52 protein-coding genes and 1 pseudogene (1 of these 53 only partly in view) are annotated in these 56,397 nt (G+C 74.8%); 32 read left to right on the top strand and 21 right to left on the bottom strand.

What is annotated here, in order from left to right:
- The 3 genes and pseudogenes from ACL02T_RS04210 to thpD form a co-directional block, all read left to right on the top strand.
- Nucleotides 1-274, top strand: a pseudogene (locus ACL02T_RS04210) (diaminobutyrate--2-oxoglutarate transaminase); the annotation flags it as partial.
- Nucleotides 275-281: 7 nt separating this feature from the next.
- Complete coding sequence (locus ACL02T_RS04215; RefSeq protein ID WP_412829335.1) at nt 282-692, top strand: ectoine synthase; 411 nt, start codon at nt 282-284, stop codon at nt 690-692.
- A gap of 150 nt (nt 693-842) precedes the next feature.
- Entirely contained in the window at nt 843-1,757 is a 915-nt protein-coding gene (gene thpD / locus ACL02T_RS04220) for an ectoine hydroxylase (RefSeq protein ID WP_412829336.1), read from the top strand.
- Nucleotides 1,758-1,841: 84 nt separating this feature from the next.
- On the opposite strand, the gene ACL02T_RS04225 is transcribed toward thpD, so the two are convergent.
- Nucleotides 1,842-2,633 (bottom strand): SGNH/GDSL hydrolase family protein, encoded by a 792-nt coding sequence (locus ACL02T_RS04225; protein WP_412829337.1) that lies wholly within the window; start codon nt 2,631-2,633, stop codon nt 1,842-1,844.
- 248 nt (nt 2,634-2,881) lie between these two features.
- Here ACL02T_RS04225 and ACL02T_RS04230 point away from each other — a divergent pair, with 248 nt between their 5' ends.
- The gene (locus ACL02T_RS04230) at nt 2,882-3,547 is read left to right on the top strand and encodes a DUF3159 domain-containing protein (RefSeq protein WP_412829741.1); all 666 of its coding nucleotides are present in this window, start codon (nt 2,882-2,884) and stop codon (nt 3,545-3,547) included.
- A gap of 102 nt (nt 3,548-3,649) precedes the next feature.
- Entirely contained in the window at nt 3,650-4,900 is a 1,251-nt protein-coding gene (locus ACL02T_RS04235) for a hypothetical protein (protein ID WP_412829338.1), read from the top strand.
- Between the two features lie 7 nt (nt 4,901-4,907).
- Here the strand turns inward: ACL02T_RS04235 and thiE are convergent, their stop codons facing one another.
- Entirely contained in the window at nt 4,908-5,582 is a 675-nt protein-coding gene (gene thiE / locus ACL02T_RS04240; protein ID WP_412829339.1) for a thiamine phosphate synthase, read from the bottom strand.
- Between the two features lie 138 nt (nt 5,583-5,720).
- On the opposite strand from thiE, the gene thiO reads away from it, so the two are divergent.
- From thiO to ACL02T_RS04265, 5 genes are all read left to right on the top strand, one after another.
- Nucleotides 5,721-6,791, top strand: a complete 1,071-nt coding sequence (gene thiO, locus ACL02T_RS04245; RefSeq protein ID WP_412829340.1) for a glycine oxidase ThiO — start codon at nt 5,721-5,723, stop codon at nt 6,789-6,791.
- On the top strand, nt 6,788-6,988 hold the full coding sequence (gene thiS / locus ACL02T_RS04250; protein WP_412829341.1) for a sulfur carrier protein ThiS: 201 nt from the start codon (nt 6,788-6,790) through the stop codon (nt 6,986-6,988). Before thiO ends, thiS begins: the two co-directional genes overlap by 4 nt.
- A 2-nt stretch (nt 6,989-6,990) precedes the next feature.
- Nucleotides 6,991-7,761, top strand: a complete 771-nt coding sequence (locus ACL02T_RS04255; RefSeq protein WP_412829342.1) for a thiazole synthase — start codon at nt 6,991-6,993, stop codon at nt 7,759-7,761.
- 76 nt (nt 7,762-7,837) lie between these two features.
- The gene (locus ACL02T_RS04260) at nt 7,838-8,044 is read left to right on the top strand and encodes a hypothetical protein (protein WP_412829343.1); all 207 of its coding nucleotides are present in this window, start codon (nt 7,838-7,840) and stop codon (nt 8,042-8,044) included.
- 166 nt (nt 8,045-8,210) lie between these two features.
- Nucleotides 8,211-8,942, top strand: a complete 732-nt coding sequence (locus ACL02T_RS04265; protein ID WP_412829344.1) for a Gmad2 immunoglobulin-like domain-containing protein — start codon at nt 8,211-8,213, stop codon at nt 8,940-8,942.
- A gap of 93 nt (nt 8,943-9,035) precedes the next feature.
- Here the strand turns inward: ACL02T_RS04265 and ACL02T_RS04270 are convergent, their stop codons facing one another.
- The 6 genes from ACL02T_RS04270 to ACL02T_RS04295 form a co-directional block, all read right to left on the bottom strand.
- On the bottom strand, nt 9,036-9,689 hold the full coding sequence (locus ACL02T_RS04270; protein ID WP_412829742.1) for a MadR family response regulator transcription factor: 654 nt from the start codon (nt 9,687-9,689) through the stop codon (nt 9,036-9,038).
- Between the two features lie 44 nt (nt 9,690-9,733).
- A complete protein-coding gene (locus ACL02T_RS04275) occupies nt 9,734-11,224 on the bottom strand; it encodes a MadS family sensor histidine kinase (protein WP_412829345.1) in 1,491 nt (496 codons plus the stop codon).
- 10 nt (nt 11,225-11,234) lie between these two features.
- On the bottom strand, nt 11,235-12,638 hold the full coding sequence (locus ACL02T_RS04280) for an iron-containing alcohol dehydrogenase (protein WP_503129080.1): 1,404 nt from the start codon (nt 12,636-12,638) through the stop codon (nt 11,235-11,237).
- Between the two features lie 230 nt (nt 12,639-12,868).
- Nucleotides 12,869-13,981: an XdhC family protein gene (locus ACL02T_RS04285; RefSeq protein ID WP_412829346.1), complete on the bottom strand. Its 1,113-nt coding sequence runs from the start codon at nt 13,979-13,981 to the stop codon at nt 12,869-12,871.
- A 20-nt stretch (nt 13,982-14,001) separates the two neighbouring features.
- A complete protein-coding gene (locus tag ACL02T_RS04290) occupies nt 14,002-15,165 on the bottom strand; it encodes a vWA domain-containing protein (RefSeq protein WP_412829347.1) in 1,164 nt (387 codons plus the stop codon).
- A 13-nt stretch (nt 15,166-15,178) separates the two neighbouring features.
- Nucleotides 15,179-16,084: an AAA family ATPase gene (locus ACL02T_RS04295; RefSeq protein WP_412829348.1), complete on the bottom strand. Its 906-nt coding sequence runs from the start codon at nt 16,082-16,084 to the stop codon at nt 15,179-15,181.
- Nucleotides 16,085-16,608: 524 nt separating this feature from the next.
- Here ACL02T_RS04295 and ACL02T_RS04300 point away from each other — a divergent pair.
- The gene (locus ACL02T_RS04300; RefSeq protein WP_412829349.1) at nt 16,609-17,151 is read left to right on the top strand and encodes a LysM peptidoglycan-binding domain-containing protein; all 543 of its coding nucleotides are present in this window, start codon (nt 16,609-16,611) and stop codon (nt 17,149-17,151) included.
- A gap of 37 nt (nt 17,152-17,188) precedes the next feature.
- On the opposite strand, the gene ACL02T_RS04305 is transcribed toward ACL02T_RS04300, so the two are convergent.
- The 3 genes from ACL02T_RS04305 to moaC are packed head-to-tail and all read right to left on the bottom strand — an operon-like array spanning nt 17,189 to nt 18,671.
- Nucleotides 17,189-17,638 (bottom strand): molybdenum cofactor biosynthesis protein MoaE, encoded by a 450-nt coding sequence (locus ACL02T_RS04305; RefSeq protein ID WP_412829350.1) that lies wholly within the window; start codon nt 17,636-17,638, stop codon nt 17,189-17,191.
- The gene (locus ACL02T_RS04310) at nt 17,638-18,147 is read right to left on the bottom strand and encodes a MogA/MoaB family molybdenum cofactor biosynthesis protein (protein ID WP_412829351.1); all 510 of its coding nucleotides are present in this window, start codon (nt 18,145-18,147) and stop codon (nt 17,638-17,640) included. The genes ACL02T_RS04305 and ACL02T_RS04310 overlap by 1 nt, the downstream gene beginning before the upstream one ends.
- Complete coding sequence (moaC, locus tag ACL02T_RS04315; RefSeq protein WP_412829352.1) at nt 18,144-18,671, bottom strand: cyclic pyranopterin monophosphate synthase MoaC; 528 nt, start codon at nt 18,669-18,671, stop codon at nt 18,144-18,146. The genes ACL02T_RS04310 and moaC overlap by 4 nt, the downstream gene beginning before the upstream one ends.
- A 364-nt stretch (nt 18,672-19,035) precedes the next feature.
- Between moaC and ACL02T_RS04320 the strand changes: the two genes are divergently transcribed.
- Complete coding sequence (locus ACL02T_RS04320) at nt 19,036-19,635, top strand: LysM peptidoglycan-binding domain-containing protein (protein ID WP_412829353.1); 600 nt, start codon at nt 19,036-19,038, stop codon at nt 19,633-19,635.
- Nucleotides 19,636-19,752: 117 nt separating this feature from the next.
- Here the strand turns inward: ACL02T_RS04320 and ACL02T_RS04325 are convergent, their stop codons facing one another.
- Nucleotides 19,753-20,340, bottom strand: a complete 588-nt coding sequence (locus ACL02T_RS04325) for a nucleotidyltransferase family protein (RefSeq protein WP_412829354.1) — start codon at nt 20,338-20,340, stop codon at nt 19,753-19,755.
- Nucleotides 20,340-20,519 carry a hypothetical protein gene (locus ACL02T_RS04330; RefSeq protein ID WP_379568093.1) on the bottom strand — a complete coding sequence of 60 codons (180 nt, stop codon included), beginning with the start codon at nt 20,517-20,519 and terminating at the stop codon, nt 20,340-20,342. Before ACL02T_RS04330 ends, ACL02T_RS04325 begins: the two co-directional genes overlap by 1 nt.
- A gap of 97 nt (nt 20,520-20,616) precedes the next feature.
- On the opposite strand from ACL02T_RS04330, the gene ACL02T_RS04335 reads away from it, so the two are divergent.
- On the top strand, nt 20,617-22,860 hold the full coding sequence (locus tag ACL02T_RS04335; protein ID WP_412829355.1) for a helicase-associated domain-containing protein: 2,244 nt from the start codon (nt 20,617-20,619) through the stop codon (nt 22,858-22,860).
- A 59-nt stretch (nt 22,861-22,919) separates the two neighbouring features.
- On the opposite strand, the gene ACL02T_RS04340 is transcribed toward ACL02T_RS04335, so the two are convergent.
- The 4 genes from ACL02T_RS04340 to ACL02T_RS04355 form a co-directional block, all read right to left on the bottom strand.
- Nucleotides 22,920-23,522: a GTP-binding protein gene (locus ACL02T_RS04340; protein ID WP_412829356.1), complete on the bottom strand. Its 603-nt coding sequence runs from the start codon at nt 23,520-23,522 to the stop codon at nt 22,920-22,922.
- A gap of 34 nt (nt 23,523-23,556) precedes the next feature.
- Nucleotides 23,557-24,255, bottom strand: coding sequence for a DUF742 domain-containing protein (locus ACL02T_RS04345; protein ID WP_412829357.1), 699 nt, complete (start codon nt 24,253-24,255; stop codon nt 23,557-23,559).
- A 75-nt stretch (nt 24,256-24,330) separates the two neighbouring features.
- A complete protein-coding gene (locus ACL02T_RS04350) occupies nt 24,331-24,753 on the bottom strand; it encodes a roadblock/LC7 domain-containing protein (protein WP_412829358.1) in 423 nt (140 codons plus the stop codon).
- A 67-nt stretch (nt 24,754-24,820) separates the two neighbouring features.
- Entirely contained in the window at nt 24,821-30,739 is a 5,919-nt protein-coding gene (locus tag ACL02T_RS04355; protein ID WP_412829359.1) for a nitrate- and nitrite sensing domain-containing protein, read from the bottom strand.
- A gap of 538 nt (nt 30,740-31,277) precedes the next feature.
- Between ACL02T_RS04355 and ACL02T_RS04360 the strand changes: the two genes are divergently transcribed.
- The 11 genes from ACL02T_RS04360 to ACL02T_RS04410 all read left to right on the top strand — a co-directional run bounded on the left by ACL02T_RS04360 (nt 31,278) and on the right by ACL02T_RS04410 (nt 42,210).
- Complete coding sequence (locus ACL02T_RS04360; RefSeq protein WP_412829360.1) at nt 31,278-32,948, top strand: DNA repair helicase XPB; 1,671 nt, start codon at nt 31,278-31,280, stop codon at nt 32,946-32,948.
- Between the two features lie 113 nt (nt 32,949-33,061).
- Entirely contained in the window at nt 33,062-33,280 is a 219-nt protein-coding gene (locus ACL02T_RS04365) for a hypothetical protein (RefSeq protein WP_412829361.1), read from the top strand.
- A 75-nt stretch (nt 33,281-33,355) separates the two neighbouring features.
- Entirely contained in the window at nt 33,356-33,700 is a 345-nt protein-coding gene (locus ACL02T_RS04370; protein WP_412829362.1) for a PspC domain-containing protein, read from the top strand.
- Between the two features lie 75 nt (nt 33,701-33,775).
- Entirely contained in the window at nt 33,776-35,089 is a 1,314-nt protein-coding gene (locus ACL02T_RS04375; protein WP_412829363.1) for a GAF domain-containing sensor histidine kinase, read from the top strand.
- Between the two features lie 14 nt (nt 35,090-35,103).
- Nucleotides 35,104-35,709 (top strand): response regulator, encoded by a 606-nt coding sequence (locus ACL02T_RS04380; protein ID WP_412829744.1) that lies wholly within the window; start codon nt 35,104-35,106, stop codon nt 35,707-35,709.
- Between the two features lie 156 nt (nt 35,710-35,865).
- Nucleotides 35,866-36,675: an ABC transporter ATP-binding protein gene (locus ACL02T_RS04385; RefSeq protein WP_412829364.1), complete on the top strand. Its 810-nt coding sequence runs from the start codon at nt 35,866-35,868 to the stop codon at nt 36,673-36,675.
- Nucleotides 36,672-37,493, top strand: a complete 822-nt coding sequence (locus tag ACL02T_RS04390; protein ID WP_412829365.1) for an ABC transporter ATP-binding protein — start codon at nt 36,672-36,674, stop codon at nt 37,491-37,493. The genes ACL02T_RS04385 and ACL02T_RS04390 overlap by 4 nt, the downstream gene beginning before the upstream one ends.
- Nucleotides 37,490-38,368: a branched-chain amino acid ABC transporter permease gene (locus ACL02T_RS04395; protein ID WP_412829366.1), complete on the top strand. Its 879-nt coding sequence runs from the start codon at nt 37,490-37,492 to the stop codon at nt 38,366-38,368. The genes ACL02T_RS04390 and ACL02T_RS04395 overlap by 4 nt, the downstream gene beginning before the upstream one ends.
- Nucleotides 38,369-38,422: 54 nt before the next feature.
- Nucleotides 38,423-39,598, top strand: coding sequence for a branched-chain amino acid ABC transporter permease (locus ACL02T_RS04400; RefSeq protein ID WP_412829367.1), 1,176 nt, complete (start codon nt 38,423-38,425; stop codon nt 39,596-39,598).
- Nucleotides 39,595-40,863, top strand: a complete 1,269-nt coding sequence (locus ACL02T_RS04405; protein WP_412829368.1) for an ABC transporter substrate-binding protein — start codon at nt 39,595-39,597, stop codon at nt 40,861-40,863. Before ACL02T_RS04400 ends, ACL02T_RS04405 begins: the two co-directional genes overlap by 4 nt.
- Before the next feature lie 453 nt (nt 40,864-41,316).
- Complete coding sequence (locus tag ACL02T_RS04410) at nt 41,317-42,210, top strand: endonuclease domain-containing protein (RefSeq protein WP_412829369.1); 894 nt, start codon at nt 41,317-41,319, stop codon at nt 42,208-42,210.
- A 296-nt stretch (nt 42,211-42,506) separates the two neighbouring features.
- On the opposite strand, the gene groL is transcribed toward ACL02T_RS04410, so the two are convergent.
- Entirely contained in the window at nt 42,507-44,135 is a 1,629-nt protein-coding gene (gene groL / locus ACL02T_RS04415) for a chaperonin GroEL (RefSeq protein ID WP_412829370.1), read from the bottom strand.
- 198 nt (nt 44,136-44,333) lie between these two features.
- Here groL and moeA point away from each other — a divergent pair, with 198 nt between their 5' ends.
- The 4 genes from moeA (at nt 44,334) to ACL02T_RS04435 (ending at nt 50,329) form a co-directional block, all read left to right on the top strand.
- Entirely contained in the window at nt 44,334-45,581 is a 1,248-nt protein-coding gene (gene moeA / locus ACL02T_RS04420) for a molybdopterin molybdotransferase MoeA (RefSeq protein ID WP_412829371.1), read from the top strand.
- Nucleotides 45,582-46,193: 612 nt separating this feature from the next.
- Nucleotides 46,194-46,856 carry a phosphatidylserine decarboxylase gene (locus ACL02T_RS04425; RefSeq protein ID WP_412829745.1) on the top strand — a complete coding sequence of 221 codons (663 nt, stop codon included), beginning with the start codon at nt 46,194-46,196 and terminating at the stop codon, nt 46,854-46,856.
- Complete coding sequence (locus tag ACL02T_RS04430; protein WP_412829372.1) at nt 46,853-47,857, top strand: CDP-alcohol phosphatidyltransferase family protein; 1,005 nt, start codon at nt 46,853-46,855, stop codon at nt 47,855-47,857. Before ACL02T_RS04425 ends, ACL02T_RS04430 begins: the two co-directional genes overlap by 4 nt.
- A gap of 144 nt (nt 47,858-48,001) precedes the next feature.
- Nucleotides 48,002-50,329 (top strand): AAA family ATPase, encoded by a 2,328-nt coding sequence (locus tag ACL02T_RS04435; RefSeq protein ID WP_412829746.1) that lies wholly within the window; start codon nt 48,002-48,004, stop codon nt 50,327-50,329.
- 227 nt (nt 50,330-50,556) lie between these two features.
- Here the strand turns inward: ACL02T_RS04435 and ACL02T_RS04440 are convergent, their stop codons facing one another.
- On the bottom strand, nt 50,557-51,225 hold the full coding sequence (locus ACL02T_RS04440) for a LytR C-terminal domain-containing protein (protein WP_412829373.1): 669 nt from the start codon (nt 51,223-51,225) through the stop codon (nt 50,557-50,559).
- Nucleotides 51,226-51,256: 31 nt separating this feature from the next.
- Nucleotides 51,257-51,565 carry a nucleoid-associated protein NapA gene (gene napA / locus ACL02T_RS04445; protein ID WP_412829374.1) on the bottom strand — a complete coding sequence of 103 codons (309 nt, stop codon included), beginning with the start codon at nt 51,563-51,565 and terminating at the stop codon, nt 51,257-51,259.
- 180 nt (nt 51,566-51,745) lie between these two features.
- Between napA and ACL02T_RS04450 the strand changes: the two genes are divergently transcribed.
- Both ACL02T_RS04450 and ACL02T_RS04455 read left to right on the top strand, forming a co-directional pair.
- The gene (locus ACL02T_RS04450) at nt 51,746-52,318 is read left to right on the top strand and encodes a peptide deformylase (RefSeq protein ID WP_412829375.1); all 573 of its coding nucleotides are present in this window, start codon (nt 51,746-51,748) and stop codon (nt 52,316-52,318) included.
- Nucleotides 52,319-52,396: 78 nt separating this feature from the next.
- Nucleotides 52,397-53,296, top strand: coding sequence for a S1C family serine protease (locus ACL02T_RS04455; protein WP_412829376.1), 900 nt, complete (start codon nt 52,397-52,399; stop codon nt 53,294-53,296).
- A gap of 55 nt (nt 53,297-53,351) precedes the next feature.
- Here the strand turns inward: ACL02T_RS04455 and ACL02T_RS04460 are convergent, their stop codons facing one another.
- On the bottom strand, nt 53,352-53,786 hold the full coding sequence (locus ACL02T_RS04460) for a nitroreductase family deazaflavin-dependent oxidoreductase (protein WP_412829377.1): 435 nt from the start codon (nt 53,784-53,786) through the stop codon (nt 53,352-53,354).
- A gap of 65 nt (nt 53,787-53,851) precedes the next feature.
- On the opposite strand from ACL02T_RS04460, the gene thiD reads away from it, so the two are divergent.
- Nucleotides 53,852-54,712, top strand: coding sequence for a bifunctional hydroxymethylpyrimidine kinase/phosphomethylpyrimidine kinase (gene thiD, locus ACL02T_RS04465; RefSeq protein ID WP_412829378.1), 861 nt, complete (start codon nt 53,852-53,854; stop codon nt 54,710-54,712).
- A gap of 182 nt (nt 54,713-54,894) precedes the next feature.
- Nucleotides 54,895-56,397, top strand: the 5' portion of a protein-coding gene (locus ACL02T_RS04470) for a xanthine dehydrogenase family protein molybdopterin-binding subunit (RefSeq protein WP_412829379.1). It continues 777 nt past the right edge of the window; only the first 1,503 of its 2,280 coding nucleotides appear in the window; the start codon lies at nt 54,895-54,897; its stop codon lies beyond the right edge, outside the window.

Raw genomic sequence — 56,397 nt, forward strand, 5'->3', positions numbered from 1 at the left:
CGAGGAGGCCTTCAACCGGATCGTCGCCGACACCAAGACGACCGAGCTCCACGCGAAGGGCCGGGGCCTGGCCCGCGGCCTGCAGTTCGCGCAGGAGGAGCAGGCCGCCAAGGTGTGTGCCGCGGCCTTCGAGCGGGGACTCCTGATGGAGACCTCGGGCCCCAACAGCGAGGTCATGAAGATCCTCGCGCCCTTGACCATCACCGACGACGAACTCGACGAGGGCCTCGCCGTCGTCGCCGAGTCCGTCAAGGCCGTCACTTCCGGAGGCTGAGCAGTACATGATCGTCCGCAAGATCGACGACGTCACCGGCACGCGGAACCACGTCGACACGCCCGGTTGGTTCTCGCGCCGCATCGTCACCGCGCACGACCGGGTCGGCTTCTCCGTCGGCGAGACCGTGCTGCGCGCCGGCTCGACGAACGACTTCTGGTACGCCAATCATGTCGAGGCCGTCTACATCGTCTCGGGCGAGGGCGAGCTCTACGACAAGGACAACGACACGACGTACCAGCTCGGCCCGGGCACGATGTACCTGCTCGACGGGAACGAGAAGCACCAGGTGCGGGTCCGGTCGGACATCACCTGCGTGTGCGTGTTCAACCCGCCGATCGTCGGCACCGAGGTGCACGACGAGAACGGCGTGTACCCGCTGCTCGAGCTGCCTCCGGAGCCGGCCGGCCAGGCCTGATCCCGGAGGTGCGACCGCCGGGCCCGGACGGGCCCGGCGGTCGCGCCGTGTACCACGGACCCACCGAACCGACCGGACGACCGCCGAGCCCACCGCAGAGGAAGGGCGGATCCACTCCCGCAGGGACCGACGAGGAAAGGAAGGGATCGCATGTCTGCCCCGAGCAGCAGCCGGCCCCGGACCACCCAGGACCGTTACTACACGCGCGTGTCGAGCGAGCCCGCGCTGATCGATCGCGCCGAGCCGACGGTGTGGGGCAGCGAGTCCAGCGCCGGCATGTACGGCGCCCAGGAGCTGCACACCCACGCCGAGAAGGGCTTCAGCCAGGTTCCCCAGCTGCTCACGCCCGACGAGGTCGCCGGCTACGCCGCGGAGCTCGACCGGCTGGCGAACGACCCGCTGGTGCGGGCGGACGACCGCTGCATCATCGAGAAGAAGTCGGACGAGGTGCGCTCCATCTTCGAGGTGCACAAGATCAGCGACGCCATCGCGCGACTGGTCGCCGACGACCGCGTGGTCGGCCGGGCCCGGCAGATCCTGGGCTCCGACGTCTACGTCCACCAGAGCCGGATCAACTACAAGCCCGGCTTCGGCGGCGGCGGCTTCTACTGGCACTCGGACTTCGAGACCTGGCACGCCGAGGACGGCATGCCCACCCCGCGCGCGGTGAGCTGCTCGATCTCGCTGACCGAGAACTACCCGTACAACGGCTGCCTCATGATCATGCCCGGATCGCACCGGACGTTCGTCTCGTGCATCGGGGAGACGCCGGAGGACAACTACCGCTCGTCGCTCAAGGAGCAGGAGATCGGCACGCCGGACCCGGACAGCCTCACGGCGCTGGCGAACCGGCACGGGATCGAGATGATCACGGGTAAGGCCGGCTCGGCGACCTTCTTCGACTCGAACTGCATGCACGGTTCCGGGGACAACATCACCCCGTACCCGCGCTCGAACATCTTCATCGTGTTCAACAGCGTGGAGAACACCTGCGTCGAGCCGTACTACGCGCCCAAGCGGCGTCCGGAGTACATCGGCGCGCGGGACTTCACGCCGGTGCGCTGACGCACCGACCGCACCGACCCACGCGTCAGGGAGCCATGACGCACGGTCCAGGGCCCCTGGCGTGCGTCATGGCTCCATGGCGTTTCAGATGGCGGGGTAGGAGCGGTCCAGGCGCTCCAGCGGGGTGAGCTCCGGGCGCTTGGGCAGGTAGCCCTCGCCGGTGTGCCCCCCGCGCAGGCGCTTGCGCAGGTACGGCATGACGTGGTCGCGCACCCAGGCGAGGTCCTCCGCCTGCCGCGCCCGCCAGCTCGCTCGTTCGGCCACGGGCCACGGCGTGCGCCAGTCCGACGGCACGGGCTCGCCCAGCACCTCCAGCGCGCGCAGCGAGACGCGCTCGTGCGCCTCGGGGGTCAGGTGCAGCCGGTCGCCGGCCCACGCCCGGGGGTCGGCGAGCACGTTCATGCCCCAGAGGTCGACCACGCGGCAGCCGTGCCGGTCGGCGCTGGCGCGCAGGTTCTCGTTGAAGGTCGCCACGCGGCCGCGCAGGCGGCGCAGCAGCACGTGCATCCGGCGCAGGTCGAAGCCCGTGAAGATGAGCACGTCCGCCCCGGTCGCCACCAGCCGGGCGAGGGCGGCGTCGAAGCGCTGCGCGAGGTCGTCGGGGTCGCACTGCAGGCCGATGATGTCGTTGCCGCCCGCGCAGAAGGAGACGAGATCGGGGCGCATGACCTCGGCGACGGGGACCTGGTCGGCGACGACCTGGTCGAGCAGCTTGCCGCGGACGGCCAGGTTGGCGTAGGTGAACCCGGGCCGCCCGGCGGCGAGGCGCTCGGCCAGGCGGTCGGCCCATCCGCGCGGCGACCCGTCGTCCCGGAGGTCGTCCAGGCCTTCCGTGAAGCTGTCGCCGATGGCGACGAAGCTGTTCCACCGGTTCACGGCACCCAGCTCCCTTCGCGTCCGTTCTCCTCGTGTCCATGAAGGGGACACCTCTTGCTCGAACAGGATCACCCATCCGTCACGCAATTCGCCAGCACGGGGTGATCTCGATGCGGGGATAGGGCACCCTTGCCTGTCGTGAGCACACCCGACGGGCCTGCGGGCCGCCGGACGGCGGCCCGGGCAGCCACACCGAGCGCGGCACCGGGCGCGACGCACGCCGCGAGGGCGCCGACTCGCTGCGCGCGATCCTCGGCGGCCGCGGCGGGGCGATCGACGCCTCGGTCCCGGTCGTCGTGTTCGTGCTGGTCTGGCTCCTGGTGGACGCGTTGGACGGGTGGTCGCCCGTCGGCACCGCGGCGGGCGCGGCGATCGCGGCGGGCGTCGTCGTCGCGGTCGTCCGGCTGGCCCGGGGCAGCCGGCCGCGGGCGGTGCTGTTCGGCCTGCTGGGCGTGGCCGTCGCGGCCGTCGTGGCGCTCTACACCGGCCGGGCGGAGGACTTCTTCCTGGTCCAGATCCTGAGCAACGTGGCGAGCGCGCTGGCCTGGGCGATCTCGATCGTGGTGCGCTGGCCGCTGCTGGGCCTGATCGTGGGCACCGCGCTCGGGCAGCGCACGCGGTGGCGGCGGGACCCCGACCTGCTCCGCGGTCACCAGCGGGCGAGCTGGGTGTGGGTGGGGCAGTACGTCGTCCGCCTGGCGGTGTTCGTCCCGCTGTACCGGGCCGAGTGGGTGTTCGCGCTCGGCGCCGCGCGGGTGGCGTTCAGCCCGGCGCTGGTCGCGCTGTGCGTGGTGCTGTCGTGGCCCGCGCTGCGGTCGGCGCTGCCGCCCGATCACCCGGGAATCCGGCACCCCCGGGTGTCGAGCGAGCCGTCAGGGGGTCGTAAGGTTGACGGTCCGCCCACGGACGGGTGACAACTCTCACTCAGGGTGATCATCGGGGTGCGTTCTCATGATCCGCCACGTTCTCACCGGGTGAGGTGACCCCGACGCCCTCGTGTGATGTGAAACGGAGCCATGGCCGAGCAGCACCCCCGCCCGCAGCCACCCCGGTACCCGCAGACCGGCCCGAACGGCCGATCCGGGGAGTTCCGGCCCCCGTCGGCCCACCCCGGTCGTCCCGACCTCCCGCGCGCGGGCGCCGCCCAGCGGCCCGGCGCCGGTCGCCCCGACGAGCGCCGGCCGGGTCACCCCGGACCGCAGCGCCGTCCCGGACCGGAGGGCTCCCGGGGCTCGGGCGGGTCGGGCGGCCCGGGCGCCACCCGCCGGGTCCGCCCGCCGTCGGCCGGCCTGCCCACGCAGGTCACCACGGCCACCGGCCCGGACGCGTCGACCCCGACCGGTGACACGCCGACGGTGACCGCGGGGTCCCCGACCGCGACGTCGGCGACCACGGCGGCGGCATCGACGACGGCGACCAGCGCGACCGTCGAGGAGAAGAAGCCGGACCTGACGGTCAACCAGGTCATCGCCGGTGCCGGCGCCGCCGCGACCTCGGCCGTGGCCGGCTCCCTCTTCGGCGCCACGGGGACGGTGGCCGGCGCGGCCCTCGGGTCCGTGGTGTTGACGGTCGGCTCGACGATCTACAAGCGCTCCCTCGACCGCACCCGGGACGCGGTGCTGGCGAGGGTCAAGGTCCCGAGCCGTACGGACGGCGTCGTGCTCGCCGAGCCGGTCGACCCGCTGGCGACGATCCCGCTGCAGCGCAGGCCGGGCGAGGACGGCGGCCCCACGATGCTGCAGCCCGCGCTCGGCGAGGAGCCCCCGGAGCGGACCCGCCCGTGGTTCACGCGCAGGCGCCTGCTGTTCGCGGTCGTGTCCGCGGTCGCCGCGTTCGCCGTGGGCATGCTGGTGATCACGGGCGTCGAGTGGGCCAAGGGGTCGCCCCTCTCCGGCGGCACCTCGGGGACCTCGGTCAGCCGGGTGGTCTCGGGCACCTCCGCCACCCCGGAGAAGGAGAACACCGAGCAGGGCGGGGGCGGCAGCACGGACACCACCGAGAGCGGCACGCCGACCACCGCGCCGGAGGAGTCCGACGAGCAGGGCGGCGCCGCCGACCGCACCGGGGGTGCGGAGCCGACGAGCGGCGCCACCGCCACCACCACTCCGCGGACCGGGTCGCCCACCGGCACCACCGCCCCGGGTTCCGGGAGCGGCACCGGTGACGGCACGAATTCCCAGCAGGGTGACACCGCCGACCAGCAGTCCGGCCGCAGCGCCGGCAGCGGCGGCAGCGGCGGCAGCGGCGGCGCGGCCAACTCGAACTAGCGGGTCCCTACGGCAACCGCGCGCGGAGGGCCCGGGCCGCGGCCTCCGGGTCCTCCGCCTCGGTGATCGCCCGCACCACGACGATCCGGGTGGCGCCCGCGGCGAGGACCTCGTCGAGGTTGTCGCCGTCGATCCCGCCGATGGCGAACCACGGGCGGGCCGGTGCCCGGCCGGCCACCCTGCGGACCAGGTCCAGGCCGGGGGCGGGCCGGCCGGGCTTGGTCGGGGTGGGCCAGCAGGGGCCCACGCAGAAGTAGTCCACGCCGGGCTCGTCGGCGGCCCGCAGGGTCTCCTCGGCGCTGTGCGACGAGCGCCCGACGACGATCTCCGCACCCGCCACCCGTCGGGCCCACTCCACCGGCAGGTCGTCCTGCCCGAGGTGCAGCACGTCCGCGCCCGCGGCGAGCGCGATGTCGGCCCGGTCGTTCACCGCGAGGAGCGCGTCGTGCGTCGCGCAGGCCTCGGCCAGGACCTCGAGGGCCTGCAGCTCCTGCTTCGCCTCCATCGGCTCCGCGTGGGCGGGAGAAGGCTTGTCGCGCAGCTGCAGGACGTCGACGCCCCCGGCGAGCGCCGCGTCGGCGAACTCGGCCAGGTCCCCGCGGTCCCGCCGGGCGTCCGTGCAGAGGTAGAGGCGGGCGTCGGCGAGCCGGGTCAGCAGCGTCTCACGGTCGAGTCGGGGCACGGTCGGGGAGCGTAGGGTGGGCGGTCGAGAACGAGAGCTGTGGGTGCAGGGCACGGGAGTCCGCGGTCGAGCGGGCTGAGAGGGGACTGGCCGGTCCCGACCGTCGAACCTGATCCGGGTCATGCCGGCGCAGGGAGGATGCAGGTGGAGGATCTCGTCGTCGTCGGTGGCGGCGTCATCGGACTGAGCTGCGCGTGGCGCGCGGCGCAGGCGGGCCGGCGGGTCGCCCTCCGCGACCCCGCTCCGGCGAGCGGTTCGTCGTGGGTGGCGGGCGGGATGCTCGCCCCGGTCACCGAGGCGTGGCCGGGCGAGGAGGGCCTGCTCGAGCTGGGACTGGAGTCGCTCGGGCTGTGGGCGCGGTTCGCCGAGGAGCTCTCGGCGGCCGCCGGCCAGGACGCCGGGCTGCACCCGGAGGGCACCGTGGTCGCCGCGACCGGCTCCGGCGACCGCGCCGAGCTCGACGCGCTGGCGGAACACCTCGCCCGGCTGGGCCGGCCCGTCGAGCGGCTGAGCGGGCGCGAGCTGCGCCGCCTGGAGCCCGCGCTGGGCCCGGACGTCCGGGGCGGGCTGTCCGTCCCGGGCGACCTGTCGGTGGACAACCGCGTGCTGCTCGCGGCCCTGCAGGCCGCCGCGGAGAAGGCCGGCGTGGAGGTGGAGGAGCGGGCCTGGGAGCCCGGCGAGACCACCGCGGGGACCGTCCTGATCTGCGCGGGCGCCCGGTCGGCGGCGCTGCACCCCGGGCTCGACGGCCTGGTCCGGCCGGTCAAGGGCGAGATCCTGCGGCTGACCCACCGGCACGGCGCCGTCCCGGTGCCCACCAGGACGGTCCGGGCCCTGGTCGACGGCCGCCCGGTCTACCTGGTGCCGCGGCCCGGCGGGCTGGTCGTCGGGGCCACCCAGAGCGAGCACGGCTTCGACACCGAGCCCACCGTCGGCGGCGTGCGTGACCTGCTCCGGGACGCGGAGCGCGTCCTGCCGGGCATCGCCGAGTACGCGCTGGCCGAGGCCGCCGCCGGGCTGCGGCCCGGCAGCCCGGACAACGTGCCGATCATCGGCCGACTCGACGAACGCACGCTCGTGGCCACCGGCCACAGCCGCAACGGGATCCTGCTGGCCCCGCTCACCGCCCGGCTCGTCGTCGGGTTGCTGGAGGGCGGTGCCGTGCCGCCGGCGGTCGACCCCGCGCGCTTCGGGAGGACGGGAACGTGAAGGTGGAGATCAACGGGGTCGCGCACGATCTCGCCGACGAGGCGACGGTCGCCGACGCCCTGACGGCGATCGACGCCCCGGAGACGGGGATCGCCGTCGCGGTGGACGGGCAGGTCGTGCGGCGGGCGGACTGGACGTCGACCCGGCTGGCGGCGGGAGTCGCGGTCGAGGTGCTCACGGCGGTGCAGGGAGGATGACGATGGACGTGACGCACGACGAGGTCTTCGTGGTGGGCGGGCGCAAGATCGGCTCGCGGCTCGTCACCGGGACCGGCGGGGCCGCGAACCTGGAGGTCCTGGAGCGGGCGCTGGTCGCCTCGGGGACCACGCTGACCACGGTCGCCATGCGCCGGATCGACGCGCGGACCGGCACCGGTGTGCTCGACCTGCTGCGCCGGCTGGGCATCGAGGTCCTGCCGAACACCGCGGGCTGCCGCACCGCCGCCGAGGCCGTGCTCACCGCCCGGCTGGCCCGGGAGGCGCTGGAGACCGACCTGGTCAAGCTCGAGGTCGTCGCCGACGAGCGGACCCTGCTGCCGGACCCGATCGAGTTGCTCGACGCCGCCGAGCAACTCGTCGACGACGGGTTCACCGTGCTGCCCTACACCAACGACGACCCGGTACTGGCCCGCAAGCTCGAGCAGGTCGGCTGCGCGGCCGTGATGCCGCTGGGTTCCCCGATCGGGACCGGGCTGGGCATCCGCAACCCGCACAACATCGAGATGATCGTGGCGGAGGCCGGGGTGCCGGTGGTGCTCGACGCGGGCATCGGCACCGCCTCGGAGGCGGCGCAGGCGATGGAGCTGGGCTGCGACGCGGTGCTCCTGGCCACCGCGGTCACCCGGGCGGCGAACCCGGAGCGGATGGCGCACGCGATGCGGCTGGCCGTGGAGGCCGGGTACGCCGCGCGGCACGCGGGCCGGATCCCGCGCCGGTACTGGGCCCAGGCCTCCTCGCCGCAGATCGACTGAGCGGAGCGTGCGGGGCGGACCGGGACACCGGACCCGCCTGCGGGGCTCCCGGCCGCGGTCGTGGCAGGGTGAGGGTGTGCCGCTGTTCGCCTTCGAGGGCCTCGCCCCGACCGTCCACCCGACCGCGTTCGTCGCCCCGACCGCCACGCTGGTCCTCGGCCCGGCGGCCGCCGCCAGGGGCGGGTTGACACCGCGGGCCGAGCGCTGGGTGCGGACGAACCCGGGGGTCTACCGGGAGCTCGCGCAGCGGCACGCCAAGACGGTCACCCCGGTCGTCCCCTGACGTCATGGGTGCGAAGGGGAGCGGACGGCGGAGGCCGATGGCCGGGCTCGCGGTGGCCGCGGCGCTCTTGGTCGCCGGATGTGGGGGCGGCACTCCCGCACCGGGCCCGGCGTCCACGGCCCCTGCGACGACGGCACCCCCCGCCACGACACCTCCGACGACGCGGATGCCCACGGCGGCGTCCGGCGGGGTGACCGTCTGGTTCGTCGGCTCGACGCCGGCGGGCGACCGGCTGTACCGCGAGCGCAGGGCCCTCGCCGAGGGCGGCCCGGACGGGGTGCCCCCGGATCCGGCCGGCACCGCCGTCCGGGAGCTGCTCGCCGGGCGACCGCAGGACCCGGACTACCGCACGGACTGGCCGGCGGGGGTGGCCCTGCGCGGGCCGGTGACCCACGCCGACGGCGTCTTCACGGTGGACCTGGCACCGCCGGGCCCGCTGCCGGGTCCCGCCGGTCTCGCTCTGCAGCAGTTGGTCCAGACGGTGCAGAGCACCACGGGCGTCGGCGACCCGGTGCAGGTGCTGGTCGACGGTCGGCCCGCGTCGACCCTGCTCGGCGTGGACGTCTCGCGGCCGCTCACCGCGGAGGACCCCCTCGTCGTCCGGGCCCTCGTCCAGCTCGACGACCCGGTCGAGGGCGCCCTCGTCGGCTCGCCGGTGGCCGTGTCCGGCGAGGCGGCGGTGTTCGAGGCGACCGTGGTCTGGGCGGTACGGGACCCGTCCGGCCGGACCGTGCGCTCCGGCTTCGCCACCACGACCGAGGGCCAGACCTTCGCGCCCTACCGGTTCGAGGTGCCGCTGGCCGCCGGCACCTACGACCTCGTGGTCTCCGAGGACGACCCGAGCGGCGGCGAGGGCAGGGCGCCGATGACCGACACCGCCCGGATCACCGTGCGCTGAGCGCCCGTCGGCAGGACCCCGAGCGGACCTGCAACGGCGGCCACAGCGCCAGGTCCTACCGTCCCGCGCCGCGGGATTCGAGCCGGGAGCCGCCTACAGCAGCCCGAGCTTCGTCGCCGCGTAGACCGCCTCGGCGCGACGCGAGACCATGAGCTTGCGCATGAGGTTTCCGACGTGGAACTTGACCGTGGTCTCGGAGATGAACAGCTCCGCCCCGATGGCCCGGTTCGACAGGCCCCGGGCGAGCAGCCGCAGCACGTCGAGCTCGCGCTCGGTGAGCCGCTCGCGGTCCGGCACGCCGCCGGAGAGCGAGCGCACCATCGCCGAGGCGCTGCGGGCGTCGAAGGCGCTCTCCCCGCGCGAGACGGCGCGGATGGCGCGCACCAGCTCGGTGGTGTCGACGTCCTTCACGACGTACCCGCGGGCGCCCGCCTGCACGGACTCGACGACGAGCCGGTCCTCGGCGAACGTCGTGAGCACCAGCACGCCGATGCCCGGGTGGGCGGCGCACAGCGTGCGGCAGACCTCCAGGCCGTCCGTCTGCGGGCCGGAGGTGAGCTTGAGGTCGAGCAGCACGACGTGCGGGCGGGTCGCGGCCACGGCGGCGATCGCGTCGGCCGGGGTGCCGGCCTCGCCGACCACCCGCAGGTCCTCCTCGCGCTCCAGCACGGCCCGCAACCCCTGCCGCATGATCGAGTGGTCGTCGACCAGCACGATCCGGACGGGCACCGGGCGCGCCCGGTGCATCGGGCGCGGGGACCGGCCCCCGGGCGGTGCGGTGCGAACGGCGCTCACGACGCCACCCCTTCCTCGTCGGTGCGGGCGTCGCCGCACGCGTTGCCGTGGACGCCGCCCGGGGCGCCGTCTCGTCCGGAACCTCGCCGCCCCGTCCCGGCACCGCCGACCGGCACGTCGACCTGAACCTGCAACCCGCCCATGCGGGCCCGGCGGAACGTCACCGTCCCGCCCATCTCCACGGCCCTGGTCTGCATGTTGACCAGGCCGCGGTGCTCCCCGGAGGGGGAGAGCGCCGACGCCCGCAGGCTGCGCCGGACCTCCTCGGGCCGGCCCTTGCCGTCGTCGGACACGGTGAGCCGGACGGCCCCGGGCCGGTAGGCGAGCCGGATCGACGCCCGGGAGGCGTCGGCGTGCATCGCGGTGTTGAAGAGCGCCTCGCCGGCGATGCGGAACAGCGACTGCTCCTGCTCGGCGGGCAGCCGGACGGGCTCGCCGCCGATCCTCACCTCGATGCGCAGCTCCTCCGGCATGTGCACGGTGGCGAGCTGGCGGAGCATCGCCGGCAGGTCCTGGTCGGCACTCTCGTGGTGGTTCAGCGCGTAGATCGCCGAGCGCAGCTGCTCCACCGCGCGCCGGGTGAGGTCCTTCGCCGTGTCCAGGTGCTCCAGCAGTCGCGGGTCGCCGACCTCCCCGCGGACCAGCTCGATGTGCATGCCGGCGGAGAGCGCGTACTGGGTGACGCTGTCGTGCAGCTCCCGGGCGATCCGGTGCCGCTCGTTGTCGAGCACCTCGCGCTGTCGGGCGGCGCCCAGCTGCTCCTGGGTGCGCTGGAGCTCGGCGTTGCGCGTGCGCAGGTCCTCGGCCTGGCGGGCGGTGCGCGCGTAGAGCTTCTCGGAGCGTTCGAGCAGCGCGCAGTTCTGCAGGGCCGAGGCCGTCTGCCCGGCCAGGATCCGCATCACCGAGTGGTCGGTGTCGTCGATCTCCCGGTCCCCCGGGGTCCACGCCACGAACCCGCCGACCGTCCGCCCGTCGAGCCGGACCGGGACGTGCAGGTGGGTGCGGGCGGTGTCCCGGTCGTGGCCGGGGGCGGGACCGTCGCCGGGGTCGCCGGTGTCCTCGCCGCGGCGGACCTTCTCCACGTGCGCCCGGACGGTGCCGGGCACCAGCTCCAGGTTCGACCACTCCACCCCGTCGGAGCCCAGGACGAGGTGGCGGGGGCTGGCGTCCTCGAGCCGGCCGTCGACCAGCGCGAACGCGACCCAGTCCGCGGTGAGGTGGTCGGCGGCGGCGTCGACCACGGCCCGGACCAGCGCCTCCGAGCCCTCCATGGTGCGGATCAGCGCGGCGGAGATCCGCTCCAGCGCGAGGATCACCCGGCGCAGCCGCACCGCCGACACCCGGTACTCGGGATAGAACGACGGCTTGCCGGACCGCAGCCCGGTCAACGCGTCGAGGTCGGGGCCGGGCCACGACCGGCCCGGGGGCGGCGGGCGCGGGTCGGCCCGCCGCGGTGGCCAGGGACCGGAGGAGGGCACGCGCGTCACCGCAGCTCCCTCACAACGCGGCCCGGAACAGCGACTCGACCTCGTCGACGGAGGCGGGCCGGGGGTTGGTGGTCAGGCAGGCGTCGCCGAGGGTCAGCACGGCGAGCCGCGGGATGTCCGCCTCGGTCACGCCCAGCGCGGCGAGCCCGCTCGGCACGCCGACCTCGTCGCCCAGCTTGCGGATCTCCGCGGCGACCATGTCGACGGCCTCGTCGCCCGGCACCCCGTGCCCGGCCAGGCCCATCGCCTGCGCGATCGGCACGAACCGCTCCGCGGCGGCGGCGCCGTTGAACCGCACGACGTGCGGCAGCAGCACCCCGTTGACCACCCCGTGCGGGAGGTCGAGCATGCCGCCGACCTGGTGGCTCATGGCGTGCGTGGCGCCGAGGATCGCGTTGGTGAAGGCCAGCCCGGCCTCCAGCGCGGCCTGGGCCATCGCCTGCCGGGCCCGCCGGTCGTCCGGCCGGACCATCGTGTGCGCGAGGTTGGCGTTGACGAGCGACACGGCCTGCAGCGCGTGGTGGTCGGTCAGCGGGCCGTGGGCCAGCGAGACGAACGCCTCGATGCCGTGGGTCAGCGCGTCGAGCCCGGTCGCGGCGTTGAGCCATTCCGGCATGGTGACGAGCAGCCGCGGATCGATCACCGACACGTCCGGGACGAGCGCCCGGCCCATGATCGTGATCTTGGTGTGTCGCTCGGTGTCGGTGACGATGCAGAACTGCGAGACGTCCGCGCCGGTGCCCGAGGTCGACGGCATCATGATCAGCGGCGGGATCGGGTGGGCGATCCGGTCGATGCCCTCGTAGTCGAGGATCCGCCCGCCGTTCGACGCCAGCAGGGCCACGCCCTTGGCCGCGTCGATCACCGACCCGCCGCCCAGCCCCATCACGACGTCGCAGCCGGAGGCCACGTAGTCGTGGTAGCCCTGCTCGATCTCGTGGTCCTTCGGGTTGGGCGTGACGTCCGTCCACAGCCGCGGGGCGAGCCCGGTCTCCCGCAGGTGGGTCAGCAGTTCGCCGGGCCAGCCCGCCTCGAACACGCCCGGGTCCGTCACCACGAACGGCCGCCGCGCCCCGAGCCGGACGGCGGCGTGCGCGGCCTCGCGCAGCGAGTCGGGCCCGAACACGATCTCGGGGGCATGGAACTTCGACAGCCGCGGGTTCGCACCGCCGGCCGCGGGGGCGCCACAGCCACCGCCCCGGTGGACGGTCAGGTCGGGTTCCCGCTCGACGGCGTCCACGGGCCCGCCGGTTCCCGCGTGCCGCGTGTCCACCAACACGGTGTCCCCCGCCCGCCGGCACGCCTCGACGGTCCCCGGAGCCCTGTCGTCGAGAGCCACGCCGCCCTCCCACACCTCGTCCGCCCGCACGCGATGACGTCCGGACGCGCGCGGCACCCGGATCGTGAGGGTCACGCTACTCCGCACGGAGCGCCGGAGGTGCTCCGTGGCGGGACCGGCGCAGGCCGGGGACGCGGCGCAGGCCGGGGACGCGGTGCGCGGCATCGACATCAGCGGCGCGGGGAACGGCGGCGCCGGGAACGGGGGCGGGACATGCGGGACCTCCTCGTCTGCACCCCAGGACGGTAGTCGGCGGGCGCGCGAGGGGGACCGGTCCGACGGAGGGTGCGACCCTGTCCCGACGGTCAGGTGTGGATGGGCCCCTCGCGCTCCGCCAGCCGGGTCCCGGCCCCGCCCCAGTGCTGGGCGATCATCTCCGCGGCGATCGAGACGGCGGTCTCCTCCGGGGTGCGGGCGCCGAGGTCCAGGCCGATCGGGCTGGACATCCGGGCGATCTCCGCGTCCGTCAGACCGCGCTCCTTCAGCCGCTCGATGCGGTCGGCGTGGGTGCGTCGCGACCCCATGGCGCCGATGTAGGCGACCTCGGGCAGGCGCAGCGCGACCTCGAGCAGCGGCACGTCGAACTTCGGATCGTGGGTCAGCACGGTGAGCACCGTGCGCCCGTCGATCCGGCCCTCCTCGGCCTCCTCGGCCAGGTACCGGTGCGGCCACTCGACCACGACCTCGTTGGCGCCGGGGAAACGGCTGGCCGTGGCGAACACCGGGCGGGCGTCGCACACCGTGACCCGGTAGCCCAGGAAGTTCCCCATCTTCGCGACGGCGGCGGCGAAGTCGATCGCGCCGAACACGATCATGCGGGGCGGCGGGGCGAAGGACTCGACGAAGACCATCAGGCCCTCGCCGCGGCGCTGGCCGTCGACGCCGTAGGTGATCGTGGCGTTGCGCCCGGAGGCGAGCAGCCCGCGCGCGTCGTCGCCGACCGCGGCGTCGAGCCGCGCCGAACCGGTACCGCCCTCGGTCCGGTCCTCCCACACGATCAGGCGCCGCCCGAGGCGCTCGGCCGGGCCGGAGACGACCGTCGCGACGGCCACCGGGGTCTCGTCCCGGACGGCCTCGGCGATCCGGCCGAACTCGGGGTAGGCCTCGGGCGAGACCTCCTCGACGTACACGTCGAGGATGCCGCCGCAGGTCAGGCCCACGGCGAACGCGTCGTCGTCGGACACGCCGTAGCGCTGCAGCACGGGCCGGTGCTCGCCGAGGACCTCCTGGCCGAGCTCGTAGACCGCGCCCTCGACACACCCGCCGGACACGCTGCCGACGGCCTCGCCGCCCGGCCCCACCAGCATCGAGGCTCCCGGCTGCCGCGGGGCGGAGCGGAAGGTCGCGACCACGGTGGCGAGCGCCGCCGACTCACCGTTCTTCCACCAGCCCTCGAGCTGGTCGACCACGTCACGCATGCGGCACCTCCACGCCCCTGTCAAGCATCCCTCATCACCCCGAGCAGCCGCTCCAGGGTCTCCAGGCTGTGCCCGGCGAGCAGTCGGTCCAAGTGCGGCAGCACGGCCACTATTCCGCCCTGGACCGGTGCGTAGCCCTCCTTGCCGGCGTGCGGGTTCACCCACACCAGCCTGTGGGCGAGCCGGGACAGCCGCTGCGCCTGCCGGCCGAGCAGATCGGGCTCACCGCGTTCCCAGCCGTCGGAGAACACCACGACGACCGCGCGGCGGGCGGCCCCGCGCCGGCCCCAGCGGTCGACGAAGGCCTGGACGGCCTCGCCGAGGCGGGTGCCGCCGGACCAGTCCGGGATCGCCCGCGAGGCGTCCCGCAGGGCGCGTTCGGGGTCGCGCTGGCGCAGCTCCCGGGTGACCCGGGTGAGCCGGGTGCCGAGGGTGAAGACCTCGGTGCTGCGCGGCGACCGTCGCACGACGACGTGCGCGAACCGCAGCAGTGCGTCGGCGTAGGGCTCCATGGACCCCGAGACGTCGATCAGCAGCACCACCTTGCGGGGACGTCGGGTGGGGGCCCGGCGGTACAGCGCGCCGATCTCGCCCTCGTTGCGCAGCGCCGCCCGCAGTGTCCGGCGCGGGTCCGGGCTGCCGTGCCGCGAGGGGCCGCGACGCCGGGAGGCACGCGTGGGCGGGTCCGGCCGCAGCAGGGCCAGCAGCCGGCGCAGGTGCTCGCGCTCCAGCGGGCTCAGCTCGCCGAGATCCCGGGTGCGCAGCACCTCGGTGCCGGTCGCGGTGGCCCGGACGACCGGCGAGTCCTCGTCCTCCTCGTCCCCGTCGGAGTCCTCGTGGCGGTCGCGCGCGGGCATGAGGGACCGCAGGGTCGGCGGGGGCGGCGGCCGGTCGGCCGTCGACGGCGGCCGCGGGCCCTGGGCCGGGTCGAACCAGGCGGCGAACGCGGCGTCGTAGCGACGGATGTCGTCCGGGTCGGAGCACAGCGTGAGCCGGCCGGCCCAGTAGGTCTGCCGCCGGTCGGTGACGTCGAGGACGTCGAGCGCCTCGGTGAAGGCCGCCACCCGGTCGGTCGTCATGGGCACGCCGGCGGCGCGCAGGGCGGCGGTGAAACCGACGAGCCCGGGGAACGGGTCGGCGTCCGGGGCCGGTCCGGTGTCGGGGAGCGCGGTGGGGTGCTGCACGTCCGCCCGTCCGTCAGGAGGCGAGCAGGGAGTCGAGCCGGTGGCGCACCCGGTCGGCGTCCTCGCGGTACTTGAGCACGGCGCCGAGCGTGCGGGCGGCGCTGTCGACGTCGAGGCTGCGGGCACCGATCAGCTGCAGCGCGCGGGCCCAGTCCAGCGACTCGGCGACGCCGGGCGGCTTGATCAGGTCGGCCGTGCGCAGCTTCTGCGCGGCGGCGGCCACCTGCTGGGCGAGGCGCTCGGGCACCCCGGGCAGCCGGCTGCGCAGGATCTCGATCTCGCGGGCGACATCCGGGTGGTCCAGCCAGAGGTAGAGGCAGCGCCGCTTGAGCGCGTCGTGCACCTCGCGCGTCCGGTTCGAGGTGAGCACGACCACCGGCGGCACGACGGCCCGGATCTCGCCGACCTCGGGGATGGTCACCGCGTGCTCGGAGAGCACCTCGAGGAGGAAGGCCTCGAACTCGTCGTCCGCGCGGTCGATCTCGTCGACCAGCAGCACGGACGGGGTGGTGCGCAGGGCGCGCAGGATCGGCCGCGCCAGCAGGAAGCGGTCCTCGTAGAGGGAGGCCTCCACCGCGTCGGCGTCGAGCTTGTCGCCGTCGACCGTGGCGGCGGCCTCCAGCGCGCGCAGGTGCAGCAGCTGACGGGGGAAGTCCCAGTCGTAGAGGGCCTGCGCGGCGTCGATCCCGTCGTGGCACTGCAGGCGGATCAGCTCGGCGCCGAGGACCTGGGCGAGTGCCTGGGCGAGGGCGGTCTTGCCGGTACCGGGTTCCCCCTCGCAGAACAGCGGCCGGCGCATCTCGAGCGCGAGGTACGCGGCGGTCGCGAGGCCGTCGTCGGCGAGGTAGCCGGTCGCCCGCAGGGCGTCGGCGAGGGCGGCGGGAGAGTCGGGCCGGCCGTCCGGCTGGGCGTCTGTCACCCCACCAGAATGACCCACGCGAGCGCGGGCAGCCACTGTGAGGCTCCTCGACGGTGACCGAACGTCGAGAAAGCGGCTACTCGTCGTAGTCGGCTGCATGTGAGCGGAACGACAATATTTCCGGTTCGGTGCCAATGGTGCGGCCGTGATGGTTCCGTGATCCCGCTGCGTTGACCAGCGGATATCTCGTTATCGAACCAATCACGGTGGTGTTACGGTGACCGACGTCACCCATGATCGGTTTGACCCGATCCGCGGTTCGAAACGTAGCGTTCTCGTTCGGCCGCTCCGGAAGGGGAGCGGTCGAAATGCCATCCGGAACCGTCGCGCCAGGCCCCTGTCCCGCGGTTCCCGGTCCGTCGAGAGAAGGAAGGGGACAGGGCGGGAAAGTATTTCCGCAACGGAAAGGTTCGCATTCGTGAATCACACGGATGTGGGCCCGCGATACTCCCCAGGTCGCACCCGCGCGGATCCCGACGGCCGGAGACCCCACTCCGGCCCGGCGCGATAAACGGAGCTCCACAATGAAGCTGACCGGTCGATCCCTCCTGCGCCTCGCCGTTGCCGGTGCCGTCGCCGTCGGTGCGCCGGTGGCCGTGGCGGGCAACGCGAACGCCGCCTCCGCCTCCTCCTGGGACGCCCTCGCGCAGTGCGAGAGCGGCGGTAACTGGAGCATCAACACGGGCAACGGCTACTACGGTGGCCTGCAGTTCAACCTCAACACCTGGCGCGCCTTCGGCGGCAGCGGTATGCCGCACCAGGCCAGCAAGGCCCAGCAGATCGCCGTGGCCGAGCGGGTCCTGGCGAAGCAGGGCTGGAACGCCTGGCCCTCCTGCTCGAAGAAGGTCGGCGTGCGCGGCGACGTCGCGTCGCCCACGAAGATCCGCGCCTCGGCTCCCGCCACCCCGGCCCCGGCCGCTCCCACCGGCGGGAACTACACCGTCAAGTCCGGTGACACCCTGAGCAGGATCGCCGCTGCGCACGGCACCAGCTGGCAGCAGCTGGCCCAGGCCAACGGCCTGGCCAACCCGGACGTGCTGGCCGTCGGGCAGGCCCTGAAGGTCTGACCCGGGCCGATCGGGCCGAGTGGGTCGATCAGATCGATCAGGTCGAGTTGACCCACTCGTCCGTGCCGTCGGTGAAGGCCTGGTGCTTCCACACCGGGAGCAGCCGCTTGACCTCCTCGACGAGCTCGGAACAGGTCGCGAACGCCTCCTGCCGGTGATCGGCGGCGACGGCGCAGGCCAGCGCGACGTCGCCGATCGCCAGCCTCCCCACCCGGTGGCTGACCGCGATCGCGCGCACGCCACGTGCCCGGCCTGCGACATCGTGCGCCACCTCGGTCACGACGGTCGCGGCGGTCGGATGGGCGCTGTACTCCAGCCCGCTCACCGACCGCCCGCCGTCGTGGTCGCGCACCACGCCGGCGAAGGTCACCACGGCCCCCGCCGCGGGGTCGTCGACCAGCCGGGCGTGCTCGTCGACGTCGAGTGCGTCCTCGGTCACCGTTGCGCGCAGGACCTTCGGCGCCGTGGTCCCGGTGGTCCGCTCCATCAGTGGTCACCTCCGCGGAGTTGGTCGACCGCATGGTCGAGGACGCCGTCCAGCACGGCCAGTCCGTCCCGGACCCCGCCGGTCGATCCCGGCAGGTTGACGACGAGGGTCCGTTCGGCCACCCCGGCCAGCCCGCGCGAGAGCACGGCGGTCGGGACCTGCGGGGCGCCCCGCGCGCGGATCGCGTCCGCGAGCCCGGGCACCTCGTAGTCCAGCACGTCGCGGGTGGCCTCCGGGGTCGCGTCCGTGGGTGAGATGCCGGTGCCGCCGGTCGTGATCACCACGTCCACCCCCGCGGCCACGGCCGCGCGCAGCGCGGTGCCGACGGGTTCCCCGTCCGGGACGACCACCGGGTCGTCCGTGACGAACCCCTTGCCACGCAACCACTCCACGATGATCGGCCCGCCCTTGTCGAGGTACACGCCCTGGGCGGCCCGGTTCGACGCGGTGATCACCCGCGCGCGCCGGGCGAGCCCAGCGTCCGTCCCGGGGGACTCGAGCTCGCTCACGAACCGTCCTCCGGCCGGGTCCAGGTCCCGGTCTTGCCGCCCTCCTTGCGCTCGACGCGCACGGCGTCGAGCACGGCGGCGGGGTCCACGGCCTTGACCATGTCGTGCAGGGTGAGCCCCGCGACCGCGACGGCGGTCAGGGCCTCCATCTCCACCCCCGTCCGGTCGGTCGTGCGCACGGTCGCCCGGATCCGCACCTCGGACTCGCCGGGCTCGAGGTCGAGGGTGACCCCGCTCAGCGCGATCGGGTGGCAGAGCGGGACGAGGTCGGGGGTGCGCTTGGCGCCCATGATCCCCGCGATCCGGGCGGTGGCCAACGCGTCGCCCTTGGGCAGGCCGTCCCGGCGCAGCAGCTCGACCACCTCGGCGGTGGTCCGCAGCACCCCCGTCGCGACGGCGGTGCGGGCGCTCGGCTGCTTCTCCGAGACGTCGACCATCCGGGCGGCGCCGGCGGCGTCGACATGGGTCAGCTCCACGGGGGAGACCCTACGTGCGGGGTGACGAGGCTCGCTGCCGGGGCCCATTCGAAGTGTGATCTCAATCACAGCGACACAACCGGAACGATCCGAATCCGAACCGTTTTCTGCCCGTTATACGTATCGCTGACCTGCGAAGACGGCGTCTACCACAGATTCGGTCGACCCGGGGGGCCGCCGCGGGACACGGATCCGCTCCTGCTTTCGTCATCCGCCCGTCACACGTAGCTTCTGCCCCGGCTCAGGCGGACTCCCCCATTGCCGCCCGGCCCCGGAACCGCAGCGCTCCCCTGTCCGGCGGTGACGGCCCCCCGAAGCACGACGCGGGACAGGGACGGAACAGCCGGCGGCCACCCACCGCCGTCGCCGGGAATCGGGCGACATTCCGCAGGCGCCGCGACGGAGACGTGTCATGACCCGTTACCGCGGCAAGCACCGCAAGCCGTCCACCGCCGGTCGCACGATCGCCCGCACCGCCCTGGCCGGTGCCGTCGCCGGCGCCCCTCTGGTCGTCCTCGCCCCGGCGGCGAACGCGGCCAACGACAACACCTGGGATCGCGTCGCCCAGTGCGAGAGCGGCGGCAACTGGAGCATCAACACCGGCAACGGCTACTCCGGTGGGCTCCAGTTCGCCGCACAGACCTGGCGGGGCTTCGGCGGCACCCAGTACGCCCCGTCCGCCCACCAGGCCACCCGCGCCCAGCAGATCGCCGTCGCCGAGAAGGTGCTGGCGAAGCAGGGCTGGGGTGCCTGGCCGGTCTGCTCGCGCAAGGCGGGCGCGACCGGCGAGTCGGCCACCCCGCGCTCCGCTCCCACGCAGCCGCCCGTGCAGGTCCGGCTGAGCGGCCCGGCGGCGCCGTCGAACGGCACCTACACGGTCCGCCCCGGCGACACTCTGGGCAAGATCGCGCAGGCGCACGGGATGGCGAACTGGAAGGACCTCCTCGCCAAGAACCCCTCGCTGGTGTCGAACCCCAACCTGATCCTGCCGGGCAGCGTGCTCCAGGTCTGACCCTTCTCTCCAGGCCCTGGGACGCGCGCCCGGCCCCCCGCCCACCCCGTCACCGCACCGGTGGCGGGGTGGGGCGTCCCCGGGCGCCGTGTTCCGTGTCTCTGTCCCGGGCCTCTGTCAGGACGCGCCGCGGGCGCGGGCGAGCTGTTCGGGGGTGTCGATGTCGTCCGGGTGGGCCACGTCACCGCACTCCACGAGCACCAGGTCCGGATGCCCCTTCAGATAGCCCCGCGCACCGGCGTCGCCGCGGGCCCCGGCCGCCACGGGCGCCCAGTGCGCCCGGCCGAGCAGCACCGGATGGCCGGCGGTGCCGTCGTAGGCCGCCCGGGCGAGGGCGCCGGGGGCCGTGCGGGCGACGAGGCGGCGCACCGCGGCGGGTGTGACGCCCGGCAGGTCCACCAGGTGCACCACCACGGCCTCCGGGCCGGGGTCGCGGGCGGCCAGCGCCGCCAGCCCGGCCCGCAGCGAGGCACCCATTCCCTCGGCCCAGTCCGGGGCGACGACGATCTCGGTGCCGGGAGGCACGAGCGGGCGGACGCGCTCGGCCTCGGCCCCGAGGACCACGGTGGACGGCGCGCAGCCGCCCTCCGCCAGGACCCGCAGGGCCCGGCGGACGAGCGGCTCGCCCGCCAGCTCGACGAGGGCCTTCGGCCCGCCCAGCCGCCGGCCGGCGCCGGCGGCGAGCAGCAGGCCCCCGGCCGGCACTACTTGTTGATCTCGGTGACGGGGTGTTCGTACGGGACCGTGTCGAGCGGGAACTCGACGTCGCCGAAGGGGGACATGTTCCCCTGCACCGGGCCGAGGAGCTCGGTCAGCGGGTGCTCGCCGTCCGGCAGGTCCGGCCAGTTCGGGTCGATGCGTCCGGCCTTCATCGGCTTCGCCACGGCTCTCCTCCACGGTGTCCGGTTGCGCGTGCGGCCCCAGTATCCCCGATCGGCCGGCCGGGCGGGGCGCCCGTCCCGGCGACTACCGTGGAGGGCGATGACCGCCCCGCTGGTCGACTGGCTGCGAGCCCAGGACGACGAGACCCTGGCCGCGCTGCTGCGGCTCCGGCCGGACCTGGCCGTGCCCCCGCCCGCGGACGTGACCGTGCTGGCCACCCGCGCCGGCATCCGCGCCTCGGTGCACCGCGCGAGCGACGACCTCGACACCGTGGCGCTCGCCGTGCTCGAGGCCCTCGTGGTGGCCGACGCCGACCACGTGGCCGTCGGGCGTGCCGACGTCGCCGGGCTGCTCGGCCCGGACGTCACCGCCGAGACCCTCGACACCGCGCTCGCGGCCCTGCGGGCCCGCGCGCTCGCGTGGGGGGAGGACGCCGCCCTGCGGGTGGTCCCCGCCGTGCGGGAGGTCGTGCCCGCCTACCCGGGCAACCTCGGCCGCCGGGCCGGCGGGCCCGCGGCGTCGAGCGACCTGCCGGGCCTGCTGGCCGCGCTGCCGGCCGAGGAGCGCCGGGTGCTCGACGCGCTGATCGCCGGACCGCCGCTGGGCCGCAGCCGCTCGGCGGTGGAGCCGGACAGCCCGGTCGGGCGGCTGCTCGCCCGGGGCCTGCTGATCCGGCTCGACGGCGAGACCGTCGAGCTGCCGCAGCAGGTGGGGATCGCCCTGCGCGGCGAGCGGCCGATGGGTCGGATCGAGGCCACCCCGCCGGCGCTGTCGACCCGCGAGTGGCCCGAGACCCAGGTCGACGGGACCGCCGGCGGTGCCGCGATGGAGCTCCTGCGGCGCGTGGAGCGGCTGATCGAGCTGTGGGGCACCACCCCGCCCACCGTCCTCCGCTCGGGCGGGCTGGGTGTGCGTGACCTGCGCCGGACCGCCCGCGAGCTGGAGACGGACGAGGCCGGCGCCGCGCTGATCGTCGAGGTCGCCGCGGCCGCCGACCTGATCGGGCAGAGCGACTCGCCCAACCCGGACTGGCTGCCCACCACCGCTGCCGACGCGTGGACCGCCTCCGGCATCGAGCAGCGCTGGGTCGCCCTCGCGCGCGCCTGGCTGGAGCTGCCGCGACAGCCCGGGCTCGTCGGCCGCCGGGACGACGCCGACCGCCCGATCAACGCGCTCTCGGAGACCCTGCGCCGGCCCGTCGCACCGCGGGACCGGCGCCGCGTGCTCACGGCGCTCGCCGACCTGCCGCCCGGCACCGCCGTCACCACCCCGGACGCGCTCGGGGACCTGCTCGCGTGGCGCGCCCCGCGGCGGGGCGGCCGGCTGCGCGACGAGATCGTCCGGTGGACGCTCGCCGAGGGCACCCTGCTCGGCGTCGTCGCCCTCGACGCGCTCGCCGCGCCGGGGCGGGCGCTGCTCACGGCCCCGCCGGGGGAGAACGGCCCCGTCGTGGCCGCGCTGCGTGCCGTGCTGCCCGAGCCCGTCGACACCGTGCTCCTGCAGGCCGACCTGACCGCGGTCGCCCCCGGGCCCCTCGTCACGGCGCTGGCGCGCGAGCTGCAGCTGATGGCCGACGTCGAGTCCGCCGGCGGCGCCACGGTCTACCGCTTCTCCGAGGCCAGCGTGCGCCGCGCCCTCGACTCGGGCCGCTCGGCGACGGACCTGAAGGAGCTTCTCGCGGCCAAGTCGTCGACCCCGGTGCCGCAGGCGTTGACCTACCTGATCGAGGACGTCGGACGGCGGCACGGGCGGCTGCGCGCCGGTGTCGCCTCGGCGTTCCTCCGCTCCGACGACGAGGTCCTGCTCTCCGAGGTCCTCGCGCACCCGGAGACGGCGGGGCTGGAGCTGCGGCGGATCGCGCCGACGGTCGCGGTGAGCCCCGCGCCGCTGGCGGAGCTCCTCGACGGGCTGCGGGCGGCCGGGTTCAGCCCGGCCGCCGAGGACGCCACGGGCGGGGTGCTGGACCTCGGGCGGCGCGGCGCCCGGACGGACCCGCGACGGCCCCGGGGCCGGACGGTGCCCGCCGATCCCCCGGAGTCGAGGATCGACGCGGTGGTGGCGAAGCTGCGCGCGGGCGACGCGCTCGCCGCGGCCCGGCGCGGGGCGGGCAACGCGTCGTCCGCCAACGGCTCCAGCCACACCCTGGCCACGCTGCAGGAGGCCGCGCGGGCGCGCCGTCAGGTGTGGGTCGGGTACGTCGACGGGCACGGTGTGCAGGGAGAGCGGGTGCTCGCCCCGCTCAACGTGGGTGGCGGGATCGTCGAGGGACGCGACGCCGTGGACGGGGAGGTCTACCGGCTGCCGCTGCACCGCATCACGCGGATCGCCCTCATCGAGAGCTGAGGGTGCCGGCCCGCCCGGCGCGGCGGCCTTCCGTCAGCCGCTCCCGCCGGCGGCTCCGCTCAGCGGCGGGCGCCTGCCGCCATGCGCGCGGCCATGGCGTGCTGGACCAGCGCGATCAGCGTCTGCTTCGTGGACTCGCGGGTGCGGGCGTCGCACATGACGATCGGGATCGACGGGTCGATGGACATGGCCTCGCGGACGTCCTCGATCCGGTGCGGCTGCTGCCCGTCGAAGGCGTTCAGGCCGACGACGTACGGCAGCCCGCGGTCCTCGAAGAAGTCGATCGCCGAGAAGCAGTCCGCGAGCCGCCGGGTGTCGACCAGCACGACGGCGCCGATCGCGCCGCGCACCAGGTCGTCCCACATGAACCAGAACCGGTGCTGCCCGGGCGTGCCGAACAGGTAGAGGATCAGGTCGGAGTCCAGCGAGACGCGGCCGAAGTCCATGGCGACCGTGGTCGTCTGCTTGTTCGGTGTGGCGGAGAGGTCGTCGTGCCCGGCGCTGGCCTCGGTCATCACGGCCTCGGTCGTCAGCGGGTCGATCTCCGACACCGAGCCGACGAACGTCGTCTTGCCGACGCCGAAGCCGCCCGCGACCACGATCTTCGCCGAGATCGTGGTGGGCGTCGGGCCGGGCCGCGGCGCGGGGGACGGGCGGGACATCGCCGGGGTGACCGGCGGCCCGCCGACGGGGTAACTAGAGCCGACGGAGTCCACTCAACACCCTTTCCATGAGTGCGAGGTCCGGCTCGTTGCCGGAACTGCTCGCGGTCTGGTGCACGGTCACCACGCCCAGCCCGGCCATGTCGCCGAGCAGCACCCGGGCGACGCCGAGCGGGATCGACAGCAGCGCGGCGACCTCGGCGACCGAACGGGGCCGGTCGCACAGGTCCGCGACGGAGCGGTGCTCCACCTGCAGCATCGCGAGCTGCTCGCGGCCCTGCGAGCTGGTCGAGACCAGCGTCTCGATCGCGAGGTCGAAGCCGGACTTGGTCCGGCCGCGGGTCCAGGCGTAGGGCCGCACCGCCGACGCCCCGGTCGGGACGGCGGGCGGGAGCGGCTCGTCCCGGACCGGTTCGATGGGACCCGTCTGGTACCCGCCGTAGCCCGAGCCGGCGAACCCGGCGTCCCCCTGGGCGCCCCACGAGTAGGCCACCTCGTTGGGGCCGGGACCGGGGGGCGGCGCGGACGGGTACCCCGGCGGCTGCGGGGCCTGCGGCACGGCCTCCTGCGGCGACGCCTGCGTCGGCGACGCCTGCGGCGGGGCCTCGTCGTCGCGCCGCCGGCCCCACCGGCGACGTCGGCGTGGGCGCCCCGAGTCGAGACCGAACCCGTTCATCACGTCGGCGAACGTCGGCTCCTGCTGACGCGGTGCGTCGTCGGGACCGCTGGTCATGAAAGCTCACCTGCCTCGTGCCGGTCGTTCGTTCGACGGATGGACATGGGATCGACTCGTGGGCGTCGTGCCGCGTCAGTGCCCGAAGGAGCCCTGCAGCTCGGCCCGCAGCTCCGGGGTGAGCAGCTGGCCGACCCGGTCGACCAGCAGCGTCATCTCGTAGCCGATCAGGCCGATGTCACAGCTCGGCGAGGCGAGCACGGCCAGGCACGAGCCGTCGCTGATGGACATGAGCAGGACGATCCCGCGGTCCATCTCCACGACGGTCTGCACCACGCCGCCGGCGTCGAAGCAGCGGGCTGCGCCCTGGGTCAGGCTGACCAGTCCGGAGGCCACGGCGGCCAGCTGGTCGGCGCGGTCCCGTGGGAGCCGGTCCGACGCCGTGAGCAGCAGCCCGTCGGCGGAGACCACGATCGCGTGTGCGACCCCGGGGACCTTCTCCGCGAAGTTGGTGACCAGCCATCCGAACCGGCTGGGCTGGGTCTGTGGTGCGGTCACGCCGCGGCCTCCTCGACGTCGGTCGGGCCGGTGCCGATGGCCGCCGGTGCGGCCTCCTGCCCGATCATCACTTCTCCTCGTCCTGCTCGGTCGTGCTCCGGGCCTGCCCGGTCCCGGTCCCGTCCGCCGCGGACTGGCGGCGCAGCCGGCTCTCCCGGCCCTGCCGGACGCCCTGCTGGTAGCTCGCCAGACGGCCACGGATGGCCTCGGCGTTGCGGGCCGGCCCCGAGGGCGGAGCCAACACCGCGGATCCTGCCGCGCTGCCCGGGACGAGCCGCGCGCGGGGCCTGCGTTTCGGCAGCCCGGCCTCCGTGGTCTCGCTGCCGCCGCGCTCGGACTCGGCGGCCGTGGCGGCCGCGGTCGCGTCGGCGACCCGCCAGCCCTCGTCGGCAACGGTGGCGAACCCGGAGTCGGTGCCGGCCGGGCGCTCCGGGGAGCGGAGCGGATCGGCCGGGTCCGGCCCGGCCCCCGTGCCCGCCGCGCCCGGGATCCCCTCGGTGCCCTGGTCGTCCGTCCAGCGGACGGGGACGGAACGGTTCGAGCGGAACCAGGCCGACGCGATCTCCTCGAAGATCGGCGTGGTGTGGCCGAGGTCGAACCGGGACGGGCCGTCGGCGGGCTCGTCCGGAGCACCGGTGGGGGTGCCGGGGCCCGAGGCCGCGGGAGCCGGAGTGCCGGGGGGCGGGGCCGGGGTGCCCGGGGTGCCGGGGGGCGGGGCGGCCGGGGCCGGGGTGCCGGCCTCCGGGACACCCGGGCCGGCGGGCCGGGAACCGGGGCTCGGGCGCCGCTGTGGCAGGCCGGAGGTCCCGCCGGTGGGTGAGCCCGGGGTACTCGTCGGCGTGCCCGTCCCGTAGGCGACGGCGCCGCCGTTGCGGTAGGGGCCCGGGGCCTCCGCCGGCGTCCGACCCCCGGCGGGCTCGGTGCGGCTCGCCGGGCCACCCGCCGCTGGGGTGGCGGTCGTCGGGCTCCCGGTCGTCGGGCTCCCGGTCGTCGGGCTCTCGGACGCCGGGCCGTCGGACGCCGGATCGGAGGCCGAACGGGTCGGGGCTGCCGGGTTCGGGGCTGCCGGGTCGCGGCCTGCGCCGGTGTCGCCGACCGATGCTCCGGTGGGGCCGCCGGGCTGATGGGCGCCGGGGGTGAACGGGGCGGCCGAGGTCCCCGTGGCGATCGGGGCATCCGGGGCACCCGATCCGGCGCCGTCGGCACCGCCGCGAAGGGATGAGGGCTTCCGCGACTCGAACCCGCCAGGGCGGCGCAGCTGGCCCGTGCTGCTCGTGACCGCGGGCGTCGAGGCCGAGAACAAAGCCTCGGTGCCCGCTGCCGAGGCCGACGTCGGTCGGCCGGGCCGGCGCTGGGGCAGACCCGCCGGACCCGTCGGACGGGTCGTCGGGCGGCCGTCGGCGCCAGCGGCGGCACCCGGGATGCGCCGGGGCAGGCCCTGCGAGCCCTCGACGCCCGCGGCCGGTGCGCCGGCGGCCTGGTCGGCCGGCCCGTCGTCCGGGGTCGGGGCGGGTGTGCGGCGCGGCAGGCCGGTGCCCTGCGCGGTGTCCTGCGGGGTCCCCTCGCCGGCGCCCTGCGGGGCTGGCGCAGCGGGGCGTTCCGGCCGGGCCTCCGGCTCCTGGTCGCGCCGCGGCAGCGCCGACGGCGGCCCGCCGGGCCGCCGGGCGCCGTTGACGCCCGGGGTGCGGCGCGGCAGACCCGCCACGGTCGGCGGGAGGGGTTCGGCCGGGCCGGTGCCGTCGGGGATTCCCGGAGTGGCGGGCCTACCCGCGCCGTTGGCCCGCTCCGGAGCAGCCGGTGCGGGGGTGGAGGTGTCCGCGACGTCCGAGCGCTCGGCCCTGTCCGGGTCCGGGCTGTCCGCGGCGCCGTCACCCGCTGTGGTCGAGCGCGGTGTGGTCGAGCGCGGTGTGGTCGAGCCTGCGGCGGGCGCGTCCGCCGCGGTCGCGTCCGGTGTGTTCGACGCCGAGGTGGCGGCGGACGCGCCGGGGGAGGGGTCCGCGGCGTGCGTGCCCGTGCCGGTCTCGTCGGTCCGCCCGGAGCGGATCCCCGCCGCGCCCGCGAACGCGGCGGTGCCGGTGCGGCCCGTGCGGTCGGCAGCGGGGCGGTCCCCGGCTCCAGCGCTCTCCGGCGTGGTGCGCTCCGGACCGGTCGGCTCCGACCCGGTGCGCTCCGTCGCAGTGCGCTCGGTCGTCGTGTCGTCGGCTCCGGTGCCCCGAACGCCGGTGCCCCTGACGTCGGTGCCCCTGACGTCGGTGCCCCTGACGTCGGTGCCCCTGACGTCGGTGCCCCTGACGTCGGTGCCCCTGACGTCGGTGCCCCTGACGTCGGTGCCCCTGACGTCGGTGCCCTTGACGTCGGTGCCCTTGACATCGGTGCCCTCGGCCCCGGTGGTCTCGGAGGTGCCGGAGGTCGCGGTGCCCCGGGGTGCGGTGCTCGACGTGCTCTCGGCCGAGCGGGCCCGGGTGGGGGCGCGCTCGGCCTCGCGGCCCGCTGTGGGGGTGGAGGCGGTCGTGCCCGACGGCGGCGTGCTGTCGGAGGCGCCCGAGGACTTCTCGGTCGACCTCGAACCCGCGGACGGGTCGGCGGTGGCGTCGGCGTCGCCGGTCGCGTCCGTGCGGGCGGTCCCGGGACCGGTCGGCGCGGGACGGGCGAGGGGCCGGCCGTTCGGGCCGGGGGTGCGCACACTGCCCTGCTGGGTGCCGGGGCGGTACGCGTTCGGCGCGGCCGGACGGGCCGAGCCCGGCGCCTCGGCCGACGGCACCGTCGTCGCCGCGTCGTCGGCGCCCGAGGGCGGGTGACCGGCCCGTGCGGTGCCGGAGCCGACGATCGGGAGGCGGCTGGTGGCCGGCTCGTCCACCTCGTCCGTCGTGGCGTCGGAGGCGCCACCGGACCCGCCGTCCCCGCCCGGGGTGCCCGCCGCGGTCCGCCCGCCGGCGCTCGCGGATCGGGCCCCGGACGTCGCGGAGGTACCTGTGGCAGGGGTGTCGGCATCGCTCGACGTCGGACCGGCCGGCGCGGTGTGCTCGCCCTGCTGGGCATCGCGTGCGCCGTCGGCCCGTACGGAGGTGGTGTCACCCGCGTCGCCCGTGTCGCCCGTGTCGGACTTGCGCAGGCCCGCCGCACCGGCGAGGCCCGCCGCCGCTCCGGCCAGCGCGGCGCCGGCCGCGGCGACGCCACGGCCGAGCTTCTCGCCCGGCCGCTCCGGGCCGGTCCGCTGCGGGTCGTCCTGTCCGGCGCCGTCTTGCCCGGCACCCTCCCGTCCGGAACCGTCCGGCCCGGGCGCCACTCCCTCGCTCGGCGAGGTCGCCGGCCTGTCCTGCTCCCGCCTTCCTGCCTCGTGGGTCGGCGCTGCCCCGTCGGTCGGTCCTGCCCCGTCGGTCGGTCCTGCCCCGTCGGTCGGTCCTGCTCCGTCGGTCGGCGCGCCGCCGCGTGGCGTGCGCTTGGGCAGCGCCGGGGGCTCCTCACCGGTGCCCGGGGTGCCCGGCCGTTCGCCGCGGAAGGCCACGCCGTTGGTCGGCCGGTGGACGGTCGAGCCGTTCGGCGGCCGCCGCAGGCTCTCCACCGGCCAGGGCCCACGCTCGGGGCCGGCCGGTCGGGTCCCGGGGACCTCGCGTCCGTCCCGGAGGTCGGGGTCGGCCGCCCGGCCGGTCTCCTGGTCCCGCTGCGCGCCCTCGTCCGACGGCTGCGGGTCCGTGTGCTCGTCGGGTCGCTCGACGGGGGCCGCCGCGCCCGTGCCGAAGGCGTCGAAGTCCGCGTCCGGGCGGGAGCCGTCCGGTGGCGGGACCGAACCGGACCGGCGCTGCGGCAGGCCCTTGCCGTTGATCGGCGGCGCCGGCGGACGCCCGCCGCCGAGGGCGGGCGCGGGGTTCATGGGTCCGTCGTCTCCCGCGACCAGCGACGAGAGCGACGGCGGCGGGCCGGAGCCGTTGCCGCCCGGCCGCGGCGCGGGCACGCTGCCGGTGCCCGGCGCGGCGGGGCCCCCGGCGAAGGCAGAGGCGCCCTGCCCGGCGGGGACGGCCGGCGCGGCCGCGGCGCGGACCGGCTGCCGGTCGACCGGCTGGGCCGACGGGACCAGCACGGCGGGCACGGTGACGGAGGCGGTGAGCCCGCCGGAGCCGTCCGTCATGCCGCCGCCGAGGTGGATGCCCAGCCCGTGCCGGTGGGCGAGGCGGCCGACCACGAACAGGCCCATCCGGCGCGAGGCGGAGACGTCGACCGCGGCGGGGGAGGCGAGGCGCTGGTTGGCCTCGGCGAGCTCGTGCTCGGCCATGCCGACGCCGCGGTCGGCGATCTCGACGACCAGCGAGCCGTCGCCCGCGCGGGTCGTGCTCATGACGACCTGCGAGTCCGGCGGGGAGAAGTTGGTGGCGTTGTCGAGCAGCTCGGCCAGGAGGTGGACGAGGTCGCTCGCGGCGCGGCCCGCGACCGTCGCCACGGGCGGCGGCTGCACGACGACGCGCTGGTACTGCTCGATCTCGGACACCGCGGCACGGAGGACGTCGATCACCGGAACCGGGGCGACGTTGCGCTTCGCGAGGTCGGTGCCGGCGAGGACCAGCAGGTTCTCGCTGTTGCGCCGCATCCGGGTGGCGAGGTGGTCCAGCTGGAACAGGTTCGACAGCTGGTCCGGGTCCTGCTCGTTGCTCTCCAGCTGCTCGATCAGCTGCAGCTGGCGCTCGACCAGCGCCTGCGAGCGGCGGGAGAGGTTGACGAACATGTTCGACACGTTCGCCTGCAGCGCGGCCTGGTCGGCGGCGAGGCGGATGGCCTGCCCGTGCACGGCGTCGAACGCGCGGGCCACCTGGCCGACCTCGTCCCGCCCTGCGAGCGGCACCGGCTCGACCATCGCGTTGAGCGGCTGGCCGGCGCGCATGCTGTCGACGGCCTGCGGCAGTCGGCGCTCGGCGACGTCCAGGGCGGAGCGCCGCAGCACCCGCAGCGAGCGGATCAGGCTGCGGGCGAGCAGCACGATGATCGCGATGCCGAGCAGCACGCCCAGCATGAGGAGCACGGAGTTGACGCCCGCCTTGTTGCTCGCGTCCTCCTGGGCCTGCGCGCTCGTGGCGGTCAGCTCGCCGGCGACGCCCGAGGCGGCGCGGTCGACGACCTCGACGGCCTGCCGGTAGGCCGCGTCCCACGCCGCCGGGTCCGCCGTCAGCGGACGGTCGGTGGGGGTGGCCATCAGCTGCGCGCGCAGCCGCTCGAGCTCGACGTTGGCCCCGTCCGTGGCGAAGGCGCCGTGGCGCGCGAGCTGCTCCGGGGTGAGGCCCACCTGGTAGTCGGCGTAGGCGGCGGCGTAGGCCGCGGCGGCGCCGGTGACGAGGATCTTGTCCTGCTCGCTCAGCCGCCCTGCGGCGATCGACCCCGCGAGCACCGTGTGCTGGAGGGCCAGCGCCTCGCGGGCCCGGCCGGTCGCGGTGAGCGCGTCCCCCAGCCCGCCCGCGTAGCTCGTCTCCCCCTGCCGGATCAGGGCCCGCTCCAGCACGGTCGTCCGCTGCACCACGGAGGTGTAGCGGTCGGTGACCTCGTCCACCGTGGCCGCGGAGCCCGCCACGTCGGTGCGCAGCACGGGGAGCTGGGTGAACCCGCCCTCGGCCTGCTGGAGCGCCGTGGTGGCACCCGCGTCGAGCAGCGCGGGGTCGTCCAGCGCGGTCCGCACCTCGCCGAGCCGGGCGTCCGTGTCCGCGGCGGCCCGGTCGAGCGCGCCGCGGTCGCCCGTGCGCCCACCGGCGACGAACAGCACCGCGCTGTTCCGCTCGGCCTGCAGGGCCTGTGCCGTGGCGGCCACGCCCTGCCGGATCTCGAGCAGGCGGTTGTCCCGGCCCAGCTGCTCGGCCACCCCGGCCTGGTCGGAGATGCGCAACACGCCCAACACCAGGGCCAGCAGGGTGGGCACCAGGCCCACGGCCACCAGCTTGGCGGCCAGGCTCCAGTTGCGGGGGTTCAGCCGCTCCGACCACGCGGGGTGGCGTTCGGTGCTGGTCACGTCAACGTCTCCCTGATGTGGCTCGCGACGACCTGACCGACCTTGACACGGCGACCCGACGATTCGCGCCCCACGGGCACCTGGCGGAGCCGAGGTGCCCGCCGGTTGCGGCCAGTGGCCGAGCGGCTCGCACGCGTGTTCGGCGAGGCCGGGGGCGGTGCGGGGGAGCAGCCGGGGAGCGGGGCGGTGATCGTTCGGGCCTTCCGGTCGAGGGCCGGGCGCGCGCCCCGACCCGGCCGTGGCCGGGCTCGGGACACCGCCGGTCCGCTTCTCGTGCAGTGGGTTTCGCGACACGCGGCCGCTGGGGAGGCCGCCCGCCGCGAACCGTGGATAGGATCGTCGGGGCACACGTACGTACTGCGGACAGTGCCCGGCCAGCATAGCCGGAGGTGGCGGAACGCCCGCCCCGGACGAGCGACTCGTCCACACCCCCGAACGGGTGGCGCCGCCTCCGACCGCTCACCGTTCGTGGGATGCCGCCCGGCTCACGACGAGTGGCGGGCCGTGCACGGATCGACACCCCCGAAGGGACCCGCGAGTGACCGACTCGTCGCCAGGACCGCTCATCGTCCAGTCCGACAAGACGCTGCTGCTGGAGGTCGACCACCCCGCGGCGGGTGACGCCCGGATGGCGATCGCCCCCTTCGCCGAGCTGGAGCGCGCCCCCGAGCACGTGCACACCTACCGCGTCACCCCGCTCGCGCTGTGGAACGCCCGCGCAGCCGGGCACGACGCCGAGCAGGTCGTCGACGCGCTGGTCCGCTTCTCCCGCTACGCGGTCCCGCAGCCGCTGCTGGTCGACGTGGTCGACACCATGGGCCGCTACGGGCGGCTGCAGCTGTCCAACCACCCCGCCCACGGCCTCGTGATGACGGCGCTGGACCGTGCGGTCCTGGAGGAGGTGCTGCGGCAGAAGAAGATCGCCCCGATGCTGGGGGCCCGGATCGACGACGACACCGTCGTCGTCCACCCCTCCGAGCGCGGACACCTCAAGCAGATGCTGCTCAAGGTGGGTTGGCCGGCCGAGGACCTGGCCGGCTACGTCGACGGCGAGGCGCACCCGATCGAGCTGGTCCAGGACGGCTGGACCCTGCGGGACTACCAGGCGCAGGCCGTCGACGGGTTCTGGGACGGTGGCTCCGGTGTCGTCGTCCTGCCCTGCGGGGCGGGGAAGACGCTGGTCGGCGCGGCGGCGATGGCCCGGGCCGGCGCCACCACGCTCATCCTGGTCACCAACACCGTGTCGGGTCGGCAGTGGAAGCGCGAGCTGGTGGCTCGCACCAGTCTCACCGAGGACGAGATCGGCGAGTACTCGGGTGAGAAGAAGGAGATCCGCCCGGTCACCATAGCCACCTACCAGGTGATCACCCGCAGGTCGAAGGGCGAGTACAAGCACCTGGAGCTGTTCGACTCCCGGGACTGGGGCCTGGTCGTCTACGACGAGGTGCACCTGCTGCCCGCGCCCGTCTTCCGGATGACGGCTAACCTGCAGTCCCGCCGCCGGCTCGGCCTGACCGCGACGCTGGTCCGCGAGGACGGCCGGGAGGGGGACGTGTTCTCCCTGATCGGCCCCAAGCGCTACGACGCCCCGTGGCGTGACATCGAGCAGCAGGGCTGGATCGCGCCCGCCGAGTGCACCGAGGTCCGGGTCACGCTCACCGAGAGCGAGCGGCTCGGCTACGCCACGGCCGAGGCCGAGGAGCGGTACCGGATGGCGTCGACCGCCCGCACCAAGCTGCCCGTCGTCAAGGCCATTCTGGACCGGCACCCCGACGAGCCGACCCTGGTGATCGGCGCGTACCTCGACCAGCTCGACGAGCTCGGCGAGGTGCTGGACTGTCCGGTGATCCAGGGCTCCACGAAGAACAAGGAGCGCGAGGCACTGTTCGACGCCTTCCGCGCCGGCGAGCTCACGCGCCTCGTCGTCAGCAAGGTGGCCAACTTCTCGATCGACCTGCCGGAGGCCACCGTGGCCGTGCAGGTCTCGGGCACCTTCGGGTCCCGCCAGGAGGAGGCGCAGCGGCTGGGCCGGTTGCTCCGACCGAAGGGCGACGGCCGGCAGGCGCACTTCTACTCGGTCGTGTCGCGGGACACGCTGGACACGGACTACGCCGCGCACCGTCAGCGGTTCCTGGCGGAGCAGGGGTACGCCTACCGGATCGTGGACGCGGACGACCTGCTCGGTCCCGCGCTGCCCGAGGTGGGTTGACCGGAGCGTGACCGGCGGTCCACGGACGGGGGTGCCGGCTCACCCGTTCCGCCCGTGCGCCGACAGGCCAGGTGGTGGACACTCGGTGGCACGACCGTGACAGGGAGCCGAGGATGTCCGTCGTCGGGTGGATCGTCGTCGGGGTGCTGGCCTGGGTGGCCGTCGCCCTCGTCGTCGCGGTGCTCGTCGGGCGGATGGTGCGGCAGCGGGACCGGCAGGTGCCCGAGGACCCCTTGCCCCGCCCGGCACCGGCGCCCGAACAGGACCCGTCCTGGCCGCACACCGGCGGGCGTGTGCCCCGGACCCCGGAGCCCCGCCGACCCCGGCACTGATCCGGGTCGGGCTCCGGGAGGGGTCCGGGTCCGACCCCGAGGTGACGGGCCCTCCCCGCGGGCAGGCTCGTGGACATGGAAGAGCAGACCATCCCCACCGCCACCGTCACCGACACCCCGGACGGCACCGGCTCCGCGTCCGGCACCGGCACCGGCAACGCGCCCGGCACCGGCACCCCGGCCGGCACCGCCACCGGCACCCCGGCCGGCACCGTCGCCCCCGGCCGGCCGCAGAAGCCCTTCCGGCTGCACCGCAGCCGCCGCGACCGGATGCTCGCCGGCGTCTGCGGCGGGCTCGCCGAGAGCCTCGGGATCGACGCGGGCGTCGTCCGGATCGCGCTCGTCGCGCTGACCGTGCTCGGCGTCGGCGTCGGCGTCGTCCTCTACCTCGCGGCCTGGATCCTCGCGCCCGAGGAGTGAGTCCGAGGGCCTGCCCGGCGCACCCTCTGCAGGTGGGTGTGTCGCAGCTCACCGGTTCTGTGTCATCGTCCGCGCGTGCGACCGAACCCCGCGACCGAGCGGGCCGCCGAGCGGCGGCACCTGCTCGACCTGCTGCTCGCCGAGCGCGAGGGCCTGCTGTCCGTCCTGGACCGGGTCCTCGCCCTGCGGGGCACCGCCCGGCTGATCCGCGAGGCCGCGGGAGCCGACACCGGCTTCCTCGGCGAGCGCGTGCCGGGCGGTGGCACCGTGATCCGCTGGACGGACGGCACGCGCACGGACGCCCTGCAGGACCTCGCGGTCGACGTCGGACGGGGTGTGGGCGGCCGGGCCCTCGCGCTCCGCGAGCCGGTCCGGGTGCGGGACTACGTCACCGCCCCGACGATCACCCACGACTACGACGAGCGGGTCCGGCGGGAGGCCCTCGGCGCGCTGGTCGCGATCCCGGTCCTGGATCGGGACTGCCCGATCGCGATCGCCTACGCCGGGCTGCACGGCCCGGGGACCTTCGGCGACGCCGCCGTCGACGCACTGCGCCGGGCCGCCGACAAGGCGGTGCCGACCCTGCGGCTGGCCGACGCCGCCGCGGCCAACGTCGACGGGGCCGTCGCCGCTGAGCGCCGGCGGATGCAGGCCTCGCTGCACGACTCGGTCGGCGCGATGCTGTTCTCGATCGGCGCCCAGGTCCGCGACCTGCGCGCCGACCTGCCGGACAATCCCACCCTCGCCGGGCGGCTCACCCGGATCGAGGCCGACGTCTCGGAGGCCTCCCGCGCCCTGCGGGAGGCCCTGCTCGCGTTGGCGGAGAGCTCACCCGAGCGCGCGCTGCCCGTCGAGCTGGCCGAGCACTGCCGCAGCTTCCAGTCCCGCACCGGCGTGACCTGCCGCTTCGTCCAGCTCGGCCCGGTCTCGCCGCTCGACGCCGAGCGCACCGCGATCCTCGTCGCCGTGGCGCGGGAGGGGCTGCTCAACGCCGAGAAGCACGCCGGTGCCACGACCGTGATCGTGAGCCTCGCGCCCGACGACGCGGGCGGCGTCCAGCTCGCCGTGGCCGACGACGGCGGACCGGCGGGCCCGGCCCGGAGCGGGCCCACCGAGGGCCGCCCTGTCGGGAGCGGCCCTGTCGGGAGCGGCCCTGTCGGGAGCGGCCCTGTCGGGAGCGGCCCTGGGGGAAGCGGCCCGGAGGTGAGCGGTCCTGGGGCAAGCGGTTCCGGGGGGAGCGGACCGGCCGGCACCGGGCTGGGCGTGCGGATGCTCGCGGCCCGCGCGGAGCGGCTCGGCGGGCGCGTCGGGCTGATCCACGACGAGGACGGGGGTACCACCCTGCGGGTCGCGCTGCCCGCGGCTCCCGTACCCCCGGTTGCTCCGTGAGCGTCGCCCGCGTGATGGTCGTCGACGATCATCCCGTGGTGCGCGACGGCGTCGCGCTGCTGCTCCGCGGTGAGCCGTCGCTGGCCGTGGTCGGCTCCGCCGAGTCCGGGCGCACCGCGCTCGACCGCGCCCGCGAGCTCCGTCCCGACCTGGTGCTCCTCGATCTCCGGCTGCCGGACATGCTGGCGCCCGAGGTCGTCGTCGGGCTGCGGGAGGTGTGCCCGGCGGTCCGGGTCGTGGTGTTCACCGCGCACGGGGACCACCACGGGATCCGCGCCGCGCTCGACGCCGGCGCCCACGGCTGCCTGGTCAAGGACGCGGCGGCCACCGATCTCGTCACCGCCCTGCGCGCGGTGCTGCGCGGGGAGCGGGTGCTGGACCCGCGCATGGTCCCCGCGTCCGACGCCGCGGCGTCGGCCCTGGAACGCACGGGCCTGACCCGCCGCGAGTACGAAGTGCTGCGGCTGGCCGCCCAGGGCCGGACGAACCCGGAGATCGCCGAGGCCACCGGGCTGACCCGCAACACCGTGAAGACCTACCTGCAGTCCGCGCTGCACAAGCTCGGGGCCCGCAACCGCGTGGAGGCGATCGGCAAGGCCAGCGAAGCGGGCCTGCTCTAGTCCTGCGCCGGTGAGGACCGCCGCCGCTTGCGCACCCTGTGTGAGCGTCTCGTCCTGATCGTCCGAACCTCTCCACCTGGGGGTGTGGCGCGCCCTGTGATCGGCACCACGATGTGCGCCGTCCGGCCACGGCGGCCGGGGGAGGCGGTGCGACGGGTGCTGAGCGTGCGCGGGCTGTCGGTGCGCTACGGGCGATCGGTGGGGGCCCTCGACGAGGTGGACCTCGAGGTCGGCGCGGACAGCGTGCTGGCGGTGCTGGGCGGCAACGGCGCCGGGAAGTCGACCCTGCTGCGGGCGGTGTCGGGCACGCTCGGGCTGCACGGCGGTGGGATCACCGCCGGCGAGATCCGCTTGCGCGACGAGCGACTCGACCGGCTGGACCCGGCGGAGGTGGTGCGGCGGGGCGTGGTCGCGGTGCCGGAGGGCCGCCAGGTCTTCGCCCGGATGACGGTCGAGGACAACCTGCGGGCCGGCGGCCTGGGGGCCCGGTCCGCGGCGGTGCGCACGGCAGCCCGGGAGCGGGTGGCCGAACTCTTCCCGGTGCTGGCCGAGCGGGCCTCGCAGCGGGCGGGCCTGCTCTCCGGCGGGGAGCAGCAGATGCTCGCCATCGGGCGGGCGCTGATGTCCGGGCCCGAGCTGCTGCTGCTCGACGAGCCGTCGCTCGGCCTCGCCCCGCAGATGGTGGGTCGGATCGCCCGGATCATCTCCGAGATCCACGCGCAGGGCACCGCGGTCGTCCTCGTCGAGCAGAACGCCACGATGGCGCTCGAGGCCGCCGACCACGCCGCCGTGCTCGAGGTCGGCCGGATCGCGCTGACGGGCACGGCCGCGGAGCTCGCCGCGAGCGACGACGTCCAGCGCCTCTACCTGGGCGGGCACGCCGAGTCCACCGAGCGGGCCGAGGCCGAGCAGGCCGAGGCGCTGGCCCACCGCCCGCGCCGCACGCTGTCGAGGTGGGCCGGATGAGCGCCGTGTCCGACGCCGCCCTCCCCGAGGTCCGGGAGGAGGTCCGCCCCCTGGACGTCGACGACGTCACGCTCCGGTTCGGCGGGATCACCGCCCTGTCCGAGGTGACCTTCACCGTGCGGCCCGGCACGGTGCACGCCCTGATCGGCCCGAACGGTGCGGGCAAGTCCAGCTGCTTCAACGTGATCAGCGGCCTCTACCGGCCGACGTCCGGCCGGGTCCGGCTGGGGGACACCGATCTCACCGGCACCTCGCCGCACCGGATGGCGGCCCTCGGCGTCGGCCGGTCCTTCCAGAACATCGCGCTCTCACCCGGCAGCACGGTGCGGGACAACGTCCTGCTCGGGCGGCATGCGCTCACCCGCGGCGGCTTCCTCAGCGGCGGACTGCGCCTGCCGCGGACCGTGCGCACCGAGCGCCGCCACGTCGCGCGGGTCGAGGAGATCTGCGCCTTCCTCGGCATCGCCGACCGGCTCGACGTCCCGGTCGGTGCCCTGCCCTACGGCGTCGCCAAGCGGGTCGACATCGCCCGCGCGCTCGCCGTCGAGCCGACCCTGCTGCTGCTCGACGAGCCGGCGGCCGGACTCAACGCGACCGAGACCGCCGAGATGGGCGTGACGATCCGCGACCTGCGGGAGGCGCTGGGGATCTCGGTGCTGCTCGTCGAGCACGACATGGGGTTGGTGATGGGAATCGCGGACCGGGTGAGCGTCCTCGACTTCGGGCGGCTGATCGCCGACGGCCCGCCGGCCGAGGTCCAGGCCGACCCCGAGGTGGTCCGCGCGTACCTCGGGACGGGCGGGGAGGAGCCGGAGTGAACACGTTCCTGCAGCTCGTGCTCAACGGGCTCGGCAAGGGCGCGGTCTACGCGCTGCTCGCGCTGGGCTTCGTCGTGATCTTCAAGGCGACCGAGGTGGTGAACTTCGCGCACGGTTCGCTCGTGCTCATCGGTGGCTACCTCGTCTACGCCACCAAGGACGCCCTCGGCTGGGTGGGTGCGGCCGCGCTCGGGATCGTCTCGGCGGCGCTGGCCGCGCTGCTGATCGAACGGCTGCTGATCGCCCACGCGCGCAACGCCGACGTCAACAGCCTGGCGCTGCTCACGATCGGGGTCGACGTGATCATCACCGAGGAGATCGTCCGGCGGCTGCGGGCGGACATCCCCTTCATCGGCGACCCCTACGACGCCCAGCCCCTGCAGTTCGGGGGCCTGACGGTCTTCCGGACCCAACTGGTGGCACTCGTCGTCGGGATCGTGCTGATCACGGCCTTCTTCCTGGCCTTCCGCTTCTCGTCCTGGGGTGTGGCGATGCGGGCCCAGGCGGAGAACCGCGAGGCCGCCGCGCTGATGGGGATCCGCAGCTCGCGGGTGACCGCCACGGCCTGGCTGCTCGCCGGGGCGCTGGCCGGGGTGGCGGTGCTGTTCATGGCCACCCAGGACTTCTCGGGGGCCGGGTTGGGCCGGGGCACGCACGCGATCGCGCTGATCGCCTTCCCCGCCGCGATCCTCGGCGGGCTCGATTCCACCGTCGGTGCTGTCGTCGGCGGGCTGATCGTGGGGCTGACGGAGGCGCTGTCCGCCCAGTACGTCTCGTTCGAGTTCTCCAAAAGCGCGGTGTTCCTGGTGATGCTGCTGGTCCTGGTCATCAAACCGAGCGGGCTGTTCGGGACGAGGGAGCTGAGTCGTGTCTGAGCGGAGCGTGCGGAGCGAACGTCATGTCTGAGCGGAGCGTGCGGAGCGAACGTCATGTCTGAGGTCACCGTCACTCCGCCCGACACCACCGAGGCACCCCCCGCCCCGGTGCCCCGCAGGCCCCGGAACTGGGCCAAGATCGCCGGCATCACGCTGCTGGTGGTGCTGCTCCTGCTGTTCCCCGTCCTGACCGGGACGGAGGTGGCCTACCTCAAGGCCGGGCAGTACGTCCTGATCGGGGTCGTGGGCGCGATCGGGCTGACCATGCTCGTCGGCCAGGCCGGGCAGCTCTCCCTCGCGACCCCCTTCTTCCTGCTGGTCGGCGCGGTGAGCTACGCCGTGCTCGCGGGCGGCTCGGGCGACTCCGGGGACCTGGTCGGGCTCGGCTGGCCGCCCCTGCTCGCGGCGATCGGCGCGGTCCTGATCTGCGGGCTCGTCGGCCTCGCGTTCGGGCCGGTCTCCGGCCGGCTGCGCGGCATCTACCTGGGCGTCGCGTCGCTGTCACTGGTCTTCCTCGGCCTGTACCTGGGCCAGTCGCTGGACATGCTCAGCGGCGGCACCTCGACCGGCCGCCCGCCGCCGACCTTCGAGCTGTTCGGCTTCCCCTTCGCCAACACCGAGCCGGCCCCGACGCTCCTCGGTGTCGCGATCCAGAAGCAGCAGCGGCTCTGGTACCTGTTCCTCGTCGTGGCCCTCGGCGCCTACCTGCTGGCCCGCGGCGCGGTGCGCAGCCGGATCGGCCGGGCCTGGCGGGCGGTGCGCGACAACGAGGCCGCCGCGACGGCGATGGGTGTCCACGTCACCTGGGTCAAGGCCGGCGCGTTCACGATCTCGTCCGCCTACGCGGGCGTGGCCGGCGTGATGACCGCGCTCTGGCTCGACCTGGTCAAACCCGACGAGAACGAGTTCGTGGGCACCTACTCGATCACCGTCGCCATCGGCTACCTCGCGATGGTCATCATCGGCGGGCTCGGGTCGATCCCGGGTGCCGTCGCCGGCGCCGTGCTCGTCAACGGCCTGCCGCAGCTGCTCACCCTCGGCGCCACCGAGTTCGGCTGGTTCGCCGACGCACAGTTCGGTGGCCCGTCCCCGGTCCTGGTCAGCGCGTTCGTCTACGGCGCCGCGATCGTGCTGGTCGTGATGTTCGAACCCGGCGGGCTCGCGGCCATCGGCCGCAGGCTCGCCCACGTCAGGGCGGCCCACCCCACCCGAGGAGGAGATCGACGATGATCGACAGGCGGAGGCGGCTGGCCGCGCTCGCCGGCGGACTCGCGGCCGGCCTGGTGCTGGCCGCGTGCGGCAGCACGGCGGACAGCTCGTCGTCGGGCAGTGGCGCGGGGGGGATCAAGACCGGCGAGGGCGTCACCGACACGACGATCACGCTCGGCGTGATGGGCGACCGGACCGGGGTGTTCAAGAACCTCGGCGACGCGCTGATCGGCGGCAACGAGCTCTGGGTGAAGGACGTGAACGCCGCGGGCGGCATCTGCGGCCGGCAGTTGGCGCTCGAGATCGTCGACCACGGCTACAAGGCGGACACCGCGAAGACCCTGTACCCGCAGCTCGAGCCGAAGGTCCTCGGCATCGTGCAGCTGCTCGGCTCGCCAGTGCTGGCGGCCTTGAAGCAGAACCTGATCGACGACAACGTCTCGGCCGCGCCCGCGTCGTGGTCGTCGGAGATCCTCAACAACCCGAACATCATGATGATCGGGACCACCTACGACCTGGAGATCGTCGACGGGCTGTCCTACCTGCAGCAGCAGGGCCTGATCGCCGACGGCGACACGATCGGCCACATCTACATCGACGGCGAGTACGGCGGCAACGGGCTGCGCGGCTCGCAGTACTACGCCTCCCAGCACGACCTCACGGTGCAGGAAGCGAAGATCACCTCGACCGACAACGACCTGACCAACATCATGACCGGGTTCCGGGGTGCGGGCGTGAAGGCCATCGTGCTGACCACGACCCCGGGCCAGACGGCGTCGGCGATGGCGAACAACGCCGCCCTGGGGCTGAACGTCCCGGTGCTGGGCAACAACCCGACCTTCGACCCCGCGCTGCTGGACAGCCCGGCCGCGGCGGCGCTGGACCAGCTGTACGTGGCCGCGTCGAGCGCGCCGTTCTCCTCGGAGACCCCGAAGGCGGCGGAGGTCGCCGCGGAGTACAAGGCGACGTACCCGAACAGTCCGGTCAACGCCGGGGCGCAGGCGGGGTACGTGGAGGGCCTGGTGTGGCAGGCGGTGCTGGAGCGGGCCTGCCTCAACGGTGACCTCACCCGCGCCGGTGTGCAGACGGCGCTGAAGTCGCTGACCTCGGTCACGACCGAGGACCTGGTCGCGCCGCTGGACTACAGCGTGCCGGGTGCGCCACCCACCCGCGGCGTCTACATCGCCAAGGTGGACCCGAACGCCGAGGGCGGGCTGACCGAGGTCGCCCCGCTGTTCACCGCACCCGAGGCGGCGGGCTACAAGGCCCCGCACCAGCAGTCCTGACCGCGAGTCGGAGTTCCCGCAGCGCGTCCTGACAGCGCGAGTCGGGAGTTCCGGTAGCGCGAGTCGGGAGTCCTGACAGCGCGAGTCGGGAGTTCCGGTAGCGCGAGTCGGGGGTTCTGACAGCGCGAGTCGGGAGTGTCGGGACCGGAGGGCGGTATCGGGAGATCGGGCCGGGGCGCACCGGGCGAGCGCCCCGGCCCTCTCGTGTCGCCGGCACCCGAGGCCGAGGCTCTGGAACCGCCGGAGCTGGCGAGCGCCCTCCGCGAGCGCGCCGAGGCCGTCGCCCACCGTCCATGATCCATCCAGTAGACACGGGAGCACGCTCGGGTGACTTCCGGAGCGATCACGAATCCGGTGATCGGTCCGAGCGCTACGACAGCATCGCAGGCTGTACCGCACAGTCCCGCTCGGAAGGATCATGAACGGCGTCCGGCCGGATTCCGTCCAAGGGGCGTGCTGAATCGACCTTTCCGGGGCTCCGTGGCGGTGGCCGCCGGGTGTGTCACGCCCGGGCAGCTGCGCGGGCCCCGCTTCCACCGCCTCTTCTCCGACGTCTACGTCCCCGCCGTATCCGGACTGGACCCGTCGCACCTGGCCGTGCGGGCGAGGGGCGCCTACCTGCTGGTCGAGGGACGCGGGGTGGTGGGCGGCTGGGCGGCGGCCGAGCTGCTGGGCGCGTCCTGCGGCCCCGCGGGCGCGCTCGTCGACGTCGTGGTGCCGGCGGGCACGCAGCGAGGCCAACCGGGGCTCCGGGTGCGCCGCGGACGACTGCTCCCCGACGAGATCGCCGACGTCGCGGGCGTGCGCGTGACCTCGGCGAGGCGCACGGCCTTCGACCTCGCCTGCCGCTGTGGCGTGTGGGACGGGATCGTGGCGGTCGACGCGCTGGCCAGGATCGGCGAGTTCGAGCCGGTCGAGCTGCTCGCGCTGCGGACCCGACACCTCGGCGCCCGGGGAAGTGCGCGGCTGCCGGAGGTCGTGCGCCGTGCGAACCGGCTCTCGGGATCGCCGATGGAGACGCGGATCCGGCTCGCGATCGCCGAGGCCGGCTTGCCCGCCCCGGTCCTCCAGCATCCCGTCGGCCCCTACGAGCTCGATCTCGCGTACCCGGTGCTGCTCCTGGCCTTCGAGTACAACGGCGGCGACCATCTCGATCCGGGGCGAGCCCTGCGTGATCTCGCGCGGGAGGCACACCTCGCACGGGCGGGCTGGCGGGTGGTGCGGTTCTCGGCGGCCGAGGTCCACCGGCGACCGGACGACGTGGCGGCCAGGGTCCGCCGGGAGCTGCGGGCGGCCTGCCGGGCGCGCGGGCTCGACCCGGACCGGCTCGAGGACCACCTCCGGTGATCGTTCCGAGCTCCACCAGAAGGTCGCCTCGACGACGGACCGGTGACACTCGACATGATCATGCGCGGGTGCGGGCGGGCGAGCGTCACGATGCTGCTGTCGCGGCTGCCGACGGGTGACCCCCGGACGGATCACGTGGTGGGCACCGGCGGGTGTGGCGGTGGTCCACCGGCTGAACCAGCTTCCGCGCGACCGCCTTCGGACGCGTCGGCCCGAGAACGCCGCAGGGGCGGTGGGCCGAAGCCCACCGCCCCTGACGGGTGGTGCAGAGTGCGGGACCCAGAGCCCGAGCAGGCTCAGAAGTCCATGCCGCCCATGCCACCGGTCGGGTCGCCGACCGGAGCGGCGTTCTTCTCCGGCTTGTCGGCGATGACCGCCTCGGTGGTGAGGAACAGCGCCGCGATCGAGGCCGCGTTCTGCAGCGCCGAGCGGGTGACCTTGGCCGGGTCGATGATGCCCGCCTTGACCAGGTCCTTGTACTCACCGGTGGCCGCGTCGAGGCCCTCGCCCGCGGGGAGGTTGCGCACCTTCTCCGCGACGACGCCGCCCTCGAGGCCGGCGTTGATGGCGATCTGCTTGAGCGGCGCCTCCAGGGCGACCTTCACGATGTTCGCGCCGGTCGCCTCGTCGCCGTCCAGGCCGAGGCCCTCGAACAGGCCCGCACCGGCCTGGATCAGGGCGACGCCGCCGCCGGCGACGATGCCCTCCTCGACGGCCGCCTTCGCGTTGCGGACGGCGTCCTCGATGCGGTGCTTGCGCTCCTTGAGCTCGACCTCGGTGGCCGCGCCCGCCTTGATGACCGCGACACCGCCGGCCAGCTTGGCCAGGCGCTCCTGCAGCTTCTCGCGGTCGTAGTCCGAGTCGGTGCGCTCGATCTCGGCGCGGATCTGGTTGACGCGACCGGCGATCTGGTCGGCGTCGCCCGCACCGTCGACGATGGTGGTCTCGTCCTTGGTGACGACGACCTTGCGGGCGGTGCCCAGCAGCGACAGGTCGGCGTTGTCCAGCTTGAGGCCGACCTTCTCCGAGATGACCTCGCCGCCGGTCAGGATCGCCATGTCGGCGAGCATGGCCTCGCGGCGGTCACCGAAGCCCGGGGCCTTGATGGCGACGGACTTGAAGGTGCCACGGATCTTGTTGACGACGAGCGTGGCCAGGGCCTCGCCCTCGACGTCCTCGGCGATGATCGCCAGCGGCTTGCCCGACTGCATGACCTTCTCCAGCAGCGGGAGCAGGTCCTTGACGGTCGAGATCTTGGAGGAGACGAGGAGGATGTACGGGTCCTCGAGCTCGACCTCCATCCGCTCCGCGTCGGTCACGAAGTACGGGGAGATGTAGCCCTTGTCGAAGCGCATGCCCTCGGTGAGCTCGAGCTCGAGCCCGAAGGTCTGCGACTCCTCGACGGTGATGACGCCTTCCTTGCCGACCTTGTCCATCGCCTCGGCGATGAGCTCGCCGATCTGCTTGTCGGCGGCGGAGATCGACGCGGTGGCGGCGATCTGCTCCTTGGTCTCGACCTCCTTGGCCGACTTCAGGAGCGCCTGCGAGACGGCCTCGACGGCCTTCTCGATGCCGCGCTTGAGACCCATCGGGTTCGCGCCGGCGGCGACGTTGCGCAGGCCCTCGCGGACCAGCGCCTGCGCCAGCACGGTGGCGGTGGTGGTGCCGTCACCCGCGATGTCGTCGGTCTTCTTCGCAACTTCCTTGACGAGCTCGGCGCCGATCTTCTCCCAGGCGTCCTCGAGCTCGATCTCCTTGGCGATCGACACACCATCGTTGGTGATGGTGGGCGCGCCCCACTTCTTCTCCAGGACGACGTTGCGGCCGCGCGGGCCGAGCGTCACCTTGACGGCGTCGGCGAGGGTGTTCATGCCGCGCTCGAGCCCGCGGCGCGCCTCCTCGTCGAACGCGATCTGCTTCGCCATGGGGGTGGTCCTCCGGTTGGGATGACTCGTCGGTTCGAACACGGCGCCCGCGACGGACGGCCGGCAACCCTGCGCCGACCTCACCGGCCCGACCTGGCACTCCCACGAGGCGAGTGCCAACCGCGTTTTTAGCACTCGGGGTGGGCGAGTGCAACCGAGCCCGGGTCGACCCGCGGGCCACCCGGGCACTGGGGCAGGATGGTTCGCGTGAGCGCCGCGAAACCGCCCCGCACCGTCGAGGAGCACCGGGCCGTCGTCGCGGCCCTCCTGCCGCCCACCGACGTGGTCGTGGTGTCGCTCGCGGACGCGCGCGGACGGGTGCTGGCCGAGCCGGTCTCCGCCGCGATCTCGCTGCCACCCTTCGACAACTCCGCGATGGACGGGTACGCGGTCCGGGCCGCGGACGTCGCCGGGGCCACCGCGGACGACCCGGTCACCCTGCCCGTCGCCGCCGACATCCCCGCCGGTCGTACGGACGTGCCGCCGCTGGAGGCGGGCACCGCCGCGCGGATCATGACCGGCGCCCCGGTGCCGGTGGGCGCCGACACGATCGTCCAGGTCGAGTCGACCGACGGCGGGACCGGCCGCGTCGCGATCTCCGCCGCGCCCGCGGCCGGGACCCACGTCCGCACCGTCGGCGAGGACGTCCACGAGGGCACCGTCGTGCTCGACGCCGGCACCGTCCTCGGCGCCGCCCAGATCGGCGTGGCCGCCGCGGTCGGCCGGGACTCGCTGCCCGTGCGTCGCCGGCCGCACGTCCTCGTCCTGTCCACGGGTTCCGAGCTGGTCGCGCCGGGCGAGCCGCTCGAGCCGGGCCAGATCTACGAGTCCAACGGTTCGATGCTGGCCGCCGCGGTCCGCGACGCCGGGGCGACCGCCGAGCAGCTGCGCTTCGTCCCGGACGACGTCGACCAGTTCCGCAAGGTCCTCGCCGAACGGATCGTCGCGGGCGTCGACCTGGTGCTGACCTCCGGCGGGGTCAGCGCGGGCGCCTACGAGGTGGTCAAGGACGCGCTGACCGGGCACGGGGTGGAGTTCGTCAAGGTCGGCATGCAGCCCGGCGGGCCGCAGGGTGCCGGCGTGGTGGAGTTCGGCGAGGTCAGCTGCCCCGTCGTGACGCTGCCGGGCAACCCGGTGAGCTCCCAGGTCTCCTTCGAGGTGTTCGTGCGGCCGGCGCTGCGCCGGGCGATGGGGCACCCGTTCCCGGACCGCCCGGTCGTCACCGCCCGGTCCCGGGACGTGCTCCGCTCGCCCGCCGGGCGCACGCAGTTCCGCCGCGGCACGCTCGACGCGCGGGACGGCACGGTCGGCGAGGTCGGCTCGCCCGCCTCGCACATGCTCGCGGCCCTGGCCAGGGCGGACTGCCTGTTCGTGGTGCCGGCGGGGACGACCCTGGTCGAACCGGGTGACGAGATCGAGGTCTGGCTGCTCGACAACGGGTGGTGAGCGGCCCTCAGGGGGTATTTCGCGCCCCTGTCACCCGAAAAGTGGTACGGATCACGTGCGGACGGTGCAACACTCGCCCGGTCCGCGACGTCTTATCAGGTGAGTGTTCGGCCGATCGGTGCAGATCATCCAGTTCCAGGTCGTTTGACCTGGACGATCGGCCGGGAGCTGGGGATACTTTCCATGAGAGGCGGGTAACCACCTCTCGACGCACAGGACCTACCGCCCGTCGCTGGGGAGCGGACGAGCGGTTCCAAGGCCGGGGTCGCCGTCTCGGGGGATGGCGGCCCCGGCCCTTTGCTCGTCGGGGCTCCGACCGGGGCGTCGTCACGGAGAGCGCCAGGGGCGCCACCGGAGCACCCCGGTATCGCAGTAGCGTGGCGGCCGCGCCCTCCCTCCCGCACCGGCCGGGAGACCGGGAGAAACGGCGCTGCCCACGAGGAGCCGCTGGCGACCATGGCCGCGTCCATCCCCGCGACCCCGCCCCCGGACGCCGCCGGGGTCGACCCCGAGCACGGACCCGACCCGCACCCCGCGTCCGCGCCGCCCGCGACCGGGGGTGAGAACCCGCTGTGGCACGCCGCGAAGCTGGTGCGCGCGGCCGTACCACCGATGCATCCCGGTGGCCGGCCGGTCGTCGCCACGGTCGCCGCCGCGGCCGGTGCGGTCCGGCTGCTCACCGGCCGGGGCACCGGAGCCGGGCTGCTGGCCACCGCGGCCACCGCGGCCTTCTTCCGCGAGCCGCGCCGGGTTCCGCCGCCGCGCCCGGGTGCCGTGCTCGCTCCGGCGGACGGCACCGTCGCGCTCATCTCCGAGGTGGTGCCTCCCGCGGAGCTCGACCTGCCGCGCGAGCCGGTCACCCGGGTCAGCGTGTTCCTCTCGGTGCTCGACGTGCACGTGCAGCGCATTCCGATGCACGGCCGGATCCGATCGGTCGAGTACCGCCCCGGTGCCTTCCTCTCCGCCGACCTCGACAAGGCCAGCGAGGACAACGAACGCAACGCCCTGGTCCTCGAGACCCAGACCGGGCACCTCCTCGGCGTCGTCCAGATCGCCGGGCTGCTGGCCCGGCGCATCCGGTGCGACGTGCGGCCGGGCGACGAGGTCGCCGCGGGCGAGACGTACGGGCTCATCCGGTTCGGCTCGCGCGTCGACACCTACCTGCCGCCGGGCATCGCCCCCGAGGTGTCGCCGGGGCAGCGGACCGTCGGCGGGGAGACCGTGCTGGCGGACCTCGCGGTCGAGAAGGACGGGCCGGAGAAGGACGGGCCGTGAACCCCTACCAGGCGGGCGTGCGGCTGCTGCCCAACGCCGTCACCGTCCTCGCGCTGTGCGCCGGTCTCTCCGCGGTCAACTTCGCGCTGCACGGCAGGTTCGAGCTGTGCATCGCCGCCGCGGGCGCGGCCGCGCTCTGCGACGCCCTCGACGGCGGACTGGCCCGGCTGCTCGACGCCAGCAGCCGAATCGGCCAGGAGCTGGACTCGCTGGCCGACCTCGTCTCCTTCGGCGTCGCCCCCGCGCTCGTGATCTACATCTGGGCGTTGCAGGGCACCCGCCTCGGCTGGGTCGTCGCGCTGATCTTCGCCGTCTGCATGGCGCTGCGGCTGGCCCGGTTCAACACCCTGATCGACGACGAGGACCAGCCGCCGTTCGCCAAGGAGTTCTTCGTCGGGGTCCCGGCCCCGGCGGCCGCGCTCTCGGCGGGCATCCCGCTCTACCTCTACCTGCACTTCGGCCCCGGCTGGTGGTCCTCGCCGGTCACGGTCGGGGTGTGGGCGCTGTGCACCGCGGCGCTGATGGTCAGCCGCATCCCCACCCTGTCGCTGAAGGCGGCGCGCGTGCGGCCGCGGTGGATCGCCCCGCTGCTGGTGCTGGTCGGTGTGGCCGCGGCGATCCTGTTGACCGCGCCCTTCCTGGGGATGGCCCTGATGGGTGTCGCCTACCTGCTGCTCATCCCGTACACCGGGTACCGCTACAAGTGGCTGGAGCGGCACCCGGAGGCGTGGGGCGTGCCGGTCCGCGAGCGCCGGGCGATCGCCCGCGCCGCCCGGTCGGCCCGCCGGTTGGGCCTGCGCCCGCCGCTGCGCCGCCGCGTCGCCGGCCGGACCATCGCCGTCGCCCGGGGCATGGGCGGGATGGTGCGGCGCCGCAGCGCCGAGGATCCCGTCGACCCGTTCACCAGCGGCCCGTCCCGTCCGGTGCGGCCGATGCGCCCGCTCGGCGGGTCCCGCCGGCTGCCGAGCACCGAGCGCCGCCGGGGGTTGCGTCGTCGCTGAGCCGACGCCGCGCCGACGTGTCGTCGCCGAACCGACGCCGGGTCGCCGGGCCGACGCCGGGCCGCCGGGGCACCGGGGCGTCGCCGGGTCGGTGCCCGACCCGGGGGGGCGGTTCGGCCGGATCGCTACGGTTACCCGGTGCCCGTGATCGCCCTGGTCGCCCGCCTCGCCACGTCCGCCGTCGACGCCCGGCGCGGGGTCGTGCGGCTCCACCCCGAGGTGCTCGACGCCCTGCACCTGCGCAGCTGGGACGCGGTGACGCTCACCGGCAGCCGGGTCACCAGCGCCCTGGCCGTCGCCGGGGACCCGGCGGCCGCGCCCGGCCAGGCCCTGCTCGACGACGTCACGCTCTCCAACGCCGGCCTCACCGACGGGGCGTCCGTGGTCGTCGGGCCCGTGGCGGTGGCGCCGGCCCGGCGGATCGTCCTCGCGGGTTCGCGGCTCGTCCGCAGCGCCCTCCCGCCGGCGACCGCCCGGCTCGCGCTGCTCGGCAAGGTCCTCACCGCGGGCGACGCGGTGTCCCTCCTGCCGCAGGACATCGCCCCGCCGCCGGGCGCCGACGTGCCGCGCGCCCGTCGTGCCCTGGCCGCCGCGATCGGCGGGGCCTGGACCAGCGAGCTGGTCACGGTCTCCCGGGTCGACCCGCCCGGTCCCGTGTCGGTCCACCCGACCACCGTCGTCGGCTGGCTGGACGGACCGACGACCGCGGACTCCCCGGCCGCGCCCACGGCCCCGCCCCGCACCTCGGGCAGCGCGATCGCGCAGCCGGCCCCGACGCCCGCCCCGTCGGCCCCCGAGGAGCCGGGCGACACACCCCTCCCGCTCGACGCGCTGGTGGGCAACGCGGCGGCCGCGCGCCGGCTCGTCGAATGGCTGGAGCTGACCTTCTCCCGTCCGGAGCTCCTGGTCCGGCTCGGCGGGACGCCCCGGCTCGGGGTGCTGGTGACGGGCCCGGAGGGCGTCGGGAAGACCACCCTGGTGCGGAGCGTGACCCACGCGGTCGGTGCCGGGTGCGTGGAGCTGCCCGGGCCGGCGGTCGCGGCGCTGGAGCCGGCGTCGGCCGCCGCACGGGTGCAGGAGTGCCTGAACCGGGCCCGCGCCGAGGCCGCCGCCGGACGGCCGGTGGTCCTGCTGGTCACGGACGTCGACGCGCTGCTGCCCGCCGCCTCGCCGCCGCCGCTGGCCACGCTGGTGCTCGACGGGCTGCGCGAGGCGATCGGCACCCCGAGCCTCGCGCTCGTCGCCACGACCGCGGCGCCCGAGGCCGTCGACCCGCGGTTGCGGGCGCCGGAGCTGGCCGACCGCGAACTGGGCCTGGGCCTGCCCGATTCCTCGGTGCGGGCGGACCTGCTGCGCCGGCTGCTCGCCGACGTCCCGCTGGCCGACGACGTCGACCTCGCCGACGTCGCCTCGCGCACCCCCGGTTTCGTCGTGGCGGACCTGGCGGCGGTCCGCCGGGAGGCCGCGGTGACGGCGGCGCTGCGGCACGGGACCCCGGGTGGCGCCGCGGACGTCCCCGCCCCGGCCGTGGCCGACGACGCCGCCCCGGGATCCGCCGAGCCGCCCGCGGAGACCGACGGGGCGCGCATCGAGATGGCCGACCTGCTGGGCGCGGTGGGTTCGGTGCGCCCGATCTCGATGTCCTCCACGGGAACCCTGCAGACCGGCGGCCTCACGCTCGACCAGGTCGGCGACATGACCGAGGTGAAGCAGGCGCTCACCGAGGCGGTGCTGTGGCCGCTGCGCTACCCGGACTCGTTCGCCCGGCTCGGTGTCGAGGCACCGCGCGGCGTCCTGCTCTACGGCCCGCCCGGCGGCGGCAAGACCTTCCTGCTCCGTGCGCTCGCGGGCTCGGGCCAGCTCAACGTCTTCTCGGTCAAGGGCGCCGAGCTGCTGGACAAGTACGTCGGAGAGTCCGAGCGCGCGGTGCGCGAGCTGTTCCGCAAGGCCTCGGACGCCGCCCCCGCGCTCGTGTTCCTCGACGAGGTCGACGCCCTGGCCCCGCGCCGCGGCGGCTCGACCGACTCCGGCGTGGCCGACCGGGTGGTCGCCGCCCTGCTCACCGAGCTGGACGGGGCCACCCCCCTGCGCGACGTCGTGGTGGTGGGAGCGACCAACCGGCCCGAGCTCGTCGATCCCGCGCTGCTGCGGCCCGGACGGCTGGAGCGGCTGGTGTTCGTGCCGCCGCCCGACGCGGAGGCCCGCGCGGACATCCTGCGCGCCGCCGGCCGCAACACCCCGCTGGGCGCGGACGTGGACCTCGACGCCCTCGCGGCCGATCTCGAGGGCTACTCGGCGGCCGACTGTGCCGCGGTCCTGCGCGAGGCCGCGCTCACGGCCATGCGGGAGTCGCTGGACGCCACCGAGGTCACGGCCGCGCACCTGGACAAGGCGCGTCGCGCCGTCCTGCCGAGCCTCGACCCGGTGCAGGTCGCCGAGCTGGAGGCCTACGCCGCCCGCCGCGCCGACTGAGGCACCGCAGCGCGGTGTGGTTCCCTGACGCGTCCGAAACGGCCTCGGGAGCACGGTATGGCTCCATGACGCGTCCGAAACGGCCTCGGGAGCACGGTATGGCTCCACAACACGTCGGAAACGGCCTCGGGAGCGCAGTGTGGCCCGTAATGCGTCGAGAACGGCGAACGGCGCGCCCCGGAGTGGGGGCGCGCCGTGCGCTGGGGAGCGGACCGGTCAGTGGGGACTCACTTGCTCGTGGTGTAGTCCTGGGTGACGATGACGATGAGGCCGGGGCTGGCGTCCTGGATGCCGTCGAAGCGGGGCTCCACGCGCAGCCCGTACTCCTGGGCCAGCCGGTCGGCGGAGGCCCGCTCGGCCGTACCCTGCCGGTAGTAGACGGTGCTCGTCGGGATCACGCCGTACGGGTAGCCGGTGGTGTCGGTGACGGTCCAGCCGCCGTTGCGGAAGTCGGACGCCGCCCGCGCGGCCAGGCCCTCGACGGTGCTGTTGTTGTAGACGCGCAGCGGCATCGTCGGCGCGGACGCGGCCCCGGCTCCTCCGCCGTAGCTGCCGTAGACCCCGTTGACCCCGTTCGCCCCGTTGACCCCGGCGCCGTTCGCCCCGTCCCCTGCGCCCCCCGGGGGCGCCCCCGGTGCCGCCCCGTCCGGCGCGAGCGCCGTCGGCGTGGGGGCGAAGGAGGGAACCGGCACCTCGTCCGTCCCGGAGCCGGGAGCCGGCGTCGCGGGGGCGACCGAGGCGGTGGGAGGGGCCGCCGCGGTGGAGTCCGACCCGTCGCTCGAGCCGCCGCCGATGCCCAGCGTGACCAGGCCGATCACGGCGGCGATCACGGCGACGCCGATCAGCGCGACACCGCCGACCTTCAGCGGTGACGGTCCGGACGCGGGTGCGGTCACGTCAGTCCTCCGGGGGCGGGCGGGTTCTCGGTCACCACGGCTCCATGCCGAGCCGGCGCGCGGCGCGGGTGCGCTGACGGCTGGCGCGCAGCCGGCGGAGGCGCTTGACCAGGAGGGGATCGGCGGCGAGCGCCTCGGGGGTGTCCACCAGCGCGTTGAGGACCTGGTAGTAGCGCGTGGCGGACATGTCGAACAGCTCGCGGATGGCCTGTTCCTTGGCCCCCTGGTACTTCCACCACTGACCCTCGAAGCTGAGGATCTCGCGCTCGCGCCGGTCCAGCTCCCGGACCGGCGGGCCGGCGGGACGACCCGTCCCGCTGGGTTCCGTGGCGGACTCCATCACGCTCCCTGCACAGTCGCGGTTGGAATGACACGGCTGTCATTCGCGGGCGTCATTGAACCACGATGGACCGACGGAAACGGGGCGGACGCGCCACTCGGCGGCGTGAATCGCCGCGCCCGTCCGGGGAGCCGGCGGGCGGCGACCGGGGAGATCCCCTGCGGACATTACTGTCTCGGTGTGGCCGTCCGTCCCATCGTCATCATCGGCGATCCCGTCCTGCACACCCCCACCCGCCCCGTCGAGACGTACGACGACGACCTCCGGGCGCTGGTCGCGGACATGTTCGACACGATGGCGGCCGCACACGGGGTGGGGCTCGCGGCCAACCAGATCGGCGTCGGACTGCGGGTCTTCGTCTACGACTGCCCGGACGAGGACACGCGCACGATGCGTCGCGGCGTGGTCGTGAACCCCGTGCTCACCACCTCGGAGAAGCCGGAGGGCATGCCGGACCCGGACGAGGACGACGAGGGCTGCCTGTCGGTCCCGGGCGAGCAGTTCCCGACCGGCCGGGCCGAGTGGGCGAAGGTCACGGGCACGGACGAGCACGGGGAGCCGGTCGAGGTCGAGGGCAAGGGTTTCTTCGCCCGGTGCCTGCAGCACGAGACCGACCATCTCGACGGGCTCGTCTACGTGGACCGGCTCGTCGGCCGCAACCAGCGCGCCGCCAAGAAGATGCTGCGCAGGCACGGCTGGGGCGACCCGGGCCGCACCTGGGACCCCGCGACCCAGGAGGCCGAGGAGGTCTGATCGGCTCGCGTGACCGGGAACACCCGGCCGCGCCCCGGACGTTGAGCTTCCTGCAACGCTGTAATCAGGAGGCTCGCCATGGAGGAGCTCGACGCCTACTCCCGCACGGTCAGCACGGTCGCCGCGGAGCTCACGCCCCGGGTCGCGGCCGTCCGGTTCGGCCGGGGCACCGGCTCGGCGGTCGTGGTCGCTGCGGGGGAGCTGCTGACGAACGCACACGTCGTGGGCCGCTCCACGCGGGGCCGGGCCGACTTCGCCGACGGCGCCCAGGTCCCGGTCCGGGTCGCGGGCTCGGACCCGCTGTCGGACCTCGCGCTGCTGCGCGCCGACGGGTCGCTCCCGGAGCCCGCGCGCCTCGGCGAGGCGGACGCACTCGTCGTCGGCCAGCTGGTGGTCGCGGTGGGCAACCCCCTCGGTCTGGCCGGGTCGGTGACCGCCGGGGTGGTGAGCGCGCTCGGCCGGGCCCTGCCGACGCGCGACGGGTCAGCGGGCCGCGTGGTCGAGGACGTGATTCAGACCGATGCGGCCCTCAACCCGGGCAACTCCGGTGGTGCACTCGCCGACGCCCGAGGGCGGGTCGTCGGCATCAACACCGCCGTCGCGGGCACCGGCCTCGGGCTGGCCGTGCCGATCAACGCGACCACCCGGCGGATCGTGGCTGCCCTGCGCCGCGAGGGCCGGGTCCGCCGGGCCTACCTCGGGGTCGTCGGCGCCCCGGCACCGGTGCCGGCCGTGGTCGCGGACCGGTACGGCCGGCGCAACGGCCTGCGGCTCGCGGAGGTCGTCACCGGCAGCCCGGCCGACCGCGCCGGGCTGCGCCGCGGCGACCTGGTGCTCGACGTCGGACGGAAGCCGGTGGAGGACGCGCAGGGCATCCAGCGCCAGCTCTTCGGCGAGGCGATCGGCCGCCCGCTGCCGGTGACCGTGCTGCGCAACGGGGCGATGGTCGACGTCGTCGCGGTCCCCACCGAGCTGTAGGCACACGCGCGCGGCCGCCGCCCGGGGGCCGAACGCCGCGCTCGAGCGGGTCGGTTCAGGGCTTGGGGTCGAGCACGAAGACCGGGATCTGCCGGTCGGTCTTCTCCTGGTACTCCGCATAGGACGGGTAGGCCTCGACCGCGCGGTCCCACCACGCTGCTCGCTCCGCGCCGTCGACCTCGCGGGCGACGTAGGTCTTCGTCTCGGTCCCGTCCTGGAGCGGGAACTCGGGGTGTGCCTTGATGTTGTAGTACCAGACCGGGTGCTCGGGGGCCCCGCCCTTGGAGGCCACGACCGCGTAGCTGCCGTCGTGCTCCACGCGCATCACCGGGGTGTAGCGCAGCTTCCCGGACTTCGCGCCGCGCAGCGTCAGCAGCACGACCGGACTGCCCAGGACGTCGATGCCCTCGGTCGTGCCCGTCTCCAGGATCTTCTTCGTCTGGTCCTGCACCCAGCCCTCGGGGCTGAGCTCCACCTTCTCCTCCGCCATGTCCCGGTGAACCGGCTCGGCCGCCGCCGCATTCCGCCGTCCGGGCGGCGGACTACGGTCCTCCCATGCCCGAACCGTCCATCGGTACCACTCCGCCCCGCGTCATGACCATCGCCGGGACCGACTCCGGCGGCGGCGCCGGGATCGCCGCGGACCTGCGGACCTTCGCGGCCTGCGGAGTGCACGGCTGCCTCGCGGTCTGCGCGGTCACCGTGCAGAACTCGCTGGGCGTGACGGGGGTGCACGCGATCCCGCCGGAGACCGTCGCCGCGCAGATCGCCACCGTGGCGTCGGACATCGGGCTCGACGCGGCCAAGACCGGCATGCTGGCCGGGGCCGAGATCATCGAGGCGGTCGCCGCGGCCTGCGACGACAACGGCATCGGCGCCGGCGGGCGGACGCCGTTGGTCATCGACCCCGTGGCCGCCTCCATGCACGGCGACCAGCTGCTCGCCGACTCCGCGCTCGACGCCTTCCGCGGCCTGCTCTTCCCGCGGGCCACCCTCGTGACCCCGAACCTCGACGAGGTCCGCCTCCTCATCGGGATCGACGTGCACGACCGCGAGGCGCAGTACGCCGCGGCGAAGGAGCTGCACGCCCTCGGCCCGCGGGCCGTGCTCGTCAAGGGCGGGCACCTCGCCGAGGACACGGACGGCTGCCTCGACCTGTTCTTCGACGGCGAGACCTTCACCGAGCTGCCCGGCCCGCGGTTCGCGACCGGGCACACCCACGGCGGCGGCGACTCGCTGGCGTCGGCGATCACCGCCGGCCTGGCCCGCGGGCTGGCGCCGCCCGAGGCGGTGCGGTTCGGCAAGCGCTACATCGTCGAGGCGGTGCGCCACGCCTATCCCCTCGGCCAGGGTCACGGCCCCGTCTCCCCGCTCTGGGCGATCCGCCCCTGGTGGGACGCTCCGCCATCGGTGTGACCGTTCGTCCGGTCAGAGGAGGCCGCCCCGAGTGCGATCCGCAGTTGCGGTGTGCTCCACGCCGGATCGACCGCTGCAGCGGATGCGGCGCGCGATGCAGTCGACTTAGGCCACGCTAACCTGCAGGTCAGGGCCCTGTGGCATGTCGCACGCAGCCGCGCGCGGGGCTAGTGTCGCGCCCGATGAGCATCTTGGGCACGCGCGTTGTCCGTACCGAGGACCCGGTGTTCCTCACACGGGGCGCGACATACACCGACGACCTGACCGATGAGCGGCTCACCGGGGCACTGCACGTGACCCTGGTCCGCTCCCCGCTGGCCCACGCCACGATCAACTCGATCGACGTCGAGGAGGCGCGCAACGCCCCCGGCGTCGTCGCGGTCTTCACCGGCGCCGACTGCGACATCGCCCCGGCGCTGCTGTTCCCCGCGGCGAACAAGGCGATGCTGCGGCCGTTCCTGGCGACCGACCGGGTGCGCTACGTCGGCGAGGCGGTCGCGGCCGTCCTCACCGAGGAGGCCTACCAGGGCGAGGACGCCGCGGACCTGGTGGACGTCGACTACGAGCCGCTCGACGCGGTGGTCGACATGAAGGAGGCCCTCTCCGACGAGGTCCTCCTGTTCCCCGAGGCGGGGACGAACAGCGTCACCGCGATGCACCTGAACAAGGAAGAGCCGGGCGACGACTTCTTCGCCGACTGCGAGGTCGTCGTCAGCCGGGAGATCGTGAACCAGCGCGTCGCCGCGGCGCCGCTGGAGACCCGTGCCGCCTCCGCCTACTGGGGCGACGACGGCCGCTGCACGATCTTCTGCTCCACGCAGAACGCGCAGAGCGCCCGCGACGAGGTCGCCGGCTGGCTGGGCATGGACGCCAAGGACCTGCGGCTGATCCTGCCGGACGTCGGCGGCGGCTTCGGCGCGAAGATCGGCGCCGACCCCGAGTTCGCGCTGGTCGCGTGGCTGTCGAAGAAGGTGGGCCGGCCGGTCCGCTGGAACGAGAGCCGCTCCGAGAACATGACCGGGATGGTGCAGGGCCGCGCCCAGCTGCAGACCATCACGATCGGCGGCGACCGGGACGGCACCGTCAAGGCCTACCGGCTCGACGTCGTGGCCGACGCCGGCGCCTACCCGCGCCTCGGCGTCGCCCTCCCGATGTTCACGCGGATGATGGCGCCCGGCACCTACGACATCCCGAAGGTCTGGTCGACCGCCCAGGTCGTCGCGACCACCACGACGTCGACCGCCGCCTACCGCGGCGCCGGCCGGCCCGAGGCCACCCAGGCCATCGAGCGCGCCATGGACCTCTTCGCGGACGAGATCGGGATGGACCCGGCCGAGCTCCGCAAGAAGAACGTCATCAAGCCCGAGCAGTTCCCCTTCACCACGAAGGGCGGCGCCGAGTACGACACGGGTGAGTACGCCAAGGCGATCGACCTGGTCTGCGAGGCGGCGGACTACGAGGGCCTGCGGGCCGAGCAGGCGCGCCGCCGCGAGCGCGGGGACGCGCTGCAGCTCGGCATCGGCGTCTCGTCCTACGTCGAGATCACCGGCGGGGGTGCGTTCGTCGAGAACGCGACGGTCCAGGTGCACGCGGACGGCACCGTCACCGTGCTCACCGGCACCTCGCCGCACGGCCAGGGCCACGCGACGGCGTGGGCGATGCTGGCGAGCGAGGAGCTCGGCATC

This window comes from Pseudonocardia oceanicola, assembly GCF_047200735.1.
Lineage (GTDB): Bacteria > Actinomycetota > Actinomycetes > Mycobacteriales > Pseudonocardiaceae > Pseudonocardia.

What these genes read in the sequence shown, in the direction of transcription:
- thiD (WP_412829378.1), top strand. Translation starts at nt 53,852, where the DNA reads ATGCCCGAACCGTCCATCGGTACCACTCCGCCCCGCGTCATGACCATC.
- ACL02T_RS04340 (WP_412829356.1), bottom strand. Translation starts at nt 23,522, where the DNA reads ATGTCCCGCCCGTCCCCCGCGCCGCGGCCCGGCCCGACGCCCACCACG.
- ACL02T_RS04455 (WP_412829376.1), top strand. Translation starts at nt 52,397, where the DNA reads ATGGAGGAGCTCGACGCCTACTCCCGCACGGTCAGCACGGTCGCCGCG.
- ACL02T_RS04460 (WP_412829377.1), bottom strand. Translation starts at nt 53,786, where the DNA reads ATGGCGGAGGAGAAGGTGGAGCTCAGCCCCGAGGGCTGGGTGCAGGAC.
- ACL02T_RS04335 (WP_412829355.1), top strand. Translation starts at nt 20,617, where the DNA reads ATGACCGCCCCGCTGGTCGACTGGCTGCGAGCCCAGGACGACGAGACC.
- ACL02T_RS04405 (WP_412829368.1), top strand. Translation starts at nt 39,595, where the DNA reads ATGATCGACAGGCGGAGGCGGCTGGCCGCGCTCGCCGGCGGACTCGCG.
- ACL02T_RS04320 (WP_412829353.1), top strand. Translation starts at nt 19,036, where the DNA reads ATGACCCGTTACCGCGGCAAGCACCGCAAGCCGTCCACCGCCGGTCGC.
- ACL02T_RS04370 (WP_412829362.1), top strand. Translation starts at nt 33,356, where the DNA reads ATGGAAGAGCAGACCATCCCCACCGCCACCGTCACCGACACCCCGGAC.
- ACL02T_RS04235 (WP_412829338.1), top strand. Translation starts at nt 3,650, where the DNA reads ATGGCCGAGCAGCACCCCCGCCCGCAGCCACCCCGGTACCCGCAGACC.
- ACL02T_RS04345 (WP_412829357.1), bottom strand. Translation starts at nt 24,255, where the DNA reads ATGACCAGCGGTCCCGACGACGCACCGCGTCAGCAGGAGCCGACGTTC.
- ACL02T_RS04285 (WP_412829346.1), bottom strand. Translation starts at nt 13,981, where the DNA reads ATGCGTGACGTGGTCGACCAGCTCGAGGGCTGGTGGAAGAACGGTGAG.
- thpD (WP_412829336.1), top strand. Translation starts at nt 843, where the DNA reads ATGTCTGCCCCGAGCAGCAGCCGGCCCCGGACCACCCAGGACCGTTAC.
- ACL02T_RS04390 (WP_412829365.1), top strand. Translation starts at nt 36,672, where the DNA reads ATGAGCGCCGTGTCCGACGCCGCCCTCCCCGAGGTCCGGGAGGAGGTC.
- ACL02T_RS04380 (WP_412829744.1), top strand. Translation starts at nt 35,104, where the DNA reads ATGGTCGTCGACGATCATCCCGTGGTGCGCGACGGCGTCGCGCTGCTG.
- thiO (WP_412829340.1), top strand. Translation starts at nt 5,721, where the DNA reads ATGCAGGTGGAGGATCTCGTCGTCGTCGGTGGCGGCGTCATCGGACTG.
- ACL02T_RS04425 (WP_412829745.1), top strand. Translation starts at nt 46,194, where the DNA reads ATGCATCCCGGTGGCCGGCCGGTCGTCGCCACGGTCGCCGCCGCGGCC.
- moeA (WP_412829371.1), top strand. Translation starts at nt 44,334, where the DNA reads ATGGTTCGCGTGAGCGCCGCGAAACCGCCCCGCACCGTCGAGGAGCAC.
- napA (WP_412829374.1), bottom strand. Translation starts at nt 51,565, where the DNA reads ATGGAGTCCGCCACGGAACCCAGCGGGACGGGTCGTCCCGCCGGCCCG.
- ACL02T_RS04215 (WP_412829335.1), top strand. Translation starts at nt 282, where the DNA reads ATGATCGTCCGCAAGATCGACGACGTCACCGGCACGCGGAACCACGTC.
- moaC (WP_412829352.1), bottom strand. Translation starts at nt 18,671, where the DNA reads ATGGGCCCCGGCAGCGAGCCTCGTCACCCCGCACGTAGGGTCTCCCCC.
- ACL02T_RS04400 (WP_412829367.1), top strand. Translation starts at nt 38,423, where the DNA reads ATGTCTGAGGTCACCGTCACTCCGCCCGACACCACCGAGGCACCCCCC.
- ACL02T_RS04305 (WP_412829350.1), bottom strand. Translation starts at nt 17,638, where the DNA reads ATGGAGCGGACCACCGGGACCACGGCGCCGAAGGTCCTGCGCGCAACG.
- ACL02T_RS04270 (WP_412829742.1), bottom strand. Translation starts at nt 9,689, where the DNA reads ATGCACCGGGCGCGCCCGGTGCCCGTCCGGATCGTGCTGGTCGACGAC.
- ACL02T_RS04300 (WP_412829349.1), top strand. Translation starts at nt 16,609, where the DNA reads ATGAAGCTGACCGGTCGATCCCTCCTGCGCCTCGCCGTTGCCGGTGCC.
- groL (WP_412829370.1), bottom strand. Translation starts at nt 44,135, where the DNA reads ATGGCGAAGCAGATCGCGTTCGACGAGGAGGCGCGCCGCGGGCTCGAG.
- ACL02T_RS04265 (WP_412829344.1), top strand. Translation starts at nt 8,211, where the DNA reads ATGCCCACGGCGGCGTCCGGCGGGGTGACCGTCTGGTTCGTCGGCTCG.
- ACL02T_RS04365 (WP_412829361.1), top strand. Translation starts at nt 33,062, where the DNA reads ATGTCCGTCGTCGGGTGGATCGTCGTCGGGGTGCTGGCCTGGGTGGCC.
- ACL02T_RS04255 (WP_412829342.1), top strand. Translation starts at nt 6,991, where the DNA reads ATGGACGTGACGCACGACGAGGTCTTCGTGGTGGGCGGGCGCAAGATC.